Here is a 57671-nt window from a genome sequence, read left to right on the forward strand (position 1 = left end):
CATTTGCCTTTTGCTGCCAGTATTTGCAGTGATCATTTGTTTGGAAGAACACATCACTTCCAAAGGAATCTTGAAAAGCCAAGTCTCCAGTTAAGGTTGGATTTTTGCTTATTCCATAAGGACAGAAGAACTTAGCAGACTTTGGTGCTGTTTTACAAGCTCCCATATCACAGGTAACTTCAAATCCATCCTTTAAACAGTCAAAATTGCCTCTTCCCTTTACAAGGGGGAAATCAAACTCATCTGCATATTGATTTTGAAGCTGCTTTGTCATTGTCAAAATATATGCAGATTCATACATACGAGCCAATGTGGAAGCAATAGCTGACTTTCCTGTACCTGTACCTGCTTCCAATATAATGTATTTGTATCCTTTTGAAATGGCCTCTTCAATATCTGCAATAATCTCTAACTGGCCTTCCCTTGGCTGTTCAAATGGGAAATTCTCGATTATCTGTTCTGGAATTTCAGGATACTCCTCTTTTAATCTATCAATGACCTCTTGAGGAAGGTCATGTTCTGCAATATCATAAACCTCTGCAAGAGGAACGTCAGGTTCTTCGCTAACTGTTATAGGTTTTCGATTTTCATATTGATAAAGCCCTTTAGCACCTTTAGATTTATTATTGATTGAAGAAGAGCTTTTAGAATTATTAGGATTACTGAAATAATTGCCTTTATTCTTCTTTTCCTTTTTCACATAAGGCTTTTTAGTCCTATCTGCAACGTATTTTCCACATACGCAATTTTTCTTTAGCATCCCACAATTGGGACAAAATAATGAGTCTGACATTACAATTATATTAGAAATAAGTTATATAAAAAGGTTTTAGAAAGAGCAATTGAAAGGTAATATTTATTATAAAAAATTGATTTTAAGTTCTTAAATCGATTTTCAATGAAATATTTTAATCAAATCGAGAAATGATAAACATAATAGAAAAATCAGTGCAAATAGAAAAAAATAAAATGTGAAAATAGAATTGAAAAAATAAAAATCAAGGATAAAAAATAAAAATAGAATAAAATAATAAAAAAGAAAAATTAATTAAAAAGAATAATTAATTAAAAAATTAATTATTTAGTAAGCGAAAGCCTCTCCATCTGGGGATTCCACTAAGAATTTACAGCAGTCATCACCCATGGTAAAACATTTAACTTCGGTTACGTCAACATCCTTTTTAAGATAGTTTGCAAATAAAGCTTCAAAAATACCAGCATCTAAGTAACAGGTTGGTTTTCCTTTTTTAGGAAGCAAACTGCATTCGAAGCATTCATAAGCAGTAATATTGATGATGTCTCCTAATTCAATTTCGAGTTTGCCTAAACCGTTGTCGTCCCAGAATTGGATGATATTGTCACAGAACTTGTTGATGTCCTCTTCGTAAAGCTTTTCATACATTGCTGATCCTATATTCTTACCTGATTGGTTCAATACAGGGTTTATATTGATTCCCTCTTGAATTAAGTTAGACCTTAAGGTGTGGAACAATAGGAAAGAGAACTTGAAGTTGTCTACATCCATGATGTTTTTAACAAGGAATTCAGCTTGCCTTTCTTCCAATTCCTTTTCATCCCCAGATTGAACTTCACCTAAGAATTTGGAATTGATGAAGAAGATTTTCTTTCTGTGGTCGTTTGCATCAAATCTGTAGCTTACGATTCCATCTTCTCTTAATGATTTCAAATGAACGGAAATGGTAGATTTGGATTTGCCGGTGTTTTTAACGATTTCATCAAATTCCATATCTGTATCTTTCAACATTGAAAGAATTGTTAATTTCACTGGACTTTTAACTACATTTACACCAAGCTCACCAGGAGCCTTTGCAAAAATTTGAATTGCCTTTGGTTGAATAGTTTTTTCTTCATTTTCCATAATAAACCCTCAAAAAACTAAAATTTTCAAATGAATATTTCTATAAAAAAATTTTATAAGAAAATTAAACATGATTAATTCAAATATTCCCATAAAAAAAATTTTATAAGAAAATTAAACACAATTAAACAAATTAATTGTTTGATAAATATAGTATGAACTTTCTACCATATATACTTGTTCTTATGTTTACAAAATGTTTTATTATTTCAGATTTCAGTACGAACAGTTTAAAAAAATAATAGTTACTTTCAGTGAAAAATACGAACATTCGTTAAAATATATCTAAAATAAAGAATAAATACAAACAGTTTTAAAAAATGGAAATAATTAAGAGAATTTGAATATTTTTCAAGATTTGAAAAAACTGAATGGCTCCTCAGCATCCTGAGATAAAGCGCATAATTTCTTTATAATCTCAAATTCTCCTAATAAATGATTTTTTAAGTAAGCACAATAGTTCAATTAAATAGAAAAATTATTTGAAAAATATATAATAATTTGGATAATAATTGAATATTTTCCAATTTTTTTAGAAATGTTTATATAAAGTTAATATAAACTTATATATAACCGAAACTTTGGAGGCAATTAAATATGAAAATCAAATATTCATATATCGTGCTGATATTGCTTGTCTGCATGCTTGCAATCTCAGCAGTCAGCGCTGCAGGGGATGAGGAACTTGATGATGCAAGCAAAATCCTCAGCACTAATGACAACAATGAAGCAATTTTAGATGAAAGCATCAGCGATGATGTTTCAACAATCACGGATAATGAAGAGCTTAATTCAGTGAATGATGATGGGGCTCTTCAATACAGCAATGAAAAGACAGAAGTATCTGAAACAGGCCAGGGATCATTTACCGACTTGAACAAGCTGATAAATGATGATTTTGCAGAAAATTCCACAATTTATCTAAGCGGTAATTACACATACGACCCTGATTCAGAAAGCGATTCAGAATTCAAAACCGGAATAGACATAGACCGCAAGCTGACAATCGAGGGTAATGGAATCACAATCAACGGAGCCGACACTGCACGCATCTTCAGGGTTAACTACCCAGGAGTCACAATCAGAAACATCACATTTGAAAATGGAAAATGCGGATTCTTCCAACAGGGTGGAGCAGTCCATTTAAGAGCAGGATACTGCACCATATCAGACTGCACATTCATAATGAACAATGGATACAATGGAGGAGCCATAGGCGTTGAAACATGGGACACCGTCATTGCAAATTGTACTTTCCTAGGCAACACCGCAAACCAGGGAGGGGCCATTTACATGAACGCTGTCTCCAATATCACCATTACAAACTGCAGCTTTGTTGACAACAGCGGCGATGCGATTTATGCCCAGCAGGTAGAATTCAAAGCAAACAACAATATTTTCTTCAACAATAGAATCACTCTAGACTTCTGCCAGGGATATAATCTTGACTGCAACTGGTTTGGAAACACTGCCGGAGACTATGAAGAGTGCATGCAGAATGACGCTGAAAGCTGGCTCTTTTTAAATGCAAGCGCAGATCCTGAGACCCTTCCAATTTCAGGCTCATCAAACATTGCATTCAAGCTCTGCCTCTACAATTCATCTTCAGGAGACACTTACGATTACGACAACGGCCTTCTGCCATTGGTCAAGCTAAGAATAAACTCCGAGAAGGGAACTGTTGACAAAAACAACGCAGGCTTGGATGAAGCAATCAAATTCACAGCTTCAGAAATGGGAACAGGCAGCGTGACAGCATCTCTGGAAGAACTTCTTGAATACACAATCGAGCTTAGCATTGAAAAAGGCAAATCTGAAATCAAGATTGATGTGGATGATGCATATTATGTCAAAGATGACATAATAATCAAACTGACTCCTGTCAATTCAAAAGGAGCAATCAGCGTGACCATCAACGGCAAGGAATATCCTGTAAAAGACAATCAAGTCAAGATCACCGGAGGACTTGGCGTAGGCACTTACGAAATAAAAGCTGTCCTGGATGGGGATGATAACTTTAACGGCTCAAGCAGCTCCGCTTCATTCAAGGTAAATAAATTAGGCTCCAAGATAACAGCAAAGGCAAAATCCTTCAAGTATGAGGACAAGACCAAGAAATACACAATAACCCTCAAAAACAGCAAGGGAAAGGTCCTCAAAAACACAAATGTCACTTTAAAGGTCAACGGCAAAACCTACACCGCTAAAACAAACAGCAAAGGTGTGGCAACATTCAAGCTAACAAAATTGACCAAAAAAGGAAAATATACAGCAGTTATCAGCTATGCAGGAGACAAAAACTACAAAAAGGCAAGCAAGAAAGCCAAAATAACAGTCAAAAAGCCTGTATGGAAAACAGTGGCAAAAGGCAGCAAGGACAAGGCAACTGTTAAAAAGATACAAAGAGCCTTAAAGAATAACGGATACTACCTAAGCTACAAGGGCCGCTACTTGAAAGTAGATGGAATTTTCCATAAATACACTGAAATGGCTGTGAAACAATTCCAAAAAGCAAAAGGCCTTAAAGTAACTGGAAAAGTAGGCTACACTACTGCAAAAAAATTAAAAATAGTTTCATAAAAAAGAGTATCATACTCTTTTTTATCTTTTTTTATAATGAATTTTTAAAAATAAAAAGAACTTAAAAATTATTTTTTTATAATGAATTTTTTAAAAAAAAATAAAAAAGAACTTTAAAAATTAAAGTTCTAGTTTTTTAGCTTCTTCAACTAATTTTTGACCTAACTTGAAGCTGGTGTCATCGTCTTCACCATCAGGAACGTAGTAGATTTCCTGTTGGTCAAGAACCTCGAATCCGCATTCTGTTAATTCGTTTGCAATGAATTCGACAGCTCCACCTCTTCCTCCCATGGAACCAAAGGTTACAGCAGGTCTTTTAAATCCTGTTCTGTTGAAATGGAGACCTTTCAAGTAGTAGATGATGTCACCAATGCTTGGGAATGGGAAGTCGTTGATGGTTGGAATACCAAAAGCAACAGCTTTGCTGGTTAAGATGCTCTTTACGATTTCGCTTCTTCACTTCATGAGCCATCTTTTGGGTAGAGTAATGCATGGTATCATAAACGATAGTCACTTTATCTTCAGCTCTTTTGCCGGTTGCCCAGTCACTGTATGCTCCAATGATTTTCATTGGGTCGGTCCAGATTTGACCGTGGGAAGGAGCAATCATCTTGACCTGTTCCAAAAGGCCTAATTCAATGATTTCATCAAATTTGTTAAGGACCTTTTTACTGAGTGGAGTGATGAGGTTTCCGTAGAATTTTTGAGCAGCATCCATGAGAACATATTCAGGAATGTCGGTGTCAAATCTCTTTGCATAGCATAAGTGCTGGCCGAATGCATCGTTAGGGAATAAGATTCCATCTTCTGCAAGTAAGGTAAACATGCTGTCAGGCCAGTGAAGCAAGAAAGCATCCAAAAATGCTAATGTTTTTCCGCCTAAGTCAAGGGAGTCCCCAGTTCCTACGATATTGAAGTCTGCACCTTCTAATTTAGGATAGTGTCTAAGTAATCCGCCTTGAGCGATTTTACTGCAGTAAATTGGTGCATCGAATTTTTTCCATAAGTCATATAAGACACCACTGTGGTCTTTTTCTACGTGGTTTTGAACAATGTAGTCGACTTTCATAACTCTACCTTCTTGTTCAAATGCGTCTTCGATACGAGCCATCATTTCTTCAGTTTTTCCAGGATAAGCGTTATCTATAATAGCTACCTTTTCACCAAATACAATGTATGCATTGTAAGTGGTTCCATCTAAAGTGTATCCGTGATAAGATCTTAAGTCCCAGTCAAGTACACCAATCCAGTATACTCCGTCACCTATTTTTTGTGCTTTTGCTTTCATTTCAATTCCTCAAATTTTTAATTGAATAATTTTTATACATAACATTTTATGTATTACATTTTAGCATATTTTCCTAACAAAGTATTATTAGTTCGTAAATGCTTAAACATTTATTTATATGTTTTTCTATATATATAAAGTTTTGGTTTGATAAAATACGAACAAAGTTGTCATTGAAAAAAATATAAAAGAAAATATGAAATGATAATTACGTTAGAATGGGGCTCCAACCAAGCCGACAACCAGACTAACCACAATGATTATTCCCATAAGGAAAGACATGAATGTTACAATTGGCTTATAAGCGATTTCAGGCATTATATAGGACAATAGATTTTCAAGCAAATGCCCTCCATCCAAAGGTTTCATTGGAAGCAGGTTGAAAGTTCCAATAGCGAAATTCAGGAAATAAATCCAAAACAATAGGTCAGTTAAAGGCATTAATAGCCATAATAAAGGAGTGTAAAACTGATTGTCAAAGTCATCTGCAATGACATTGTTTGCATTTACTTGAATTCCCATAAATCCTATGGATTTATTCATAGGATTGGTTTTCAATTGGAAACTGTAATCTCCCTGATCCGTATGAATATTAACCGTGTCATTTGGCTTTAAGGTATTTGCAGCTTTCTGGAAAGAATCTATGTCAGTTACAGTGAGATTATTTATTGATTTGATTATCATTCCTTCAGACATATAATTTTTAGCATTTGCATCTTCAGTTAATCTGTTAACAACAACACCCTCATCTTCAAATACCACCGGAACGATAAATGAAGATATAACTGTCATGATAATCAATGCAATAGCTGCTAAGGTTAAATTGGCCATAGACCCTGCAACATAAATCCTCATTTTTGCAGGACGGCTTAATTCATTCAATTCCTCTTCATCAGGTTCTACAAAAGCTCCTGGAATAATTGCAAACAATAAAAGACCGATGGACTTTATATTGATTTTTTCCACTCTGGATAGGATTCCATGGCTGAATTCGTGAACTATTAAAACTGTTGCAAGTGCAATAAGTCCAGAAAGCAATGGAATAAATATAGGTGATCCTGGAACTTCAACACCTGGAACGATTAAGCTAACAGTAGGTGTATCCAACAATGTCTTTAAGGAATAGACCAATGCAATAGCCATAAGAATCATAAAACCAGTTGAAATTACGATTCCGATGTTCATATACCATTTCCAAAACCTTGGAGCACGATTGGCTAATCTGTCTATAAAACCTCTTAATCGTTGTGTTTTCCACATCAAAAGAGGGAAGTTTACTTCAACCCCATGATCAGTGAGATAATCCTTAAATACAATTGCAATAACCCAAATAAGTATAAAGGCTATTACATAATACCATATACCATTCATATTAACACATTGATAATTTTTAAAAGTTTTATTTTATAAAAGTTTTATTTTATAAAAGTTTTATTTTATAAAAGTTTTAGTTTATAAAAAATCCATTATTTTAATAGATTTATTTAATTGAATAATATTATTAAGTTTTCATAATATAAAAAAGTAATTATTTAAAAATTATTTAGATTTCTTTAAACATTATATTTTAGCCAGAAGGTTGCTACCACTATTGCTATAGTAGTTCCGACAACTAATAAAACACCGGAAATTGCATCAGTTTGATTTACAGTCAATCCTAAAAAGCCATTATGCCCTAGACTGTTAAACAGAAAAACTAACCCCATCCAACCAAAAATAATCATAAAATATGCGAATACTTTCTTATCATAAATTAATAAGAATATGCCTATTGATAAAATGAAAAATCCTTTTAAAAGCAGGCCTAAATCAATGCCTAAGCTTAAAAAGCTATTTATTGCTAAAATTATAATTACCGCTATAACATATGCAAGCAGAAATTTTGTTTTCTGACTATTCCATTTATCTCTTAGTTGACTATTATGCTCGTAATATTTTATAGTTTGTTCTTGATCTCTTTTTAAGAAATTTTTTTCCTGAGCCTTTAAAACCTTGTATAACTCCTCACTAGCAACATATAGATAAAATCTATAGCTTAAAAATAATGTAAAAAGAAAACTCATAGGAATTAGCATAATTAATATTAAACTTAATATGGCTCCTAAAACATTTGGAATATAAGGAGCGATTTTTGAAAACATTGCCAAAATAAATATCCAAAACACTAATAGATATGCATAAAAAACTATTGTGACAAAAACTGTTAAAAGTATATCTTTTATTCTGCTGCTTAATTTGGATTGAATTGTTTTATAAAATTTATAGCTTAAAAGAAAGGAAACTATAAATTCAAGGAAAAATAACAATAGATAAATCAAATCTCCAACATAAACTGCATAAACAAAATAAGTTCTTAAAATAGAAATATTAAATAGTAAAAAAAAGAAAACAGCAATTGTTAAAATGATTTCGTAAATCTTTTCTTTATTTTCAATCATAATATCACCATTTAAGATTTATGAATATATCTTTAAAGAATAATATAAAAAAGTATCTGGTTTTGGTAATTGAAAAAATTATTTAAAAGCAACACATAAAAATTTAAAAAGAAATTTTTAAAAAACATGAGGAAAATAGAATAAAACATGAATAAAAAAATAGTTTTTTTAACATGTGTAATTGGGATTATAGCACTTTTAGCCATTAGTGCAACAAGTGCTGAAAAAAGTGATGTGGACACTTCAGATTGGGTGAATATAACTGTATATAACACCAATTTTCAGATTCCACCAGAGTACGGGGGAGGAAGCGGCTCTGGAGGAAATTATGTTAAGACAAATGTATTCACATTTGGACTTGTAGCTTTGGAAGATGACAAGTCCCTTAGAAACAATTATGGATATGAATCTACCCTTGATGAACTTTATGATGTAGAAGAGATGGAAATAGACGGCCATCATGCGGTTGCATATTATAGCCATAGAAGCATTTGCAATCATGATGTGACTTATCTCTACTTTGAATCAAACAAGACATTCTATGCATTGAGCTATGATGGAAACGATGTTAATGATACAATGAAGAAGATTGTTTCTTACAGCCCTAAATCCAATTTCACTAAAGAGAAATTTGATGATAAATTAAATCAAATGCAAGATGATTACATTGAAGAGCAAAGCGAATATGCAGAATCCTATGCTTACGACCAAGGATATAGAAATGGATATTCACAAGGAACCATGAACAGTAGACACGATGACTTATTTGGATACTACCTATTCTATAGATTAGGAAGAAGAAGTCGTTAATGGGTTAATATAAAAAATAGCTTAATGAAGAGAAATCGAACAATTAATAAAAATAAAATAAAATAAAATAAATTTTAATAAAATTAAAATAAAAAATAAATAAAATTTAAATAAAAAATAAATAAAAATAGCAAAGATAAGAATTAATATTCTTATCTACATTCTTTTTTTTAAATTCTTTTTTTAAAATATAAAAAATAATTAATTTTTAAAAATATAAAATTTTAATTCTAAAGGCTAGGCCATGCCATATCATTGAAGAAGATCAAGTCAACTTCATCTCCTTTTTCGATTCCTTCATGGTTTTCGTCAATGATAATGTAACAGTTTGCCTCTACCATTGACCTAATGATACCAGAACCTCTATTCAGGACATGATGAACACCATTATCATCAGCTACCGCACGAATATAATCTGTTCTTCCAAGAGATGAAGGTATTTTGGTTTTAGATACCCTATTAATCACTTTATGGGAATAATCAAGTCCTTGCATTTTAAATATGTAATGTCTTGCAATTATATCAAATTGGCCCATAGCAGCTACAGGCTGGCCGGAAAGCATAAACACTTGGGTTCCATTAACAATGCCCGCACCTACAGGCTTTCCTGGCCTCATTGCAACACCATGGAAAAGAACTTGACCTAATTCCTCAACTGCTTCAATGACTACATCCCCTTTGCTTATAGCGGTTCCACCAGTAGTGATAACAACATCATAGTCTTTAGTTGCCTTATCGATTGCTTCCTTAACTGCCTCAAAGTCATCTGCACCATGCTCTATATCAACAATAGCTCCAGCACTTCTAATCAATGCTGCAATGGTGAATTGATTGGAATTGATTATTTTTGCCTTATCAAGCTCTGGAGAAGGTTCCACCAATTCATTCCCCGTGATTAGTAATTTGACTCTTGGCTTTTTGTAGACTTCAACTTCACTGTGTCCAGCTGAGGCAATCAAACCCATCTCTTGTGGCCTGATTAAAACATTCTCCCCTAATAATTCATCTCCTTCAGCAATGTCTTCAGCTTTTGGAGAAATGTTTTCACCAGGAGTAACCTGTGAATGAATCTCCAGATTATCCCCATCTTCATAGGTGAATTCCTTCATTAAAACAGCATTAGCACCATTTGGAATCGGTGCACCAGTAGCTATTACAATAGCTTCACCATTGGATAAGGTCTTATCTGAAAAGTCTCCTGCTCCAATCCTATCAATGATCTTTAATTCTTTAATGACATTATTGGAAGCTCCAAATGTATCCTCTGCAATCACTGCATATCCATCCATAGCAGATTTGTCAAATGGAGGGGAATTGTGATAAGAGGAAATGGAATGAGCTAAAACTCTACCTTGAGAATCTTTTAGATTGATCTTTTCTGTATCCATAAGCTTTTGATTCTCATCAATTTTAGCTAAAGCATCTCCCAATGGAATTAAATTTGATATAAACTTCATATTATCGTCCATAAAATAAATTAATAATATTATTCAATTAATAAAATAAAATAAAATAAAATAAATTTAAAAAAAATAAAAAGATTGATTAAAATATTATAAATTAAGCCATATACTTTTCAATGACACCATGATAAGCGTCATCCAATTCTGCTACAGCTAAATCTACAATTGTTTCATCATCTTTTTTAATTACTAATGAATCTCCTTTGACTTCACCAATGATTGCAGCGTCCACATCAAGGGAATCGATTATTTCTTCTGCCTTATCAGCGCTTACAGTTATGATGAATCTTGCATGGGATTCTGAGAACAATAAGTTATTGTCACTGATGCCCTCTTCGGCTGGAACTTTGCTAATGTCCACTTCACAGCCAAGTTTACCGCTCATAGCCATTTCAGATAATGCAATAGCTATTCCACCAGCAGATACATCGTGTGTAGCGGTTATTGCAAGTTCATCTTCGCCTTCAAGGTATTTTACATAGTCCCCGTCATTTTCAATTAAGTCAAGAATGGTTTTTGCAGATGCCAATTCATCATCGATTCTGATTTTAGGAGCATCCCCTTGTTCAAGAGAATGTACAGCTCTGTGGTATTCAGAACCTTCAACTTCATCATAGGTTTTACCGATAATAATGATTTTATCTCCTTCTTCCTTGAATGGGAGTGTTCTGATGCTTGAAAGCTTTTCAACACCGATAACTCCTACAGCAGGGGTCGGGTTGATTTTAATACCTTCTGTTTCATTGTAGAAACTTACATTTCCACTGATTACAGGAGCTTCGAATTTCTCTGCAATGTCAGACATTCCCTTAATGCACTCCTTGAATTGCCAAAGGATTTCAGGAGTTTCTGGGTTACCGAAGTTTAAGCAATCTACAACAGCATAAGGTTTTGCACCCATTGAAACCACATTACGGATTGCTTCTGCAACACTTCCTGCTCCACCATCATATGGAGTCAATTTAGTGTGGATTGTATTGGAATCAGCAGTAATTGCAACAGCGGTTTCATCATCAATTTGCAATACGGCTGCATCATCACCAGGTTTTACTACAGTTCTGGTTTGAACTTCATGGTCATATTGCTTGTAAACCCATTCCTTGCTTGCAATATTAGGGGAGGACAACACTTTAATCAATGATTCATCTATTGGGCCATCTACCACTTCAACCAAATCAGTTGGTTTAGCAGGCTCTCTCATTTCCCTATCAAGTGAAGGAGGATCTGCTAAAAGGATTGTTGGAACATCACATAATGTTTGCAATTCCACTTCTGCATCGAAATCCTTAACAACCATATGGTTACCATCAGTAACTTCACCAATCACAGCAGAAGGAATTTCATGCTTGTCACAGATAGCTTGTGCCAATTCAACATCTTTAGGGTTAATGACAAAAATCATACGTTCCTGGGATTCTGAAAGCATAATTTCGTAAGGAGTCATTCCCTCTTCACGAAGAGGAATGGCCCTAAGGTCTACAACTGCACCATTTCCAGATTTGTCTACAAGTTCTGAAACACAGCAAGTAAGACCTCCACCACCTAAATCCTTTACACCGGAACAATCTATTTTTTCAAGAATTTCAAGTGAAGCTTCAAGCACTCTCTTTTTGGTAAATGGATCTGCAACTTGCACAGCAGGACGGTCTTCAGTTTCAGAATTGGAAGTTAACTCTTCAGATGCGAAGGTTACCCCATGAATTCCATCCCTACCGGTAGTTCCACCCATAAGCAAGAAGACATCACCAATATTTGGAGCAACTGCCATTACGATTTCGTCCTTTTTCACAAGCCCTGCACATAAAACGTTTACAAGAGGGTTTGTTCTGAAGGACTCATCAAATTCAATCTCACCAGCAACGGTTGGAACACCTACCCTATTACCATAGTCAGATATTCCTTCCACTACATGCTCAAACAAGTATCTGGACTTTTGGTCTTCAAGTGGACCGAAACGCAAGCTATCTAAAAGTGCAATTGGCATTGCACCCATAGAGATAATGTCTCTTAAGATACCTCCAATACCAGTACCTGCTCCACCGTAAGGTTCAATAGCTGAAGGGTGATTATGACTTTCCATACCTACAGCAAGAGCATACTCATCTGTAATGGATACGAGACCTGCATCATCCCCAGGACCTAAAACTATGTTTTCTCCTTCAGTAGGGAACAACTTTAAAATTGGCCTACTACTTTTATATGAACAGTGCTCAGAGAACATTACATCTAACATTCCCTCTTCCAATTCGTTCATTTCTCTTCCGAGAATTCCTTCAATATATTTTACTTCAGAATCTGTTAAAGTCATAAAAACACCTTAGATAAGTTTTACAACAGAAATAATTACTTTGTTTTCTTCAATAATCCATTCTTTTGAATATTCAATGGAAATATCATCATCAACATTTTCTTCTGTACCTTTAAGTGTACAGACTTCACAAGCTTCACCATCGAATATTACAAGTGATTTAGCCCTTACCTCTTCACTTATTAAATCAGACTGCTTTTCAACTAATTCCTTGAATTCAGCATTAGTATTCACCATAACGCCAATATTAGCCTCAACATCCAAGTCCATGTCCTTTCTCATATCTTGGATTCTTCTAATAAGTTCACGAGCCATAGCTTCAGATAAGATCTCCGGAGTGATTTTAGTATTCACGAATACATTTCCTCCAGCAAATTCTGCACTTACAACATCATCTGGAAGCTCAGTTTCATAAAGAACATCATCAGCGGAAAGTTCAATTTCTTTTAAATTACCTTCCCTATCTTCTCCTCTCACTACATATTTGCCAGTAGCATCCAAGCTATCCTTTATGGAATTTCCTGTTCCATCTGCTTTAGCTTGTGCGAAGAATTTCTGTACAATGCCCATATCTCCCTTAAGTCTTGGACCTAAGGTCTTGAGATTAGGTTTTGCAATGAATGTAAGGTTTTCAAATTCAGTAGCTGTAATGACTTCTTTTGTATTTGATTGATCTTTAATAATATCTTCAAGTGAGGATATGCTTTCCAAGATTTCATCATCCTGTGATACTACAGTGATGTCACTTACAGGCCATCTTAACTTGTATCTTGCAACATCTCTAGCTCTTGCAGATGCTTCGATAACGTCTCTCACATTATCCATTTTAGCTTCAAGTTCCTTATCGATTAAGGATTCATCATACATCCAATCATCCATATGAACACTTTCTGCAGCATCAGCATCCAAGTTTTTAACCAAGTTTTCATATACCTCTTCAGATAAGTGAGGAGTGATTGGAGCCATCAAATGGATTAAGGTATTGAGTGTAGTGTAAAGTGAATAGTATGCACCTAATTTGTCTGCTTAAGTCTTCAAGAATGAAATTGTTGATTGCTCTTGTAGCTAAATGGAAGTGTACATCGTTAATCGCCTCACCTACCTCCTTAGCAAGTGAATTTACACGGGACAAGATCCATTTATCCTCATTTCTAAGAGTGACATTTGCATCAGGACCTTCCACTATACATTTTGCAGGGTCAAATTCATCCAGTGCCATATAAGTGGTTGAGAACACATATACGTTCCAGAAGATATTGAACATCTTTTTAACATTGTTCAATTCATCCCATACGAACTTAAGGTCATCCCATGGCTTACAAGCCCATAAAAGGTAGAATCTTAGAACATCTGCACCATACTTTTCAATAACTTCCTCAGGTTGAACTACGTTTCCTAAGGATTTACTCATCTTTTTACCTTCTTCGTCCAATACGAATCCATGCATTAAAACCTTATTGTATGGAGCTTGATCCAATGCAATTACACCAGTACCTAATTGGGAATAGAACCATCCTCTGGTTTGGTCGTGCCCTTCACAAATAAAGTCATAAGGATACCATTCATTAAACATTTCCTCTTCACGAGGGTAGTATAAAGCTGCCCAACCTGCCACTCCTGAGTCAATCCATACATCCAATACATCAGGAATACGTTTCATAGGTGAATCGCAGCCACAATCACATTTAATCAATACGTCATCGACATAAGGTCTGTGTACTAAATCTTCATCACTTGCAGTGATTTCATTGATTGATTCATTTTTAAGCTCTTCAACTGAACCGATTACCTTGATCTCACCACAATCAGGACAAATCCAAATAGGTATTGGAATACCCCAGTATCTTTGTCTTGAAATGGTCCAGTCCTTAGCGTTAGCTACCCAATCATGGAATCTTCCTTCACCAGCCCATTTAGGTACCCATTCAACTCTGTCAATTTCAGAGAGCATTTTATCCTTGATTTCAGGCACTTTAATGAACCATTGTTCAGTAGCTAAGTAAATGATAGGAGTCTTACATCTCCAACAGACCCCGTATCTGTGGTTGATTGTATCATGCTTAAACATTAAATCTTGAGCAATTAAATCTGCAATAATTGTATCATTCAAGTCTTTGGTGAAGCCTTCAGCATAGATACCACCATCTTCAGTGAAACATCCTGCTTCATCCACTGGACAATGTATAGGAAGTCCTACTTTTTGACCTATTTCAAAGTCCTCAGGACCGTGTCCAGGAGCAGTGTGTACAAAACCGGTACCTTCACCTAACTCTACATGGTCTCCATGGAAAGTGGTGTGAACCAATTTATTTTCAGCTTCAATTTCCATTTGTTTAGGTACTTGCTCAGCTAAAGGATAAACATAAGACAAGCCTAAAAGTTCAGATCCCTTTACGGTTTTAATTATCTCATACATCACTTCTTTCTCTTCCTCAATGATGTATTTCTTTTCTTTAGACTCTTCATCTTCAGGATCATATTTAGGATTTGGCAATTTGTTTTTGTGAATAACTTCAATTGGGCCTAAAACTGTTTCTAAAAGCTCTTTTGCAATGATTAAGATTTCTTCTCCACTTTCATTCAATCTTTCATCTACCTTTACGAAAGAATAATCGAATTCTTCATTCAAACAAATAGCTAAGTTTCCAGGAAGTGTCCAAGGAGTGGTTGTCCATACCAAGAAAGATTGTCTTAAATCAGCATAATCTCCATCTGTGATTAATTTTTCCTTAAGTGGGAAACGTACATAAATGGAAGGGTCATCTCCTTCAGTATAGTCAATTTCTGCAGCAGCAAGTGCAGTTTGACAGTGAGGACACCAACTGATTACCCTTTGGTCACGGGTAAGCAAATTCTTTTCATGAGTCTTCTTCAATGTCCACCAAGCGGATTCCATATATTTAGGATCCAAGGTCATATAAGGATTGTCCCAATCCATCCAAACTCCTAAGCTTTTGAACTGTTCAGTCATTGCAACCTTATTTTCCATTGCAAACTCTTTACATTTGTCAATAAAGTTGTCAATGCCGTATTTTTCCTCAATTTCCTGCTTGGATTCAATGCCTAACAATTGCTCTACCTTATGTTCGATAGGCAATCCGTGGGTATCCCATCCAGCTTGTCTTCTTAAAGAAAATCCATTCATGGACTTGTAACGCAATAAGGTATCCTTGATAACCTTATTCCAGGTAGTTCCTAAATGGATTTTTCCACTACAATATGGAGGACCATCTAAAAAGGAATATTGTGGACCATTTGCTCGCAATTTATTTGTTTTTTCATAAATATCAGAATCTGCCCAAAAGTTTTGGACCTTTTCCTCTATCTTTTTAAAGTCATAGTTTTTCTCTGCCTCTTTTAACGGCATATCGATTCTCCTAATAAATGTGATTTTTTAAATTTATTAAAATGGTAAATCTTATAAAAATTTAAGATAATTTTCATTATCTTAATGATTTTAATAAATTATATAATATATATTATTATGATATATATTTCTTATTTTGAATGTAAATAAACTTTATTATTATTAATATTTATAAAAATAATAATCGTATTATAATTATAATATGATGATGAAATAAAAAAATTGCAATTTAATTGTTAAATTCATTTTAAAGTGTAAATAACTTTTTAATAATGAAAATATTTATAAATATTAAGAATAAATAGAAAATAATAGAATTATGGTCAAAATATTGAAAAATAAAAGAAATAAAACGAATAAAAATTTAAAGTCAATGACACTCATTAAATCAAATGAGGAAATTGGAAAAATCAGAATAGCCAATACTTTCTTTAGTCGATTGATGGGACTTATGTTTAAAAAAAATGCAAGGGTTCCATTGCTGTTTGAGATTCCTGAAAGAATAAATAAGAAGGAAAGATCTTCAATCCATAGCTTTTTCATGAGATTTGAGATAGTTTTAGTTTTTATTGATAAAGGTAATGTGGTTTATGAAATAGCTAAAATGAAGCCGTGGAATTATTATATTCCTAAAAAACCAGCAAAATATATAGTGGAATTTGATAAAAGAGAATTCAATGATTGCTTGAAAATAGGGGATGAGATAGAAATAGATATAGAGGATGAAACAGATGTAATATGTTTAAAATAACTGTAGATAAAAAAATTAAAAAATAAAAATTAAAAAAATAAAAGGATAGAAAAATTATAAATCTAAACTATCCATAAGACTTTGAGGAGTGTCGAAAATCTCGATTCCCTCCATTTTTTGGAGCTTTTGAGTGTTTTCAATATCAATTTCCCTCATATGCATAGTTATGATTTTTCCTGTTGAAACTGCATCATATGGGCAAATGTCATTACAGGTTCCACAGCCAATGCATTTCAATAGATCAATCTCTTCATGAGCAATGATTGCACCATTCGGACAAGCTAAAGCTGCTTCACATTCGTCACATTTTTGGCATTTTGTCTTTTCAAGCTTTGATGGCAATATGGTTTCCACATCACCTGGCTCAATGTCTACCGGAACCATGAGAGTTCTCACTCTGCCTTTTCCAGCTTGTGCAACTGCATTGGTTACAAGAGTGTCTGAAATTCCATGAACTATCTTAGCAACTGTGTTTGCAGTTGTAGGAGAGACTATAAGCAAATCATATTTTCCAAGTGAAAGCCTTCCTGTAATTGGAAAGCTGAATTTCTGATTGGAATCGCTTGCAAGTTCATTATATCTTCCACCAGTTACAGCAACAACCCTATCATAGAGACCGTACATCTTTAAAACTTCTTCGGAAGCCTGTGATAAAAAAACAGTCAAATCGTTGTCTTTTGCCAATTCTTCCATAGCTTCAACGCTTTCCTTAAGCAAATGTCCTGCACCGGTAAAAGCCCATCCTATTTTCATAAAATATCTCCAAAAATTACTCACAACTAGTGAAAATATTTTGATCAAACTTTTATCACAAAAGTTTGGAAAAAGTTTTGGTCAAGGTTTTGCAGCCCAAAGGGCTGGAAAAGCTTGGATTAGATATGTTCAATGAACTTGTATCCTTCTTCTTCTGTGAAAGCGTAGTGAATGGTTCTGTACTGAGACATGAATTCAGTGACTTCATCCTTGATGTCTACTTTGTCACCTTCAGCAACTCTCCAGATGAATTCAGCTACTTCTTCCATTTCTTTCTCTTTCATTCCTCTTCTGGTGATTTCTTGAGTACCGATTCTGATACCAGATGGGTCATCACTGTCATTTACATTGTCACCAGGAATGAGGTTTTTGTTAAGAATTATGTTGTTTTGCTCTAATTCCTTAGCTAAGATGGTAGCTCTTTTAACATCTCTTACATCCATACCCACTTGGTGGGATTCAGTATATCCTAAATCTTCACATAATACATTGAATCCTTGTTCAGCAAGAGCGCCAGCTAATGCTTTAGCGTTTTTAATGGTTTGTTTAGCATAAGCTTCTCCGAACTCAAGCATTTCAGCGGTAGCAATACCTAAACCAGCTAAGTGGTGTAAGTGGTGGTTACTTACTACACCAGGGAATACAGCATTGTCAATTAATTTTTCATTTTTCTTATCTGATAAGATGATTCCTCCTTGAGGACCTGGGAAAGTCTTGTGGGTACTTCCCATAAGGACTTCAGCCCCTTCTTTTAAAGGATCTTGGAATTGTTTACCTGCAATCAATCCGAGTACGTGAGCACCGTCATACATGATGGTTGCGCCTACTTCGTTAGCTGCATCTACAACTTCGGATACAGGGTGTGGGAAGAGGAATAAGCTTCCTCCAAAGAGGATGATTTTTGGTTTTTCCTCTAAGATCATTTTGTTCAATGCATCAGCATCAATATTCATTACTTCTGGGTTAAATGGATGTTCTAAAGTTTTTAATCCTCTAATACCTGCAGCACTTACATTTGCATGGGAGATGTGTCCTCCGTAAGGAATGTTCATTGCAATCATTTTGTCTCCAGCATTAGCAAAACCGAAGAAAGCAGCGAGGTTTGCAGTTACACCGGAAACAGGTTGAACATTTGCATAGCTACAGTCATAAATCTTACAGGATAATTGTTTTGTAATGTCTTCAATTTGGTCTATGTAGGTACATCCTTGGTATAATCTTTCGTAAGCTTGTCCTTCAGCATATCTGTGAGCCAAATCTGAAACCATTGCAGTTGTAACAGCATTACTTGTGGTATTTTCACTAGCAATCATGTTAATGCTGTCTCTCATCCAGTCATTATGAACTCTCATCAAGTCATTAATCTTATTCATATCTTCTTCATATTGATACATAAAAATAACACCTATATTCTCTAAAAATTGTAATCTTATAAATATGATTATAAATTAAATCTTTTTTTGATAAAATAATTAAAAATTTTAAAAGTTTATAAAAATCAGAACAATAATTAAAAAAATCTAAAAATCTAAAAAATATAATCTTATAAAATTCTTATTAATATATAATATAATTTTTTAATTAAATAAAACTTTTTATTAAATATATTATAATTTATATTATTCTTCAATATATTTTGAATTTTTTTTTAGATTAGAAATTTTTATAGAATTTGAAAAAAGAATCCTAATTTTAGAAAAGATTTATTTTTGGAAAAATAATCTTAAAAAAAACGTTGATAAATATACGAACAAATAAAAATTGTTTAAAAAAAAAGAAAAAGAAAAAGAGAATAAATCTCTTAATCTATTTTGCAACATCTTCGAGAGCTGCTGCAATTTGTGCCATAATTTGTTCGGTTTTGAAGTGGTTTTGGTTCATAGCACCAGATGGACATGCACCTACACAGGTACCACATCCTTTACATAATGCAACGTTAATAGCTGCGTGTTTGTCTGCGCCTTCACCTTCAATACTTACAGCACCGAATGGACATAATTCTACACATACTTCACATGCACCACAAACGGTGGTATCAGTGTCAGCAGTAATAGGTTCGATTTCTACTTCACCTTTAGCCATTGGGATAGATGCTCTTGATGCTGCAGCAGATCCTTGTGCTACTGCGTCAGGAATATCTTTAGGACCTTGTGCTACACCAGCAATGTAAACACCGTCAGTTAAAGTGTCAACAGGTCTGAGTTTTGGGTGAGCTTCCATGTAGAATCCGTCGGAAGTTCTGGATAAACCTAAGGTTTGTCTGAGTTCGTTAGATCCTTTAGGAGGTTCTAATCCTACAGATAATACAACTAAGTCGTAGGTGTATTCAGTTACTTTTCCGAGTAAGGTGTCTTCTGCTCTTACAGTTAAGGTTAAGTCATCGTTTTCGATGATTTCAGCAGGACGTCCTCTGATGAATTCAATTCCGTATTTTTCTTGGGAAGTTTTGTAGAACTCTTCGAATCCTTTACCGAATGAACGGATATCCATGTAGTAACAGGTTACTTCAGTGTCAGGTTCGTGGTCAATACATAATTGAGCGTTTTTCATGGAGTACATACAACATACTCTTGAACAGTAGGATTTACCGATTTGTTCATCTCTGGAACCGACACAGTGGATGAATGCAACACGTTTAGGTTCTTTACCGTCAGATGGTTTTTGTACGTGACCACCAGTAGGACCTGATGCGTTGATCATTCTTTCAATTTCCATTGCGGTAATTACGTTAGTGTATCTACCGTAACCGTATTCGTATTTTTCAGTTGGGTCATATGGGTCGTAACCGGTTGCTGCAATGATGGTACCAACATGGAGTTCGATTTCTTCTGGTTCCATGTTACGGTCGATTGCTTCAGGACCACATACGGTTTCACAAAGACCACAGTCGATACAGTAGTTTTTGTCGATAGTTGCACAGAGAGGTACTGCTTGAGGGAATGGGATGTAAGCTGCTCTTACCATACCTACACCTTCGTCGTAGTAGTTAGGTATTTCGATAGGACAGACTTCTTGACATTGTCCACATCCAGTACAGTCTTCTTCTTTAACGTATCTTGGTTTTTTCTCAACTTTTACAGTAAAGTTACCGATGTAACCGTCTACTTCTTTTACTTCTGCGTAAGTAATTAATTCAATGTTTTCGTGTTTGGAAGTGTCTACCATCTTAGGTGCGAGAATACACATGGAACAGTCTAAGGTAGGGAAGGTTTTGTCTAATTGACCCATTCTTCCACCGATAGTTGGGTTTCTTTCTACCATGTAGGTTTTGAATCCCATATCAGCTAAGTCTAATGCAGATTGAATACCTGCTACTCCACCACCAATAACGAGACATTTTTTGTCTACTGCTACTTTAGAAGCTTCGAGAGGTTCTAATAATCTTGCTTTTGCAACAGCCATACGAGTTAAGTCTTTTGCTTTTGCAGTTGCTTCAACAGGTTGGGTCATGTGTACCCAAGAGTCTTGTTCTCTTAAGTTAGCAAATTCAAATAAGAACTTGTTTAATCCAGCTTCTTCTACACATCTTCTGAAGGTAGGTTCGTGAAGTCTTGGAGAACATGCTGCTACTACGATTCTGTTTAAGTTGTGTTCTTTGATGTCATCTTGGATAAGACTTTGACCTGGGTCAGAACACATGTATTTGTAATCTTTTGCTACAACTACGTTAGGTAAAGTTTTTGCGTATTCTGCTACTTCAGGACAGTTTACGACTCCACCAACGTTTACACCACAGTGGCAAACATATACTCCCACTCTAATTTCTTCATTATTAATTTCTTCTGCCATTAAATCACCTTGTACAAGTAAAATGATTAATCATTTGATCTAATTTTTTAAATATATTATATATATAAAATATTAGACAGTTTAATTTTTCTAAAAAGTGAGTATATAAAGGTTTCTATAAATAAGTAGGAGTAAAGTATATATATGAGAAAAATTTAAATTAATAAAAATTTGTTAAATCACTAAATTTTAATTAGATAGTATTATTTTAATCAAAAAAGATAAAATTAATAGTTTTATTAAAAATAAATCAACATTAATTCTTTAATTTAAAAAATAAAATAGATTTAGATACACCTAAAAAATAAAAAAAATACAATGAAAATCTCAAAAAAGGGTGGAAAAGCCTTTAAAAATTGAAAAATTTACGAACAAAGATAAGAGTTCATATCAACTAAAAATAAATTTAGATAGAAAATAATTGTTATTAGGGTAAAAAAATAATAATTAATAGGATATTGATTTAAATAATGATAAATTCTTATTGTTATACAATTTAAGCTAATTTAAAGAATAAAAAAAGTAGTGTAACCTTTTTTGCAACACCCAAAAAACAGCAAAATTGGCCAAGTGAAATAAAAAAAATGAATAATAAAAAATTGATGAAAATCCTTAAAATGTTCGTTAAAGGATAAACATTAGGAATATAGGAATTGTCACAAGACTGAATACAGTGGATGTAAATATGCAATCAGAAGTGAGCTCCCAATCCAATCTGTAAGTAACAGCCAATACCAATCCTAACATTGCAGAGGACATGGCCGCTTCAATAAGTCCAATTGTATGTTCAAATCCAGTAATATTAAGTAAGGACAATACCCCTAATGCAATTAAAGGATAAATGATCAGTTTTATAAATGAAGCCAAACCTACCTCTTTGAAATGATTCTTCAATCCATCAATCTTTAATGACAATCCTAAGGATATCATAATAAGGGGAATGGTAGCGCCAGCTAAATAAGTCACCACAGTGGAACCAACAGAGGTGATTGGGATACTTAAGATGTTGAATGTTATCCCCAATATGATTGACCATAGAGGCAGGAATGTTAAGATCTTGCGAATAGCTACTTTGATTTCACCATCAAAAATCAATATCAGGATAAAGCTTAAAACAACGAAGATTATTGAAGTGGAAATATCACAAAATACCGCCCTTATCATACCGGCATTACCAAAGATTCCTTGAGTGATAGGATATCCTAAAAAACCGGTATTTCCTAAAACAACAACGATGACCAAACTCCAAATTTTCCTCTTGTCCCATCCTAAAAAATTTAGTAGCAAATAAGTTAATACTCCCACAATTAAACTAGTTATTAACATGTAAACAGTTAATATGCTTAACCTTGGAAGCAAGGAAACATCAGCAGTATACAAAGCATTGAAAATCATACATGGTAGAGCTATATTGATTACTATATTATTGAGGGTTTCAACATCATTTTCCTTTAAAAGGCCAATTTTTTTGGATAAGGCCCCTATCAGAATCATGACAATGATTGAAACAATAATAATCCTATAGTCCATACAATCAACTAGATAATTCAATAATTTAAAAAAAAATAATTAGTTAGATAAATTAAATTTATAAAAATAAGTTAAAATAGTTTTTGTAAAATTAAAAAAAATTGAAAAAAAATAGAAAATAAAAATAGATAAGAAAAAGTAGTTAAGAGAAATTACTCCCAACTATTGAAAATATTTTGATCAAACTTTTTTTAAAAGTTTGGTTAGTCTACAATACCATCAGTGGTTACTTTAAATACAGCTTCTCCTTCTGGTAAGTGAGGGCTGTCCACTAATCTAGCAATTCTCTTACCTGCTAAACCTTTTTTCAACCAGATTCTGTAAGTTGAAGCGTGTCCTAAAACGTGTCCACCAATAGCTTTTGTTGGACTTCCGAAGAATGCATCAGGTCTTGCTTGAACTTGGTTTGTAAGGAAAACCGCTACATTATAGGTATTTGCAACTTGTTGCAATGCATGCAAGTGTTGGTTTAGTTTTTGTTGTCTTACAGCTAAAGATTCTCTTCCAACATATTCTGCTCTGAAATGAGCCATAAGAGAGTCGACAATAACCAATCTTACATTAACGCCGCTTTGGATTAATTCATTGATTTTTTCAGCCATTAAGATTTGGTGAGAAGAGTTGAATGCTCTTGCAATGTGAATCTTTCTTAACACTTCTTCATGATCAAGGCCAAATGCATCTGCAATTTGTTCAACCCTTTCAGGTCTGAAAGTGTTTTCTGTATCAATGAATACGCATTCTCCATCTAAACCACCTTTTTCTTTAGGCAATTGGACAGTAACAGCCAATTCATGAGAAATTTGACTTTTACCTGATCCGAATTCACCAAACACTTCAGTAATAGCTTGAGTTTCGATTCCGCCACCGATTAACTCATCAACACCTTTACTTCCAGTGGTTATGCGACCAACATCACGTCTTCTTTCCATTACATCAAATGCTGTTTCAAAATCAATTTTTTCAGCTCTACGTGCTGCTTCAATAACCTTTTCAGCTACTCCTTCACCGATTTCTGCCTTAACAGACAATTCCTTAGCAGTTGCAGTAGCTAATCTCATCATATCAGCAAAGCCAGCTTCTCTTAATTTTTCAGCAGTTTTTTCTCCAACATTAGGTAAGTCTTCAAGTTCTACCATAATTATCAACCCATTAAACAAATTTATTAAATTTCATCATACTATAAAATTAAGGCTTAAAACTCATTTTTAAAAATCTTTTTAGGTCTAAGCCTTATTTCTTCATCATAATTATTGTAATTTACATCAACAAGCAATTCTAAGGTTCTTCCTTCAAGATCCATTGCTTTGGTTTCCAAGAATCCTAAATCCCCTTCACTTTCTTCATATAATGTTACTATGTCATCATGTTTCATATCCAATAATTGTTCCACCAATTCATTGAAGAAAGTTATTTGAATCTCACCTGTATCATCAGTGAGCTTTCCAGGAAGCATCAATAGATATTTAGGTTTATCAATATAATTTCCACAATGAGGACATTCCTCTTCATCCTCATCCTCTAAAGTACGATTACATACAGGACATTTTGGCATTAAAATCCTTTCTATGTATGGATTAGAGAATATACCCTTTACTTTTACACTTCTATCCTCCAATTCAAGACTTGCAATGTCTTTTGAAGTGTATAATATATCTTGCAATTCATTTATATCTGGAAGACTGGTTAATTCATTATAGGAAGGTTGCAATATATTTGTTGAATTGCCTATGGATAACTCTACACGATTGCTCATATCATTGTAGTTTATACGTGGATTTTGAATTTTGATTGCCTCATTGATATCATAAGGCAAATTGGTTTTATCATCCCATAATGTTACAGCTATAAAACCTGAATCATCACCAATAGTCATATTTCTAACTAAACCCTTAGTTCCATCTTGCCTTTCAAATTCACGAGTGTCTTCAATTTCCAAGATCCTTGCAACGACTTTAATGTTCATGTCATCTTCATCTATATCGATAATCTTCTTGGATTCATAGATTTGTTCTTCTAACTCTTCAAATGAAGGTAAATCAGATGATTCAGCATCAGAAAGCTCAATGACTCTAGTTGTTTTTCCAACATTGAGTTCAACCTCATACATGCCTAACCTGGTTCTGGCATTTTCAATTTGATATGCTTTTCCTATGCCATAGGAAGCTTCTGCCTTATCATCCCAGAATGAGATTCTAACTTTTCCAGTTGAGTCCGCAATATCTCCAGAACGGACAAAGCCAGTAGAGCCATCATCCCTTTGGAAGGAATGGGAATCATTAAGGGTAATTAATCTGCCGATGATGTCGACCTCTTCACCATCATCCTCATGATCTTGAACTTCACTAATGGTAATTGGTCCCAATTTAATTGCAATTTCATTTAAACTTTCAGCTAAATCCTCGTTTCCTTCAGGGTTAACTCTTAATTCAGTGTTCCAATTGGTATTTACTCTGTATCCACTGGTTGCATAATCATCATATTCAATATTACCGCCCATGACTTTAAGGATATCACCTTTAGATACTTTTAATTTAGTGTCGTCTCCCCAAAGGGTAACTCTTATTGAACCGGAATCATCAGTGATTTCAATTGATTTCACGAAACCTTTGGTTCCATCCTGTCTATCGAATTGGATAGTGTCTTGGATTTTAGTTACAATACCTACTAAAGTAACATCATTGATTTCACGGGCATTTCCAATTTTAATAATGTTTTCCTCATATTCCGGAATGTCATAGTCCCCTTCAACCTTAAGGATTCTGCCGTCCCAGTGGGATAATGAGATTTCCCCATTTCTTTCCCTGGATTGCTCATTAAGGATTTTAACAATATCCCCCTCTTTCAAATCGAGGCTGTTTATCAACTTAACATCCTTATTCCATAATGTGTAAGCAATCTTTCCGGTTTTATCCTGAACTTCAAGTGAGGTTACCTTTCCTTTCTTTCCATTGCTTTCATATGAGTGAGGAGTCGGAACCCTGATTAATCTTCCAATAATGCTTACTTTTTCATCAGGAACAATGTCTGAGATTGAAACAATGTTTTCTTCATAAACTGGGAACTCAGCGATGTTTTTTGGATAGTTTTCACTTGTCTCATCTATTGTTCTAAGCAAAGATCTAGGACGTAGAGAAAATTCCTTGCCTCCTCTGAATCCATCCTTACAATCAATGTCTGAAATTTCAACAATGTCCCCTTCACTGATATGTTTAAGATGCTTAATGTTTTCAGTCCAAAGTACAAGTCTTACTTCTCCTGTATTGTCAGCAATTTGCATATTTGCAAGCTTTCCATCCTCTCCTTTTCTGGAAGTGAACAATTTTGGATTGGAAATAGACATTACCCTTGCAATAACGCTAAATCCTTGACGGCCAGGTTCAACTTCTGCAATTGTCTTTGGAGTGCCTACATCAAAATCAGCTACAGTTTCGCCTTTAGTTTCCTCTCCAGTGAATGGATTTACTACCATGTCGATGAAATCTTTATCACTGAAAAATGAAGCGTCTTTGTATTCTTCTTTAAATTTATTAAATTTGTCTATGAATTCATCCTTTGATAAAGCATCCTGAACTTTTTCCCAACCATCCTTAATGTATTGGAAATCTTCTTCACTAATATCTTCAGCTAAATTCATTCCATTGAAAAATTCTTTATCCATACCAAACCCTCGTTTTCTTTTAAATTATAAATTTAGTAAAAATAACCAATAAAATAATAATCTAAACAATTATAAATAAAAATTTGAAGTTTTTCAGTCAAATTTCATTAAAGTTTTTTGGAATTTACTTTGATCACTATTTTATCACAATTTTTTCAAGTTAAATTATAATTTAATTTTTTCTATATATAATAATTAAGACAGAGCATTTGAAAACTAATAGTAGCATTTCAACTGAAAAAAATCAAGCGAAAAATAAAGGTCTATTAATTCCCAAAGCCTTTTTAAAAATGTAACCATTTAAGATAATTAAGTAATGAAATAAGAATAAATAAAATTATTAAATAAATTTTTGTAAAAAAATAATTCTTAACATGCATCATTTTAAAAAATTTATTATTTTAAAAAATTTATCTATCAAATCATTAATTCATTATAATTATATATTTATAATCTATATTATTTTAATATTTTTAATATCCAAATTAAGATTTAAATTCTTATCACAAACAAATCAAAAAAAATTATCAAATCATGTTAAATTTTTATTGAAAATCCTAAGGATTGTAGTATAAATATTAAAACATTGGCGCTTATAAAAGTTTATTTTATCATGTCTCATAATTTAAAGCCCAAGTGATTTATTCAAATTTCAAAACTTAAATACCATAGGTCTTATTTTTAAAAATTAAGTCTGTAATTATCAATTAATTTGCTCAATATATAAATATATGCTTTTTTTCATTATAATAATTGAAAATAGCATCAATTTAACGATTTAAAGCAAATATATTAATTTTTTTAAAAAATAACTAAATCATTACAATTTTAAAATGAAGATAAAAAATAGAAAAGTGATTAGGTGTCAAGTTAGGGAAATAAAGAGAGATTAGTAAGCATTATCATCTCTTTTGAAAATAGTTTTTAGCATTATCTGAACATCTAAAGCCAAGCTCCAGTTTTCTACATAGCGAATATCATATTCAATACGCTTTTCAATTGAAGTGTTTCCCCTATATCCATTGACTTGAGCAAGCCCTGTAAGTCCTGGTCTTACTTGGTGCTTAACCATGTATTTTGGAATTGACTTTTTGAATTGCTCTACAAAATATGGCCTTTCTGGGCGAGGACCAACAACACTCATTTCCCTTTTCAATACATTGAAGAACTGAGGCAATTCATCTATGCTCATTCTTCTAATGAAAGATCCGACTCTTGTTTTTCTTGGATCATCTTCAGTGGTCCATTGGGATTTTTCCTCATCCTCATCCTGAACCTTCATGCTTCTAAACTTATACATCATGAATGGCTTACCGCCATACCCTATTCTTTCCTGTTTAAAGATGATTGGTCCAGGTGATTCCAATTTAATTGCAATGGCTGTTACGAGCATTATTGGAGAGGTAATGATAATTGCTACAATAGCTACAAAATAATCTTCAAGAATCTTTTTGAATTTATTGAAAGCATCATCCAAAGGAACATATCGTATATTGATTATTGGCAAATCATCCAACATATCAACTGAAGGCCTTGCAGGCAAGTATTTATAATAATCCGGAATGATTTCCGCCTTGATTCCCTCTTCTTCACATGCATCCACTATTTCATTTAAGTGATAATAATATTGCAATGGAATAGCTATAACTACCCTATCAAATTTATGGGTCTTCAAAACATCCGGCAAATCCTTAAAGGTACCTATGAATTTGATTCCTTCATATGTTTTCCCGAGATGCTCTTTCCTTCCTAAAAATCCTCCAATTTTATATCCCAAATAGGTTTTGGAATTGATCTTATGGGCAAATGTGAAAGCCAATTCGTTATCACCAATGATAAGCATATGCTTTAGATTACGATTGTTAACCCTCATAAACCTTAAGACCAATATTACAAGAGCCCTTTCGATAATGGTGAAAATCATACCGAACAGACTTAAGAGGAATAGCATAATCCTTGAAAAGTCAGGCTGGTCTATAACGAATAAAATAGCTACCAATATGATAAAAGCCATTATATCCGATTTGATTATATCCTCTGCACCAGAGAATATGGAGGATTTGTTCCTAAAGGGTTTGTATAATCCAAAAAAGTAGTATAGCAACAGATAAGTAGGAATAATGCATACAATAGTGAATATCAAATAATGCATAAAGGGCAAGGATCCTCCTAAAGGACCAAATAATGTGGTTTTGAATCTAACATAATAAGCTAGAACCAATGAGAATAGAATTACAAGAACATCTATTACCACAAGCAATGAATTCAATATTCTTTGATTTTCTTTAATCATTTACTATGCCCCTATTGATAAAAAATTTTAATTAAATTGTAAAAAAATATGAATTTTTATTGCATTATAAAAATTTATTGCATTATATAAATTATCGTAATTGTTTAAATAAATTTTATAATAAAATTTTTAAATAAAATTTACCAATTATAGATTTAAAACCTATCGTTTATAAAATTACCTAAAAATTTTTATCTTAGATATTTAAATTAAGACCTAAAAGCATTCCTGATTAAATTGAAAATCAATAAAACGCCTATTCCAATATAAACGGCAATGTTTACAAGGATATTGTACTTTTTAGTGTAATGTTTCCTATAAAAGACATACATTGCCCTATAAAATTCATAAAGGATCTTTGGATTTCTCTTCTTGGTCTTTCTATCTTCACTGCTTGCCCCTTTGTAGTGAATGATTTCAGCTTCACCAAAGTAAACGATTCTCCATCCGGCCTGCTTTATCCTGTAGCACCAATCAATGTCCTCTCCATACATGAAGAAAGTGTCATCCAAAAGGCCAATATCATTAATTGTTGTTCTTCTAACAAGCATGAATGCTCCAACTAAGCAATCGATTTCATAAACTCCGTCATCATCTAAGTCATCTAGATTATAATCGTCTTTGCCGCTATTTGTTTTAACGTTGAATAGCTTATAGAAAGCATTTGCAGGATTTGGAAAGCTTCGTTTGCAAGCCTTGTCAAGAGATCCATCTGCGAGTGAGACCTTACATCCCAATGCACCTACATCTGCATTTGTGCCTTTGGTCATATAATCCATACACTTGTCGATTGTAGCTTCCTTTATAAGTGTATCTGAATTTAAAAGAAGGATATACTCCCCTTTAGCTTGTTCAATAGCTAAATTGTTAGCCTTTGCAAAACCATCATTGTTGGAGTTGGCTATAAGCTTAATGATTCCTCTTGATATCTCATCCTTGAAGTAGTCCTCTAATTTAGCCAAACTATCATCTGTTGACTTATTGTCTACAAGAAAGATTTCATATGTATAATGTGTTGGCTCAGCCAAGCATGAATCAATGGTCTCCTTTGTTAATTTGAATGTATTGTAATTAACAATGATAATTGATAAATCTAAATCTCTCATTTTATTACACCTAAAGTAAAGCATTATTTCATAATAATTATAATGACTTTTTACACCTAAAGTAAAGCATTATTTCCTTAAATAAGCAAAAGTGTTTTTGATAAGTTTCCATTCTATTTTAAAGTAATTTTTCCAGTTTTTTCTTAAAAATGGGGTTTTTGTTAATTTTTTTCTATCCCCTAAACCTTCCTTGACTCCATCCAAATAAGTGGAACCGTATCCTTTCCTTACAAAGAAAAGGTATTTGATTAAAAAACCAAGGAATAAAAATATGAAATTGATGATCTTCTGCAATATTGGGAAGTTCTTATAAATCAGGAATACGTTGTTACGGGCTGCCAATCTGATTTTGAATTCATTGTATCTGCTTCCGCTTGTTGCGCTTCCATAGTGGTAAACAATTGAGTTTGGGCAGAAGTAATTCTTATATCCGTAAATCTGAGACCTGTAAGCAAGATCAATGTCCTCAACATAAGCAAAAAAATTATCATCAAAAAGCCCTATTTCCTCTAGGACTGATTTTCTATACAATGCTGCACCAGCACAGGATGAAAATATTTCCCTCTTTTCGTTATATCTTTCTACAGGCTGGCCGTCTCCTATCTTTTTTGTCCATGCAAGTATAGTGTACTCATCACCAGCATCATCAATCAGCTTTCTATTGTAGTGCTGGATCATCTTTGACTGAATTGAAAATGGATTTTCTCCCAATTCAATTGACTCATCCATGGCCTTGATGATCTCTTCCAAAGCGTTCCATTCAAGTTCCACATCATTGTTTACAGAATAGATGTATTCGCTCTTTGCCGCTTTAATACCTTGATTAACTGCAGGGGCAAAGCCTAGATTTTCATCGTTTTTGATTAAAACTATGTCAATTGGATAGTTAGAACTTCTCATGAACTCTTCAATGAATTCTATGCTTCCATCAGTAGAATTATTGTCGATTAAAATAATCTCTTCAATGAATCTGCTTTGAATCAATAATGTTTCAAAATAGTTATTCAAGAATTTCAATCCATTGTAATTTGGTGTGACTACTGATACTTTCATAAAATCACTTTTAGAGCAAAAATTTAAACTTTAATTTTTTAGTATTTTTTATTATTTAATTTATAATAATCATGAATAATCATTTCTTAGAATTTTAATTATAATAATCATGAAAAAATCATTTCTTAGAATACATCTTCTCATAATATTCCTGATACTCACCGGATTTGACCTTTTCCATCCAATCCTGATTATCAAGATACCAATTGATTGTTTCTATGATACCTGTCTCAAAAGTGTATTTAGGCTTCCAGCCTAATTCCTCTGTTATCTTAGTTGAATCAATTGCATAGCGCCTGTCATGGCCTAATCTGTCTTTAACGAATTTAATCAATGATTCGCTCTTGCCAAGCTCTTTTAAAATGAGCTTTACGATTTCAATGTTTTCCTTTTCATTATGGCCACCAATATTGTAGACCTCTCCTAATTTCCCATTATGGAGAACAAGGTCAACAGCTGTACAATGGTCATAGACATGCAACCAATCCCTAATGTTCTTTCCATCACCATAAACAGGCAATTCCTTATCCTCTAAAGCGTTAGAAATCATTAAAGGAATAAGCTTTTCAGGGAATTGATAAGGACCATAATTGTTTGAGCATCTTGTGATGTTGATTGGCAATCCGAATGTTTCTCCATAGGCTCTAACCATTAAATCTGCACCTGCCTTTGATGCGGAATATGGGCTGTTTGCCTGAAGTGGGCTTTCTTCTGTGAAATACCCTTCTTTACCTAGGCTTCCATACACTTCATCAGTAGAAACCTGCAAAAACTTTTTAATGCCATGCTTTTTGGCAGCATCCAACAATACTTGAGTACCAATAATATTGGTTTTGATGAATATTTGAGGATCTTCTATGCTGCGGTCTACATGGCTTTCAGCAGCAAAATGAACTATATAATCAGTATCCTTGACAATAGAATCAACCAATTCCTCATCTTGAATGTCACCTTTAACAAAGGCATAGTTAGGATTGTCTTCAATATCCTCCAAATTTTCAAGATTTCCACAGTATGTAAGGGCATCTAAATTGACAATCTCATAATCAGGATACTTTTCAAGCATATATTTTACAAAATTGCTTCCTATAAATCCTGCTCCTCCTGTAATTAAAACTTTAGTCATAAAAATCACTTAAAATATTAATTTTCAAAAAATTATGATTTGAATAAAAATTAAATACTAAAAATTAAAAATCTGTTTCAGTTTCCTTTAATGGTTTCCATAATTTATCCTTTTCAGATAAAAGAATGTTCTCTTTGCCAATATTCTCTAATGGCCAATCAATAGCTATATCTGGATCATTCCAAATAATTCCACCTTCATCCTCACCATTGTAGAAATCAGTGCATTTATAAACAAATTCAGCCTCATCAGATAAGACTAAAAATCCATGAGCAAAGCCTTTTGGAATGAAAAGCTGTTTCTTGTTTTCCTCAGAAAGAATTTCACCTATCCATTTTCCATATGTTTTAGATTCTTTTCTTAAATCTACTCCAACATCAAAAACTTCCCCCTTAATAACACGAACCAATTTACCTTGAGGTTGTGTATATTGAAAATGAAGTCCTCTTAAAACTCCTTTTGATGATTTTGATTGATTGTCCTGGACAAAGGTCAAGTCAATTCCTTCCTCCTTGAAATCATTCTCATTATAGGTTTCCATAAAGTATCCTCTCTCATCACCAAAAACAGTTGGCTCAACAGTGAAAACTCCTTCAATCTCACTTTTAGTAATTTTGAATTTACCCATTTTTCCACTCCTAACGCTTTCTCTCAGCCAGCTCAATTAAATATTGGCCATATTCTGTTTTCTTAAGAGGATTAGCTAGCCTCAATAAATCTTCTTTATTTATATATCCTTTCAAGTATGCTATTTCCTCTAGACAAGCAATGTACAAGCTTTGTCTTCTTTGCACTGTTTCAATGAAGTTACTTGCCTCAAGCAAGCCGTCATGAGTTCCAGTATCCAGCCAAGCCATTCCTCTACCAAGCAATTCAACCTTAAGCTTACCACACTTAAGATACTCTTCATTGATTGAGGTTATTTCAAGCTCGCCTCTATCTGATGGCTTAACATTCTTAGCGATTTCAATAACATCATTGTCATAGAAATAAAGTCCAGGAACAATGTAATTGGATTTAGGATGCTCAGGCTTCTCTTCAATGGACAAGACATTCCAATCCTTATCAAACTCTACAACACCGAATTCCTCAGGCCTGTTTGTATAATAACCAAAGACAACTGCTCCCTCTTCAAGGGAACATGCCCTTTCCAATATTTCTGTGAACCTATGTCCATGGAACACATTGTCTCCTAAGATAAGAGCAACATTGTCATCACCAATGAATTCCTCACCAATGATGAATGCTTCAGCCAAACCATTAGGATTTTCCTGCTCTGCATAAGAGAAAGACATTCCCAAATCAGAACCGTCCCCCAATAATTCCTTATACATCGGCAAGTCTCTTGGAGTTGAGATGATGAGGATATCCCTAATGTTAGCTAACATTAATACGGATATCGGATAATAGATCATCGGTTTATCATATAAAGGCAATAGCTGTTTGGAAACAGCCTTTGTAATTGGATACAATCTTGTTCCAGCGCCACCAGCCAATACGATTCCTTTCATATAATCACTCACTTTTATAAAAATTATTCTGTAAATTATTTATAAATTATTTGTAAATTATTCTGTAAAATTTTTTGTAAAATTATAAAAATTATTTTAAAATAATCAAATCTTTCTAAGTCTCTTGAAAAAGTTATACAATGATAAATAAGAACCTAAAGCCTCTTTATAATCTCTCATTGGAACAAATCCAGATGCATTCCACTTTTTATTATCTAAAACGGAATAATGAGGTCTTGGAGCAGGTCTTGGGAATTCCTCGGTGCTTACTGGAATTACATTAACATCAACATTGGATAATTCAAATATCAGTTTAGCAAACTCATACCAAGAAATTTCCCCTTCATTTGTCACATGGTAAATTCCATACTTATCGCTATGCAATAGATTGGTAATGGCTACCGCCAAATCAAGAGAATAAGTTGGAGAACCTATCTGATCGTTGACAACGGTTATCTCATCATGAGTCTCTGCCAAATCCAACATTGTCTTTACAAAATTGTTTCCATGAAGGCCATATAGCCATGCAGTACGAAGAATGAAATATTTATCAGTGTTTTCCTGAATGAATTTCTCTCCTTCCAATTTTGTTTTTCCATAAGCGCTTTGAGGACCTAACTTATCTGTTTCAATAAGAGGAGTTCTTTTGCTTCCATCAAAGACATAATCTGTGCTGATATGGACTAAAGGAATGTCTTGCTTTTTGCAAGCGATGGCTAAATTTTTAGGGCCTATTGCATTTACAGCATATGCTTCATCAAAATGTGTTTCACAATCATCGACAGCAGTATAAGCTGCAGCATTAACCACTAAATCAGGTGATTTTTCACTGATAAACTCCATCACTTTCTCTTCATCAGTAATGTCCAAATCCTTAGAACCGGTACAGATCAATTCAAAGTTTTTAAGAACCTCTCTTAAATCAGAACCTAACATTCCATAGGCACCAGTTATCATTATTTTCATAAAATTCCTCAAATTAAATTAAAATATAAATTAAAGTATAATAAACTATTATAATATAGTTTTTAGTTTTATAAAATATAAATATATTCTATCGATTATAATATCATGAATTATGAATTATATAAAATATTTATATCTTATAAAAACTATAAATAAAATCGTATAAACTATTAAAATTAAAAATTAATAATTTTAAGAAGAAGTTGAAAATAAAATAATAATATTTTAAGAACAAACGAAATTAAAAAAGCAATAATTGAAAAAATAATTTTAAAAAATATTTAACAATTACAAAAACAAAATGATCAGGCGATATTTATGAAAATTTGTATTGTAGGTCAAGGTTACATTGGATTGCCAACAGCTGCATTGTTTGCTAAAAATGGCTGTGAAGTCCTTGGAGTAGACGTAAATGAAGAGATTGTTGATAAATTAAACCAAGGGATTGCTCATATTGAAGAACCGGGAATTACAGAAGCTATTGAAAATGCCGTTGAAAAAGGGCACTATCATGCTTCATTGAAGCCGGAGGAGGCAGATACATTCATCATTACAGTTCCTACACCTTATGTGAAAGAGGACTTGAGCTGTGATTTAAGCTATGTAATATCTGCATGCCAATCCATCTTGCCTGTTTTGAATAAGGGAAATGTTGTTATCATTGAATCCACAATAGCCCCTATGTCCACTGATGAGATAATTAAACCAATTTTTGAAAATGAAGGATTTGTAATTGGAGAAGATTTATTCCTCGCTCATTGCCCTGAAAGAGTTCTCCCTGGACAAATCATGGAAGAATTGGTTAACAACAACAGAATCGTAGGTGGAATAACAGAAGAGTGCAGCCGTAAAGCTGCAGACGTTTATAGAACCTTTGTTGAAGGGGAAATAATTGAAACTGAAGCAAAAACTGCAGAATTGTCCAAATGTATGGAAAACACATTTAGAGATGTGAATATTGCACTTGCCAACGAACTTGCAAAGATTGGCGCAGAAATTGGAGTGAATGCACTTGATGTTATTGAAATGGCTAACAAGCACCCAAGAGTGAATATCCATAGCCCAGGCCCTGGTGTAGGTGGACACTGCTTGGCAATTGACCCTTATTTCATTTATGCAAAGGCACCTGAAACCGCAAAGATAATCAAGTTGGCAAGGGATACAAACAACAGCATGCCAGGATTTGTAATAGAGAATACCGGCAAAATCTTATCCAATCTTGATGCGGATGCAGAAAAGATCTCTGTATTTGGAGTTGCATATAAGGGAAATACTGATGATGCAAGGGAAAGCCCTGCATTTGAAATAATCACTGGATTGAAGGCAGCAGGATACGAAATAGCTATCCACGACCCTCACTTTGACAATCCTGAATACTTCGATTTTGATGAAGCAACTAAAGACTCCTCATTGGTATTGATCTTAACAGACCATGACCAATTCAAGGACTTGGATTATGAAAAATTATCTAAGAACATGAAAGCAAAAATCATCTTTGACACTAAAAACATAATCAAGGAAGTGCCAGAGGACATTACATTAATAAACTATGGAAATTTGTACAAATACAACAAATAATCCTATTCATACTAACTAACTATCATTAACTCTTTTTAAATGAGGTGAAAATATGTCAACAATTGCTGAAAAGATATTTGCTAGAGCTTCCGGCAAAGGAGAAGCTGAAGCTGGCGACATTGTCATGGCAGATATCGATATAGCTATGATGCATGATTTGACTGGACCTCTCGCAGTTGAATCATTCGAAAAAATAGGGACTGAGAAAGTATGGGATTCATCTAAAATCGTGATTCCATTTGACCATCAGGTCCCAGCAGATTCTTTAGATTCTGCCAATAACCATATATTGATGAGAAAATTTGTAAAGGAACAAGGAATTGAAAACTTCTATGATGTAAAGGAAGGGGTTTGTCATCAGGTCTTGCCTGAAAAAGACCATGTAATACCTGGAACCGTTATTGTAGGTGCAGACTCACATACATGCACATATGGAGCTCTTGGCGCATTTGCAACTGGAATCGGCTCTACAGATATGGCAATGGTCCTATCAAGGTACCGGAAACAATCAGATTCAATGTGGAAGGAAAACTGAAAGAGAACACATCAGCAAAGGATGTGATATTGAATATCATAGGACAAGTTGGAGCAGATGGTGCAACCTATAAGTCATGTGAATTTGCAGGAGAAACCATCTCCGACATGAGCATTTCAGATAGGATGGTCCTATCAAATATGGCAATTGAAATGGGAGGAAAAACAGGTCTTATAGAACCAGATGAAAAGACATATGATTACTTAAAAGACCGTGTAAGCGGTGAAAATAAAAACAGGCTTAAGGCATTTGTGGAAAAATCAAATCTTACAAGTGACCTTGATTCTCCAAGCCTTGAAATCATTGATATTGATGTAAGCGAGCTTGAACCGCAAATAGCTTGCCCTCATAATGTGGATAATGTAAAGCCTGCAAGTGAGCTTGGTGATGTTGAACTCGATCAAGTCTTCATCGGTTCATGCACAAATGGAAGAATCGAAGATTTAAGAGATGCTGCAAGGATATTGAAAGGAAACAAGATAGATATTTGTAGAGGCTGGAGCCCTTGTTTCAGCGCCATGCTGCGGACCATGTCTTGGTGGACATACTGGCCTTATCGGACCGGATGAGGTAAGTCTTTCAACATCCAACAGAAACTTTAAGGGAAGACAAGGAAGCCCAGAAGGAAAGGTTTACCTATCTTCAGCTAAAGTGGCTGCTCAATCAGCTATCGAAGGAAGAATTGCTGTTCCTAAGGAGGAATAAATCTATATTCAGAGGTAAAAATATGAAAGGGAAGGTTTGGAAATTTGGAAATGACATTGATACAGACATTATTCTTCCAGGAAGATACTTGATTTACACTGATGAGGAAAGGTTATCTGAGCATTGCATGGAAGGATTGGTATCTGACTTTAAGTCAAAAGTGAATGCAGGTGACTTCATTCTTGGAGGAACAAACTTCGGATGCGGATCCAGTAGAGAGCATGCACCAATAGCTATTAAAGGATGTGGAATTTCCGCTGTAATAGCTGAATCCTTTGCAAGAATATTCTATAGAAACGCAACAAATGTAGGCGTTCCTCTTTTGGAAGCCCCTGGAGTGTCTGAACTTATTGAAGACGGTGAAGAAATAGAAGTGGACATGGAAAAGGGATTGATCATATCAGAAAGCGGAAAGGAAATCGAATTTAAGAAATTGCCTCCATTCATGCTTGAAATCCTTGAATCTGGTGGTTTAATCAATTACTTGAAAAATCAAAAGAATGAATAATTTTTTAACAAATTATATTCTAAAAATTTCTTTAAAAATTTCTCTAAAAAATTTATTGATAATTACATAGAAATTAGTTTTAAATTATTTTTTTATTATTTCATGAGGTTAAAAAATGTATAATATTGCTGTAATTCCAGGAGATGGAATTGGTAAGGAAGTTATGGACGCATGCATAAATGTATTGAATTCATTGGATATTGACTTTAATTTCAATTATGGTGAAGCTGGAGACGAATGTCTTGAAAAAAATGGTGAAGCTTTGCCAGATGAAACAATAGAACTTGCAAAAAGTGCAGATGCATGTCTTTTTGGAGCGGCAGGAGAAACTGCAGCTGATGTGATTGTAAGACTTAGACAGGAATTGAACCTCTTTGCAAACCTAAGGCCTGTCAAATCCTATCCGAACACTAATGCCCTTTTTGACAACCTTGACTTTATGATTGTAAGGGAAAACACTGAAGGAATGTATATTGCAAAGGAAGAGGAATATACTGAAGAAGGGGCAATAGCTAGAAGGATAATTACCAAGAAAGCTGAGAGAAGGATTATCGATTACGCTTTCCAATACGCTAAAAACAACAATAAGTCTAAAGTCACTGGAGTTCATAAGGCAAATGTCTTGAAAGTGACTGATGGACTGTTCAAGGAAATATTATACGAAGTGGCTAAGGATTATGAAGGTGAAATAGAAGTGGAAGACTTCTATGTGGATGCCACTGCAATGTATCTCATTACAAGACCTGAAAGCTTTGAAGTCATCGTTACCACAAACTTGTTTGGAGATATCCTTTCAGATGAGGGAGCAGGCCTTGTTGGAGGATTAGGCATGATTCCATCCGGTAACATTGGAGAGGATGGGGCATTGTTCGAACCTGTTCACGGTTCAGCACCAGACATTGCTGGTCAAGGAATTGCAAATCCAATGGCTATGCTTCTATCAGCATGCATGATGCTGAACTACTTGAAGGAATATGATGCTGAAGAAAGATTGAATGATGCAATACTCGATGTCTTGAATGAAGGAAAGACATTGACTCCGGACCTTGGAGGAACTGCTACAACCAGCGAAGTGGCTGAAGCAATCATAAATGCTTTAAACTAAATTTTTAATAAATTTTAATTATTTTTATATTTAATTATTTTAATTAATTTTTAAATTAATTTTATTTTTTAACCAATTAATCTAAGTGAATTTAAATGACCAATCCAAAAATATCTGTTATTCTTTCCGCTTACAATGAAGAGAAATTCATTAGTAAAGCCATTGAAAGTGTAGTAAACCAAACATTGAAAGATATAGAAATTATCATAATCAATGATGGATCAACTGACAATACATTAGACATCATAAACAGTTATGCAGAAAAAGACAATAGGATAGTGGTAATTGACCAGGAAAACATTGGCCTTGGCGCAAGCAGAAACAAGGGCATGAAAATAGCTAGAGGGGAATATGTCACTTTTCTTGACGCTGATGACTGGTTTACAGAAGATGCCTTTGAAATTGCATACAATGAAGCAAAGGCCAAGGATACGGATATCACCATGTATCAGATGATCAATTATGATGATGAAACCGGAAGAATTTATGAGAATGATTGGTTTAACTTAAATAATCTTGATGAAAGCTTTGATGATGTCGTGTTTTCACCTGAGAAAACAAAGGATTTCCTATTTGACCTATCAGTAAGTAGCTGTCAAAAGATCTATAGAAACAGCTTTTTGAAATCAATTGACGCTAGTTTTCCAGAGGGAATCTACTTTGAGGACATGCCATTTTTCTTTTATGTTTACCTTAAGGCAGAAAGAATTTCCATCATCAGAAAGCATTTCTATTACAGAAGAAAGCATGATCTTTCAATAACCCATGTGGTTGATGCAAACTACTTGGACACTGTTGAAGCAGGATGCGAACTTATGAGAAGAATGATTGACAATGGATTCTATGAAGACTACAAGTTCGACCTTTTAGCCTACAAGATCAATGGTCCAAGAATGGCACTTATGGACATTACAGAAGATTCTAAGGAGCCTCTTTTTAATCTAATAAAGGAAGACTATGAAAAGATTAAAGAGACTGAGTATTACCAAGACTACTTGGATAATTTAGGCCCAAAGAAGAAAAAGTTCTTCTTAGATGTCTTGAAGTATGACAACTATTCTGAATTCAAAAAGGAAAATCCAGAATATTGATTTGATTCTTAATTGAAACTTTTTGATTTATAGTCATTTTATTCAAATGAAAAAATTAAAATTAAAAATTAATATTGAATAATTTTAAATAATATAAAACATTTATAAGTAATTACAATAATATATAAAAATATTAGAAGATTAAAATTACAATTAATTTTATTATCTAAAAAAAGGAGATTTAAAATGGACGCAGTAAAAATTGCAGCATTGTTTATTATTTTTATTATGGTTTTCAGTGCAGTAGCTACTTTCATTGCATATGTGATGTAGATAAATGAAATTCAAGATAAGAATGATAAATGTTAATAAAAGACTTAAATCTAATCAATTACAAGAAAATTTTAATGTGGAGGATAAAAAATGGTAAAATATAATATTGGTGCAGTAGTTGCAGAATTTAACTATGATATTACTCATATGATGTTAGAACTTGCAAAAGCAGAAGCTAAAGTTCGTGACTGTGAAATTACAAAAATTGTAATGGTTCCTGGCGTATTCGATATGCCACTTGCAATCAAAAAATTAACTGAAGCAGACGAAGAAGGTAGAATTGACCTTGACTGCATAATCACTTTAGGTACCGTTATTGAAGGTGCAACCGATCACGACCAAATCGTAGCTCAACATGCATCCCGTAAAATTGCTGACTTATCCTTAGAATGGGGTAAACCAATTTCCCTTGGTATCAGCGGTCCTGGAATGACCAGATTAGATGCACACAGAAGAGTTAGCTATGGTAAAAACGCTGTTGAAGCAGCTGTTAAAATGTGTGACAGATTACAAGACATTTAATTTTAAAAAAAGAATTCTTCAATGAATTCTTTAAAACTTTTTTTATAAAAACTATCAATTCAAGTATAGTATTTTTCAATTCTATTATTTTTTAAAGTTTATATTAGATGATAATATGGCAATTTTAAAACCTGAAGAGTTAAAGGAAAAATTTGATGACCCATGGATTGCTCCATACGAAAAAGTCATTACAATGGCAGATGGAGATATTGTAGAACTTATTGAATACCACCCATGCCCAAGCGGTTCCAACTGGTTGCTTTATCAATACCAACACAGCAGTGAACTTATCATTGATGCTAAAAGAGATGGAAACAAGCACACCTACCTCTGTAAAGTGGGCAAAAAGCCAATCGACCTTAAGGCAAGTATCAATGCTGCTGGAATTGAAGAGGTTGCAATTGATGAAGAGGCAAAGGAAGTTAAGGTAACCCACGGAGGACTTGCCGGCGCTGGTGTAGGCGCTGGAATGTGCAGAGGAATGGGAGAAGGTGTCAAATATGTGGATGTCCTTGAAGTCGGAGGAGGCAGTAAGGAAGGAAAAGCTACTGTAGTAACTCCAAAATACGAAAAACTTGTCATTGGAATCGATGACACTGACGTTAAGGATGCTGGAGCAACTTGGACTATGGCTCATAATATTGGCCTTCAATTGAAAGAGGAAGGATTCGAGTATCTTGACCATATTATCGTTCAGTTATTCCCACATAATCCTCACAAAACTCAAAACTGTGTTTCAATTGCACTTACCTTTGCTGTAATGGCTGAAGATAAGGAAAGATTGATCAATAGACTTATTGAAATCCTTGAGCATGACACATTATCCGATAAGACTGCAATAGCTATTCTTGAAGGAATTGGAATCCCACCAAAACTTAGAGAATATGCAATGGCTACAAAAACAGGTATGATGGATGTTGAAACTGCTGAAAAGCTTGCAGAAGAATTGGACATTCCACTCATTGCAGTTACAGGAGACCAAGGTAAAGTAGGTGCACTTGCAGCTTTAGGTCTTCATGATGATGTTGATGAGGCTGTTAAAGTTTATTACTAGTTCAAACTTTTAAAAAGTTTGAACAATTTTTTTCTTTTTTTATTTACTCTTTTTCCATTGATTTTACATAATCATCCAACAGATTAAACAGATCTTCTTTTGTATTCATTTTAAATATTTGCTGCTTTAATTCTATTGTTCTTGGCAATTTCTTAACGTAATATGCAGCTTGAGTTCTCATTTTTGGAATTGCAAATTCCTCTCCCTTGACTTCAATAAGCATATCTATGTGTTTTTTAAGGGTTTCCATTCTCTCTTCCATTGTAACTTCATATGGAAGTGTGCCGTCTTCAATATAGTTAACGCAATCCCTGATAAGCCATGGATTTCCAAGTGAGGCCCTTCCAATCATGACTGCATCACAATTTGTTTCATCAAGCATTCTCTTTGCATCAAAGCATGATTTGATGTCACCATTTCCAATAACTGGAATATTCACATTTTCCTTGACTTCTTTTATAATGGACCAATCCGCCTTTCCAGAATATCCTTGATCCTTTGTTCTTGGATGAACTGTAATTGCTGATGCACCTGCATCCTCAACGATTTGTGCTATTTCCACTGCATTTATGCTGTTTTTATCCCAACCGCTTCTGAGCTTTACAGTCACTGGAATCGGTACAATGTCTACAATAGATTCTACAATAGATTTTACCTTATCCGGGTCTTTCATCAAAGCGCATCCTGCCTTTGACCTGTTTGTCACTTTTGTTACGGGACATCCCATGTTAATGTCAATGATATCCACATCAGTGTTCTCCCAGATGTACTTTGATGCAAATGTCAGTGATTCCAAATCTGAGCCGACAATCTGCTGTGAAATTGGATGTTCATAGTCAGTCATGTAGAGCATTTCCTTTGTCTTCCAATTGCCATACATAATAGCCTTGTCTGAAACCATTTCGGTTTCAATCAGACCACATCCCATTGACTTTACAATGGTTCTAAAGCTGAAGTCACATACTCCTGCCATAGGGGCCAAAGCTATCTGATTGTCCATTTCAACATTTCCAATTTTCCACTTCATATGAATCAGTTAAATCATTAATTTTTTAATGATTATTTTAAAAACCACTATTTGATATGTTTATATTTATTCTAAAAATATATAATCATTCCACCAAAACTCAAAACTTATTATATTGAAAAAATAAAAAATTAATTGTAAAGTGAATTTTGGTGATATGATGGATATTAAACTATTTTTTCAAGCATTAAGCAAATTCCTAATTGGTCTTATAATCATATGCATACTTCTTTTCATTCCTGCTGGAACTATAAATTATCCTAATGGATGGCTATTTATAGCATTGCTCTTTATTCCTATGCTTTTTGCAGGAATAATCATGATTTTCAAATCTCCAGATCTTTTAAGAAGAAGATTGAATGCTAAGGAAAATGAGGATGAACAAAAAACAGTGATATTGATTAGTGGAATAATTTTCCTGCTTGCTTTCATTTTAGCTGGCCTTAACTTTAGATTTGGATGGTTCAATCTTCCAAGCATAGTGGTCATAATCGCTTCAGTCATATTCCTGCTTGCCTATATCATGTATGCTGAAGTGTTGAGAGAAAACGAATACCTTTCACGAACCGTTGAAGTTAGTGAGAATCAAAAAGTGGTTGACAGCGATTTGTACGGCATTGTAAGGCATCCAATGTACACTTCTACAATATTTCTGTTCCTGTCAATGCCTTTGGTATTGGATTCAATATTCTCATTCATTGTGATGCTCGTTTATCCAATAATGATCATGTTTAGAATAAGAAATGAGGAGAGGGTATTGGAGAATGAATTGATTGGATATGAGGAATATAATGAAAAGGTAAAATATAAACTGATTCCTTATTTATGGTAAAAATAGCTAAAAAAAGAAGAATAAAAAGAAATATTAATAACTAAAAATAGCTATTAAATCTCAAAACTTCCAGCATAGAATAATCCTTTGGACTCTTCAGGATTGTCTTTCATATAGAATCTAAAGCTATCCTTATTCGCTACATAAAGATGTGCCAATGCTATTCCTGTATCAATCTTATTCCATTTTTTATAGAATCTGTTTCTAAGTCTTCCAAGTTTCACTCTGTATAAGTCATAGCTACCATCTTCATTGTGAGTGAAATACCATGGCTGGGTATTTGAAGCGGAAGGTGCAAACTGTGCAGGGACTAGTTTTTCATCTGAATTATCAGTTATTTCATCAAGGCTTTTTCTTCTAAACTGGTCAATTTCCCTGTATAAATTGCCTTTTGGCTTACCGATTGATATGATTATAATGAATTTTTGATCCTTATTTGGATTTTCATAATTTTTAGGATTTCCCATTCCTATCCAACAGGTCCCAATTCCCTTGCTTTGCAAAAACAAATCCACTTGCTGGAAGATGAAGCCTATATTTTGATAGTAATTCTCCTTTTCCTCACTGAAAATAGCTATGTAATGAGGTGCTTTCCATCTCATCATTGTAGAGATATTCTCTGTTGGGAGAATCTCATAGCTCCATTTTATGTTTGGATTCAATTCCTTTGCATTGTCAATGAAATCCCTTATCTCATCAAGTGTCTGATTGTCAAGTGGTGCATCATCATAAGATCTAATGGATTGTCTTTTGTATATTGTATCTTCAAGGTTCATTTTATCACAATATCAGTCGTTTTTGAAAATTTTCATTTATCAAATATAATTTTTAAATGAATATGATTTAAATCTATTGAATTGAGAGAAACATAACATAGTTATAAGGAAAATAGATTAAAATTTTTATAAAAATGATTTATATTAAAAAGAACATAATAATATATATTAAAAAATTTGAATAGGTAAAAAAATGAGTAGAAAAGACCCTATGATGATTGCAGAAATCATGAAGAATAACTTCAAGGGAGCATTCTCTAATCCTATTGTAGTGATTGTTCTCATTGGAGTAATTATAATTCCTTCACTTTATGCGCTTTTGAACATACAGGCATGTTGGGATCCTTATGGAAATACCGGTGATGTTCCATTTGCAATAGCTAACCTTGACGAAGGAGCATCATTCAATGATAAGGACATAAATGTAGGAAAGGAACTTGTAAAAGACTTGAAGAAGAATGATAAGTTTAAATGGACATTCGTTTCAGAAGATGACCTGCGAAAGGGCGTGTATAACGGAACCTATTATGCGGGAATTGTCATACCCAAAAACCTGAGTGAAAACATAGTTTCAATTACCGGTGACAATCCCCAACAGGCAAAACTTGAATACGTTGTAAATATGAAAACAAACCCTGTAGCAACTAAATTGACTGATTCCGGTGCCAATGCTGTCTATACCTCACTTAATGCAAAAATAGTTGAAATCATAGATATTGCAGCTTACCAAAAGCTTGGTGAATTGCAGGCAGGCCTTGCTGAAGGAGCTCAAAAACTTGCAAATGGTGGAAAACAACTTCAAGCAGGTTCTGCAAAGGTTCAAGCAGGAGCAAGCCAAGTTAAAAGCGGTGAAAGCCAAGTAAAAGATGGTGCGAGTCAAGTTAAATCTGGAGCATCTTCACTTAATGATGGTGCATCACAATTAAAGCAAGGTTCAGACCAATTAAGTGATGGTGCATCCCAAGTGGAAAAAGGTTCAGAGGAATTGTCAGCTGCAGTTGACCCTTCATTAATACCTGATGGACCAATAAAAGACTATGCCGAAGGAAACGTTAAGCTTGCTGATGGAAGCAGTCAAGTGGCTGCTGGAGGAAAACAGTTAGCAAACGGTGCAAATCAGTTAGCTAATGGAGGAAGCCAACTGGCAGATGGTGCAAATCAAGTAGCTGAAGGAAGCAGTAAATTGGCAGAAGGTTCAGTAAGTCTTGCTTCTGGAGCAACACTACTTTCCAATGGTGCAACAAATGCATTGTTTGCAGCATCCAGTTCATTAGGATCCACTGCAAATACTCTCGGTGGAATCACAGGCATAGATGAAGACACTCTTGGTGATTATTTCCTATCTCCTGTAGAGTTGGAAAGAAACGAACTGTTTTCTGTGAATTCATACGGTTCTGATGTATCTCCATTCTATCTTGTATTATCCATGTGGGTAGGTGCCGTAATCACCTGTGTAATGATGAATCCAGGAACCAGCCAAGGAACCAAGTATTCCCCATTTGAAATGTACTTCGGTAAATTGTTAACATACATTATAATGAGCATACTTCAAGCATGCGTGACAATAATAGGATGTTATCTTCTCGGCATTCAAATATTAAATCCAATACTCTTTATTGCATCCTGCATACTGGTATCGATGATATTCATGATCTTAATCTACTCAATAATTTCTGCAATCGGTACAGTTGGAAAGGCTATTGGAGTTGTCCTTTTGGTTCTTCAAATATCTGCAACTGGAGGAATCTATCCAATTCAAATCATGCATCCATTCTTCAGGGCATTGTATCCATACATGCCTATGACTTATGGAATTACATTGGTACGTGAAGCACAGCTTGGTACTGTTTGGTCAAACTATATCCCAGCATTGGCCATACTTTTAGCTATTGGATTTGTAACAATAATCGCCGCAGTGATCATTAAAGAAAAATTAGACAAGCCTTCCCATTACTTTGAAGAGAAACTAGAGGAAAGCAAATTATTTTAGAAATTACGTTAATCTATATATGATAAATGAAATGAGGAAAGTTTATGAAATTCAAAAAAAGCCTTCTGATGGTATGCCTAATCATTTTCCTATTCACCATTGCAAGCGTTTCTGCAAATGAGGTTGATGATGCAGTGAATGCAGCCGAAGACACTGGAATCATTGCTGTTGATGACAGCGATTCAGTTGGAAATATAGATGAAATCCTAACTGAATCTTCCGAGGAGGATGTAATGGAAGCGAACCCAGAAGATGATGGAACATTTTCTGCATTGCAACAGAAAATCAATAATGCAGAAGAAGGGACTGTAATTACATTGGATAAGAATTACACTTATGATGATGGATTTAGCAAAAGAGGTATCCAAATAAATAAGAACTTGACAATAAACGGTAACGGCCACACACTAGACGGATTGTCCAAGTCAAGAATATTCTTAGTGAGATATGGCCTTACTGATAACAATTACGTTGTATTGAACAACATTAAATTCGTCAATGGAAACACCGATCTTTACGGTGGAGCAATATTCAATTATGGTAATTTAACCGTTAACAATTGTGTCTTTACAAATAACTACGCTAAATATTGTGGTGGTGCTATAAACTCTGTAGGACACTTGAACTTAAAGAATTCCAAATTTACCAAGAATACTGCAGGAGGAGACGGTGGAGCTGTCTTAACATTTTCCATAGACAAAGCCGTTGAATTCTTTAAGAAAGCTTATGAGGATGAAACTCCTGAAGGGGAAATGGAATTCATTTTCAATGCTCCATTAAACATTGATTTAAGCTATGGAACAGACTATGTATCCAAATGCATTTTCACCAACAATATTGCAAAAGGACGTGGTGGAGGAGCAATTTATGGATTCACTCACCTAAACATCAATTCATGTACATTTAATTCCAACCAAGCTAATGAGCATGGAGGAGCGGTATTTGCAAACAAGAATTTGGTTTTAAAGAATTCAAAATTCACAAATAACAAGGCACCTAAAAATGGTGGAGCGGTTTACTTCAGATGCCATGAACAAAGCGGCAGTTACGTAAACAAGACTTGGGTTCCAAAGATGAAATACTATTCTGCAAATATCACCAATTGTGCTTTCAGCAAAAACACTGCTAACAAAGGTGGAGCAATATATGGATTTTTAAATGTTGCATCTGACAAGAAGCGTTTGAAAGTGAATAAATGCAATTTCACTGCCAATAAGGCAAGTTCATCTGGCAGGGATGTATTAGGTGGAACCTGTTCAAACTGCATTTACAATTACATCAAATTGACTTCAAAAAACAAAACAGTGAAAAAATCTGCTAAAAAACTCACTTTAACTGTAAAGCTTACTAAAGGAAAAGCATTGCTTAAAAATAAAAAGATTAAATTCAGATTCAGAGGCAAAAACTATTATGCAAAAACCAACTCAAAAGGAATTGCAAAAGTCATAATCAAAAAAAGCGTGCTTAAAAAGCTTAAAGCAGGTAAAAAATACACTGTAAAAATGTCTTATCTTAAACACAGCATTAAAAGAACTGTGAAAGTCAAAAGATGATTTAAATTAATATTTAAAATAAAATAGAATGCCTTATTGAATTAAGGCATTTAATTTTCTTTTTTTCAAAATTTTTATTTAACAATTAAAACCAGCTATTTTTAAAAGATCAAAACTTATGAAAGGGCTTTGAAAATTAATTAAAAAAAGATTTAAAAATAAAAAATTAGTGAAAAAATTAATTGAAAAATATTAAAAAAATAATTAAAAAATAAAAAAAGAAAAAATAGAAGAAAAATAATTTAAAAATAAATTATTCTTCTGCTTCTGCTTCCTTTTCAGCTTCAATGATTTCAATTTGGTTTTCAAACCATGGAAGAATGTCTTCATCTTCAGCATGGTATTCCGCTTTAGCCTGTTCGAATTCTGCTTTTGCATCTTCAACATTGCCTTCTTGAGCTTTTACCAAAATGGAAGCCAAAATAGCGGTCTTGTCTTCTGGAGCTTCTGCTTTCCATTCTTCAATGATTTCTTTCAATTTAGCAATATCTGCTTCTAATGGCTCTTTATTGGCTTTTATCTCTTCAAAGAGTTTCATGAAGATAATTGCTTTTCCGACTTTTTTTGCTGCGCTTTTAATTCCCATATTAAATCCTCCTTTATAGAATTTATTTGTAATTTAAATGAATTTAACTTACTTATCAGCTTAGAATTAATTTGTAATTTTGAAATTTGAACTTATTTGTCAAGGAGGACATATTTTATAACTATGTAAAATCCTAAGACTGCACTTAATAGGAATCCGAATAGACCAATTGCAGAAGTGTCCCACATTTTTGGTCCGCTGTTTGATAGGATAGCCAATGATGAACCTATGATAAGTGCAGATATTATGAGTGATGCTGAAAGCTGATTCTTAAGTTCAGTCAATCCTTTAAGTTCCAAATTGACTTTTATTTCTCCTTTTTCCACTTTTGTAAGGGTGGAATTTATCCTATCAGGCAAATCCTTCATTAAATGTTCAACATCCAATAGATAGTCATAGCTTCCTTTTGCAACATTCACAGGATTGAACTTATTGACAACTAATTTTTTGGAGAATCTTTGAAGTGCCTCTCCAATATTGAAGTCCTTGTCCAAATTATATCCTATATCTTCAATAAGTGCCACTCCTCTTCCAATCATGACGAATTCTCTTGGAAGTGTTACTCCATGCTTGATCATGGTGTTGATTAATTTTTCCAAAACACCATCCATTTGGTCCAAATCAGCACCAATGTAACGATTTACCAAATCCTCGATATCCATCCTTAACTCTTCAGTATCCTGTTCAGGAGAGATGATTTTCATATAAAGCAATTGCTTGACAAGGCTGTTTGCATTTCCTCCTAGCAATAATAAGATCAATTGAGCCAAGTCACTGCGGAAAGTTTCATTCAATATTCCCATCATACCTAAATCAAGGTAGCAGAGCTTTTTCTCTTCTGCATCTATGATCATGTTACCTGGGTGAGGGTCTGCATGGAAGAAACCGTCAATCATCATTTGCTTGAAATAGGATTCGACTATATCATTTGCAATTTTCTTGCCTGATATGCCTTCAATCTCATTGTCATACAAGTCGGTGACATTATATCCTTCAACAAGCTCCATATTGATGAGCCTATTGGTACATAGCTTAGGATATACTTTAGGATATTTCACATAATCATGACCTTCAAAGTTCTTGGTGATCTTTTGAATGTTCATGACCTCTTCCATATAGTCAAGTTCCTTGAAAATGGATCTTTCAAATTCCTTTATGATTGCCGGCAAGTTGAATGTTCTTGTTTTTGTAATGTACCTGTCAGCCTTTTCAGCCAAGTAAACCATTATCCTTACATCAGATGCAACGATATCATATGAACCTGGCTTTTGGACTTTCACAGCTACATTTTCACCAGTTTCCTTCAATGTGGCCTTGTAAACCTGACCGATTGACGCTGACCCGAGTGGCTCCTCTTCAAATTCGGAGTACACTTCATCCAATGGCTGACCAAGTTCAGTTTCTATCACTTCCCTGATCTCTTCAAATGGGGTGACAGGAGTGTTATCCCTAAGCTTTGTCAGTTCCTCTGCAATCTCATTTCCGACAAGGTCAGGCCTTGTACATAAAAGCTGACCTAATTTGACATAAGCCGGGCCTAATTCCTCCAAGGCCATTCTAATTCCAGAAGAATCCAATTCATCTTCATATTCACCTTGAGAGGGGTATTTAGGTTTTCTAGATTCAGATATCAAATGTCCTACATTATACTTCTTAGCAACGTTACGGATTTCGTTAATCCTTTGACTAGCTTCCTTTATTTCTTCTCTTGATGCCATAATATCCTAACCAAATTACATGAATTAAACATTATTATGATAATGTTTATAAAAAAAAGTTAAAAAATTTTTCTTAATATGATTAACATTTGTTAAAATAATTTATTTATATATAAAAAAGATATATAAAAAAGTATTTTAATCACTTACAATATATTTTAATATACAATTCTCAGGGCGGAGTGAAATTCTCCACCGGTGGTGATTCATTAGTGCAAAAATTTTTTCTAAAAATGATAAGTCCACGAGCACAATTGTGTTGATTTGGTGAAAGTCCAAAACCGACGGTGACAGTCCGGATGGAAGAGAATATGAGTTTAAAGTAAATAGGTTAGATAACTCTATGTTTGATTAATAGAGAATAGCTAAAAATCTAAAAAAAATCACCTTTACTTAAAAATAAATATCCTTTTTTTGCCCTGATTCTAGTAACTAGAATTAGAAAACTTTTAATTTAAACAACTAAGGAGCTTTACTATGAATCATGAAGAAAGTTTAAAAGGAAGTCCTCAAGAAAGAGTGGAAATAGCATTGGATGCAATTAGATCAGGAAATGGAGTCATTGTAACTGATGATGAGACACGTGAGAATGAAGGAGACATGATCTTTTCATCAGAACACTTGACTGAGGAGCAAATGGCACTTCTCATAAGAGAAGGAAGTGGAATCGTATGCTTATGCTTAACTCCTGATAAGGCAGATGAATTGGAACTTCCTTTAATGGTAGAAAACAATACAAGTACCTATGGTACTGGATTTACAATAACAATTGAAGCAGCAGAAGGAGTAACCACTGGCGTATCTGCAGCAGACAGAGTAAAAACCGTTAAGGCTGCATCAAATCCAGATGCAAAGCCAAGTGATTTAAACCACCCAGGTCACGTATTCCCTCTTAGAGCAAGAGAAGGTGGAGTGCTTGAAAGAGATGGCCATACTGAAGCAACCATTGATTTAATGAGACTTGCTGGCCTTAATCCTGCGGGGGTATTATGTGAAATCACATTGCCAAACGGAACCATGGCAAGGATGCCAGATGTTATTGAGTTCTCAAAAGAGCATGACATGCCTGTTGTAACAATTGAAGATATTATTACATATCGTAAAGAAAATAACGTTTAACCAAGCTTTTTGACTTCGTCAAAAACCTTGACCAAAATTTTTTGCAATTAAATTAAAAAACTAGCAATTGATTAAAAAAAAACAACTAAGAAGGGAAATTATATACAAGCTTTTTGACTTCGTCAAAAACCTTGACCAAAAATTCCTAAAATTACTAAAAACAACTAAGAAGGGAAATTATGGAAATTAAAACTATCACAACTGATGTATTGATTATAGGTTCTGGTGGTGCAGGCTGTAGAGCAGCAATTGAAGTGTCCAATCAAGGAAAGGAAGCATTGATTGTTTCAAAAGGATTGACTTTCAGATCAGGCTGTACTGGAATGGCTGAAGGTGGATACAATGCTGCACTTGGACTTGTAGACCCAGAGGATAGTGTAGAAGCGCATATTAAAGACACCTTAAAAGGTGGTAGCTACCTTAATGACCCTAAATTAGTAGACATTCTAATCAATGAATCACCTGACAGACTCCGTGACTTGGAAGAGTATGGCGCCCTCTTTGACAGACAGGAATCCGGTGAATTGAACCAAAGGCCATTTGGTGGTCAAACCTATAGAAGAACCTGTTTCCAAGGAGACAGAACCGGCCATGAAATCATGACTGCACTTAAGGAAGAAATCATCAAGCGTGGCATCAAGACCATTGATGAAGTGATGATTACAGCACTTATCAAGGATGACTCAAACAACATCCTCTCAAAAGTGATCGGTGCAGTTGGACTTGACCTCAAGAACAATGACATCATCTATTTCCAAGCTAAAGCTGTTGTTCTTGCAACTGGTGGATCCGGTCAATTGTTCCCTGTAACCTCAAATACAACCCAAAAGAATGGGGATGGATTTGCACTTGCATGGAATGTTGGAGCAGACCTGATTGATATGGAAGAGATACAGTTCCACCCAACAGGTATGGTCTATCCGGATTCAAGAAAGGGAGTTCTTGTAACTGAAGCGGTAAGGGCTGAAGGCGGAAGACTCATCAACAGCGAAGGTGAAAGGTTCATGGGCCGATACGATGACCGTATGGAACTTGCTACCCGTGACGTTGTTGCAAGGTCAATCTACAATGAAATCATGGAAGGAAGAGGAACCGAACATGGTGGAGTCTACCTTGATGTAAGCCACCTCGACCCAGACTTGATTGATGAAAAGCTTGAAACAATGGTGCTTCAGTTTGAAGACATTGGAGTGGACATAAAAACCGAACCAATGGAAGTTGCACCTACTGCACACCATCATATGGGAGGGGTCAGAATCAACGAAGATGGTCAATCCACTGTTGAAAACCTATTCGCTTGCGGTGAAGTATGTGGAGGAGTCCATGGTGCTAACCGTCTTGGAGGTAATGCACTTGCAGACACTCAAGTGTTCGGTAAAAGAGCAGGATTTGCTGCAGCTCTTGCATGTGACTTGACTGTCATGCAGTACAATTTCACAGCTGTTGAAGAGGAAAAGAATAGAATAGAATCATTGATGAAGGAAGGTTCCATCGATCCAATAGCTATGAAGAAGGAAATCCAGCAATTGATGTGGGAAAAAGTCTCAATTGTAAGAAATGAGCAAAACCTAAAGTCCGCTCTTGAAAGACTTCTTGAAATGAAAGAGGAATTGAATGACCTCAATGTTGATGACAGGACTCAATTCAATGAATCACTCCTTACCGCTCTTGAAGTAATCAACATGGTTGAAATCTGTATCCTTATCGTAAAATCTGCAATACTCAGAAGAGAAAGTAGAGGAGCACACTTCAGAGAAGACTTCCCAGAAACTAACGATGAGCTTTGGAAAAAGAGCATTATCATGGGACCAAATAAGATTAGATTTGCTAAACGTTAGTAAGATTGACTAATTTTTATCAATATCTTTTATTCTAATTTTTGTGGAGTTCAGCTCCACTTTTTTTATCTTGGAAAAAATAATTCGTATTGTAATAAACTATTTTTTTAAGAATATTATTATATTAATTTAACAATATTATAATTGATTAAAACTGTTAAATTGACTTAATATTTGTAAATTGATATTAAATTAAAAAAATAAATCCAAAAATTAGTTAAATTAATAAATAATTAGTTTTAAACTAATATTTGGCAATTCTAAATTTGGAAATTTATCTAGAACTACAAATTTTAAGCAGGAGGAAAAACACAAGTATGCTCCTGACTAAAAGACAGGAGGTGGTTCTATGATGGATGAAATTTTAAAACTACTACGTGCCATTAGTTTAATAAATAGAATTCATATTACCTTTTGTATAAAAATTAATTAATTTGTAAAAATTTTTAAATACTGAGTAATTTAAATTTTCCATTTTTAGTTTTGCCTTAGAAATTTCTAGAGATAAAAATATTTAAATATTTAAAAAAACTATATTTAATTAAATACTTGTGTGTCAATCTCATTTGAGATTGATTTTTCCTGCTAGTGGAGATTTATCTCCACTTTTTTTATCTTGTAAAAAATAGTTCGTGTGAAATGAAATAATTTATGTAAAAACTTGTTTTAAAAAAATAAAAAAGGAGTTTTAAAGCTTTTGAGTGTTTAGAACCAACTTCAATAAGGATTTTTTCAAGACTTTTCTCTCATCCTCATCGATTCCATCCATTACTGTATCTTCCCAGTAATCGATGTACTTTAATATCTTATCAGTTCTTTTAATGCCTTTATCAGTTAATTTAACTAATTTTCTACGCCTATTAGATGGATCTTCTATTCTTTTAATAAGACCAGCCAATTCAAAACGCCTTAGAAGCTTTGCAGTGTAACCATCACTGACCTTGAATAGATTCACCAATTCCTTTTGAGTTCCTTCAGTGGAAAACCTTATTCTGAGTAAAAAAGGAAGTTCAACTAAACTGATGTCTTCATCTACAAATTCCTCATCAATGTAATTTTTAAAGCTTCCTACCAATTCCTCTACAAAGTGATAAATTCTAATGTCCTCAGGATTTTCATTAATAAACTGATTAGGCAATTCCATATTTACACCAATTCTAAAACAATAAAGCTTATTCTCTTTATATAAACTATATCTTTCAATATATTTAAATATTTTCATTAGATAACTGTTTCCTTAGGAAAGATTTATATACTATATCATATATAATATTTTTAAAAATATATGAAAATTCGATAAAATTATAATCTAATTAAACAGGTGACAATTATGAGCGATGTTATGTTTGGATTTGGAGCTATGAGACTGGACCTTGAAGATGAAAATGATGAAAGTTCAGTAAATTTTAATGATTTTGCAGAAATGATTGACTATTATATGAATCAAGGATTCAACTACTTCGACACTTCCTATGCATACCATAATGGAGCATCAGAAGTGGGATTAAGGGAAGGTCTTGTGAAAAGATATCCTAGAGACTCCTTTAAAATAGCTGACAAGATACCTACATGGGCTTTAACTAGTGAAGAGGACAATCAAAAATTCGTTGATATAATGCTTGAAAGATTAGGAACCGATTTCTTTGATGTATTGCTTATCCACAATATCAATGAAACCTTCCTTCAAATAGCTGAAAACTCCAACAGTTTCGACTACATTAAGAAAATGAAAGAGGAAGGAATAGCCAAGAAAATAGGTATCAGTTACCATGATAGAGCTGACTTGCTTGAAGAGATCCTTCTAAAATATGGCGATGCAATCGATGTTGTGCAGCTCCAATTGAACTATCTTGACTGGGAAAGCAAACTTACAGAATCAAGAAAGAATTATGAAATCTGTGAAAAATTCGGCAAGGATGTAATTGTAATGGAACCAATAAAAGGTGGAACTCTCTACAATTTGCCTGACGACATTAAAGAAAAATTCGAAAAAGAAGGTATGACACTGGTTGAAGCGGCCTTAAGATTTGCAGGAAGCCATGAAAATGTCAAAGTGGTTTTAAGTGGTGTAGGAAACCTCGAGCAGATGAAAGAGAACTGTGAAGTATTCAAGCCATTTGAACCTATGAGCGAAGAGGAAGAGAAGTTCGTGCTTGAAATGGCAAATGAAATCAAGGAGCTCATTGCAATAGACTGCAGTTACTGCGGATATTGCCTAAAGGAATGCCCAGCAGGAATCCCTATACCTGATTTCTTTGAATTGTACAACAGTGAAAAGATGTATTCACTTCCTTCATTGCATGCTATCTATGGAACAACTGCAGCTGCAAATGCACCGGCATCTGCATGTACTGAATGTGAATCCTGCATGGCAATCTGTACCCAAAAACTAGACATTCCAACACTTTTAAAAGATGTTGTAGATACATTTGAATAATTCTAAATAATATAATGAATAAATTTTTTAAATCAATAAAGATGGTGATAAAATGAAAACTTTAGTAGCTTATTTCTCAGCAAGAGGAGTAACCAAAAAAGTGGCAGAAAAAGTGGCAAATGCACTTGATGCAGACATCTTTGAGATTACTCCTGAAACTCCATATACCGCAGCAGACTTGGATTATATGGACAAGACAAGCAGATCAACTATTGAAATGAATGACAGAACATTTAGACCTCCTATCAAGGAAACAATTGATGTCTCTGAATATGATACAATTCTCATCGGTTTTCCGGTATGGTGGTACACTGCTCCAACTATAATAAACACTTTCATTGAAAGCATTGACATTGCTGGAAAAACTGCAATAGCTTTCTGTACCTCTGGTGGAACTGGAATAACAGGTTGTGAAAACGACTTGAAAAACGCTTATCCAGAAGCTAACTGGAAACCAGGAAAAAGATTATACGGTAGAGAATCTGATGATGAGATTATCAATTGGGTAAATGAATAAATATTCTAAATGAAAATGAATAAAAAATTATTCATTTTCTTTTTTTATAAACCCAAAAATAGTTCGTAAAATATAAAATAAATTTAAGAATTAAAAATAATAGGAATAGAAAAATTGCCTATTCCTCAGCTTCAGCTTCTCTTAACTCTTTCATTTCTGCAATAGCTCTTTTTGCCTCACTTAAGATATGGCCTTCATCCACAGTGAGAAGCTTTCTGTTTTCCATCAATATTTTTCCATTACAGATAGTGGTGTCAACATTGGAACCATTTGCTGAATATACCATGTTGGATGAAATCGCATTGCTCATTGGAGTCATGTTAGGAGCGTTTGTGTCAACAAGAATAAGATCTGCCTTTTTGCCAACTTCAATTGAACCTGCATCAATGCCTAATGCATTTGCACCATTATAGGTTGCCATGTTTATCACTTCATCTGCAGTTGCAAGTTTCGGATTGAGTGTTGAAACCTTTTGAAGAAGTGCTGCAAACTTCATCTCATCGAACATGTCAAGATTGTTGTTGCTTGATGCGCCATCAGTACCTAATCCAACGCATACACCTTGACTTAAGAGTTCACCTATAGGTGCTGCACCAGATGCAAGTTTCATGTTACTGCAGGGGTTGTGTGAAACCTTGACATCATACTTTTTAATCAAATCTATCTCATTTTGGTCTAACCATACACCATGAGCCGCAACAATATCACTGCCTAATATGCCCAAGTCATCTAAATACTCGAAGGGTCTTTTATTTTGATGAGCTTCCTTACAATCATTAATTTCCTTCATTGTCTCGTTCATATGAATGTGGATACCAACTTGGTACTTATCAGCTTCCTTTCTAACCCTCTCTAGAAGCTCACTTGAAGTGGTATAGATTGAGTGTGGACCGAACATTGTAGTGATTCTTCCATCTGCAGTATTGTTGTGATTCTTTATTAAGGATATGTTTTCCTTGAATTCGTTTTCACGTTTTTCCTCAATGCCGAAATCAATCATACCATATGACAACACTGCCCTCATACCAATTTCTTCAACTGCCTGTGCGACACCATCCATATAGAAGTACATGTCTGAAAATGTGGTTGTACCGCTCTTGATCATTTCAGCTGCACCAAGAAGTGCACCTATGTAACAGTACTCCCTGCTTAGGTGTGCTTCCATAGGCCAGATGTGATCGTTAAGCCAAGTGTCCAATTCCAAATCATCAGCTATTCCACGTAAAAGTGACATT

The 57671-nt window shown here is 34.2% G+C and carries 41 protein-coding genes, 3 pseudogenes and 1 riboswitch (2 of these 45 running past the window's edge); of the genes and pseudogenes, 17 read left to right on the forward strand and 27 right to left on the reverse strand.

Annotated elements, in window-relative coordinates; translation table 11 throughout:
• Together QZU90_RS05725 and QZU90_RS05730 are read right to left on the reverse strand one after the other, a co-directional pair.
• Window positions 1–793 carry the start of a helicase C-terminal domain-containing protein gene (locus tag QZU90_RS05725; protein WP_296856032.1) on the reverse strand. The gene continues 1151 nt to the left of window position 1, outside the view, so 793 of the gene's 1944 nt are visible here — the first part of the coding sequence; the start codon lies at window positions 791–793; its stop codon lies beyond the left edge, outside the window.
• 288 nt (window positions 794–1081) lie between these two features.
• Window positions 1082–1879, reverse strand: coding sequence for a V4R domain-containing protein (locus QZU90_RS05730; RefSeq protein WP_296856034.1), 798 nt, complete (start codon window positions 1877–1879; stop codon window positions 1082–1084).
• Window positions 1880–2476: 597 nt separating this feature from the next.
• Here QZU90_RS05730 and QZU90_RS05735 point away from each other — a divergent pair.
• Window positions 2477–4459, forward strand: a complete 1983-nt coding sequence (locus QZU90_RS05735) for an Ig-like domain repeat protein (RefSeq protein WP_296856036.1) — start codon at window positions 2477–2479, stop codon at window positions 4457–4459.
• Between the two features lie 120 nt (window positions 4460–4579).
• Here QZU90_RS05735 and QZU90_RS05740 read toward each other — a convergent pair.
• From QZU90_RS05740 to QZU90_RS05750, 3 genes and pseudogenes are all read right to left on the reverse strand, one after another.
• Window positions 4580–5747 (reverse strand): annotated as a pseudogene (locus tag QZU90_RS05740) (FprA family A-type flavoprotein).
• A gap of 213 nt (window positions 5748–5960) precedes the next feature.
• Window positions 5961–7118 (reverse strand): site-2 protease family protein, encoded by a 1158-nt coding sequence (locus QZU90_RS05745; RefSeq protein ID WP_296856038.1) that lies wholly within the window; start codon window positions 7116–7118, stop codon window positions 5961–5963.
• Between the two features lie 182 nt (window positions 7119–7300).
• A complete protein-coding gene (locus tag QZU90_RS05750) occupies window positions 7301–8185 on the reverse strand; it encodes a hypothetical protein (protein ID WP_296856041.1) in 885 nt (294 codons plus the stop codon).
• A gap of 147 nt (window positions 8186–8332) precedes the next feature.
• Here QZU90_RS05750 and QZU90_RS05755 point away from each other — a divergent pair, with 147 nt between their 5' ends.
• Window positions 8333–8995: a hypothetical protein gene (locus tag QZU90_RS05755; RefSeq protein WP_296856042.1), complete on the forward strand. Its 663-nt coding sequence runs from the start codon at window positions 8333–8335 to the stop codon at window positions 8993–8995.
• A 230-nt stretch (window positions 8996–9225) separates the two neighbouring features.
• Here the strand turns inward: QZU90_RS05755 and glp are convergent, their stop codons facing one another.
• The 3 genes and pseudogenes from glp to ileS form a co-directional block, all read right to left on the reverse strand.
• Window positions 9226–10452 carry a gephyrin-like molybdotransferase Glp gene (gene glp, locus QZU90_RS05760; protein ID WP_296856044.1) on the reverse strand — a complete coding sequence of 409 codons (1227 nt, stop codon included), beginning with the start codon at window positions 10450–10452 and terminating at the stop codon, window positions 9226–9228.
• A gap of 103 nt (window positions 10453–10555) precedes the next feature.
• A complete protein-coding gene (purL, locus tag QZU90_RS05765) occupies window positions 10556–12766 on the reverse strand; it encodes a phosphoribosylformylglycinamidine synthase subunit PurL (RefSeq protein ID WP_296856046.1) in 2211 nt (736 codons plus the stop codon).
• Between the two features lie 9 nt (window positions 12767–12775).
• Window positions 12776–16133: pseudogene (gene ileS, locus QZU90_RS05770) on the reverse strand (isoleucine--tRNA ligase).
• Between the two features lie 373 nt (window positions 16134–16506).
• On the opposite strand from ileS, the gene QZU90_RS05775 reads away from it, so the two are divergent.
• On the forward strand, window positions 16507–16884 hold the full coding sequence (locus QZU90_RS05775; RefSeq protein ID WP_296856048.1) for a DUF192 domain-containing protein: 378 nt from the start codon (window positions 16507–16509) through the stop codon (window positions 16882–16884).
• Window positions 16885–16938: 54 nt separating this feature from the next.
• Here the strand turns inward: QZU90_RS05775 and QZU90_RS05780 are convergent, their stop codons facing one another.
• The 13 genes from QZU90_RS05780 to rfbD all read right to left on the reverse strand — a co-directional run bounded on the left by QZU90_RS05780 (window position 16939) and on the right by rfbD (window position 34672).
• The gene (locus QZU90_RS05780) at window positions 16939–17637 is read right to left on the reverse strand and encodes a dihydromethanopterin reductase (acceptor) (RefSeq protein ID WP_296856050.1); all 699 of its coding nucleotides are present in this window, start codon (window positions 17635–17637) and stop codon (window positions 16939–16941) included.
• A 119-nt stretch (window positions 17638–17756) separates the two neighbouring features.
• A complete protein-coding gene (glyA, locus tag QZU90_RS05785) occupies window positions 17757–19031 on the reverse strand; it encodes a serine hydroxymethyltransferase (RefSeq protein ID WP_295608300.1) in 1275 nt (424 codons plus the stop codon).
• 412 nt (window positions 19032–19443) lie between these two features.
• Window positions 19444–21426 (reverse strand): CoB--CoM heterodisulfide reductase iron-sulfur subunit A family protein, encoded by a 1983-nt coding sequence (locus QZU90_RS05790; RefSeq protein WP_296856052.1) that lies wholly within the window; start codon window positions 21424–21426, stop codon window positions 19444–19446.
• Between the two features lie 624 nt (window positions 21427–22050).
• On the reverse strand, window positions 22051–22956 hold the full coding sequence (locus QZU90_RS05795; RefSeq protein WP_296856054.1) for an AEC family transporter: 906 nt from the start codon (window positions 22954–22956) through the stop codon (window positions 22051–22053).
• A 203-nt stretch (window positions 22957–23159) separates the two neighbouring features.
• Entirely contained in the window at window positions 23160–24095 is a 936-nt protein-coding gene (radA, locus tag QZU90_RS05800; protein ID WP_292787566.1) for a DNA repair and recombination protein RadA, read from the reverse strand.
• Window positions 24096–24151: 56 nt separating this feature from the next.
• On the reverse strand, window positions 24152–26617 hold the full coding sequence (locus tag QZU90_RS05805) for an OB-fold nucleic acid binding domain-containing protein (protein ID WP_295608633.1): 2466 nt from the start codon (window positions 26615–26617) through the stop codon (window positions 24152–24154).
• 889 nt (window positions 26618–27506) lie between these two features.
• The gene (locus tag QZU90_RS05810) at window positions 27507–28910 is read right to left on the reverse strand and encodes an undecaprenyl-phosphate glucose phosphotransferase (protein ID WP_296856057.1); all 1404 of its coding nucleotides are present in this window, start codon (window positions 28908–28910) and stop codon (window positions 27507–27509) included.
• Window positions 28911–29119: 209 nt separating this feature from the next.
• Entirely contained in the window at window positions 29120–30016 is an 897-nt protein-coding gene (locus tag QZU90_RS05815) for a glycosyltransferase family 2 protein (RefSeq protein WP_296856059.1), read from the reverse strand.
• Window positions 30017–30085: 69 nt separating this feature from the next.
• Window positions 30086–31069 (reverse strand): glycosyltransferase family 2 protein, encoded by a 984-nt coding sequence (locus QZU90_RS05820; protein ID WP_296856061.1) that lies wholly within the window; start codon window positions 31067–31069, stop codon window positions 30086–30088.
• A gap of 118 nt (window positions 31070–31187) precedes the next feature.
• On the reverse strand, window positions 31188–32195 hold the full coding sequence (gene rfbB, locus QZU90_RS05825) for a dTDP-glucose 4,6-dehydratase (RefSeq protein ID WP_296856063.1): 1008 nt from the start codon (window positions 32193–32195) through the stop codon (window positions 31188–31190).
• A 64-nt stretch (window positions 32196–32259) separates the two neighbouring features.
• Window positions 32260–32823 carry a dTDP-4-dehydrorhamnose 3,5-epimerase gene (gene rfbC, locus QZU90_RS05830; protein WP_296856065.1) on the reverse strand — a complete coding sequence of 188 codons (564 nt, stop codon included), beginning with the start codon at window positions 32821–32823 and terminating at the stop codon, window positions 32260–32262.
• A gap of 10 nt (window positions 32824–32833) precedes the next feature.
• On the reverse strand, window positions 32834–33706 hold the full coding sequence (gene rfbA, locus QZU90_RS05835) for a glucose-1-phosphate thymidylyltransferase RfbA (protein ID WP_296856066.1): 873 nt from the start codon (window positions 33704–33706) through the stop codon (window positions 32834–32836).
• Window positions 33707–33811: 105 nt separating this feature from the next.
• Window positions 33812–34672, reverse strand: coding sequence for a dTDP-4-dehydrorhamnose reductase (gene rfbD, locus QZU90_RS05840; protein ID WP_296856068.1), 861 nt, complete (start codon window positions 34670–34672; stop codon window positions 33812–33814).
• 318 nt (window positions 34673–34990) lie between these two features.
• Between rfbD and QZU90_RS05845 the strand changes: the two genes are divergently transcribed.
• The 7 genes and pseudogenes from QZU90_RS05845 (at window position 34991) to mmp11 (ending at window position 42043) form a co-directional block, all read left to right on the forward strand.
• On the forward strand, window positions 34991–36250 hold the full coding sequence (locus QZU90_RS05845) for a nucleotide sugar dehydrogenase (protein ID WP_296856070.1): 1260 nt from the start codon (window positions 34991–34993) through the stop codon (window positions 36248–36250).
• 52 nt (window positions 36251–36302) lie between these two features.
• Window positions 36303–37490 (forward strand): annotated as a pseudogene (locus tag QZU90_RS05850) (3-isopropylmalate dehydratase large subunit).
• A 22-nt stretch (window positions 37491–37512) separates the two neighbouring features.
• On the forward strand, window positions 37513–37998 hold the full coding sequence (locus QZU90_RS05855; RefSeq protein WP_296856071.1) for a 3-isopropylmalate dehydratase small subunit: 486 nt from the start codon (window positions 37513–37515) through the stop codon (window positions 37996–37998).
• A gap of 115 nt (window positions 37999–38113) precedes the next feature.
• Window positions 38114–39103, forward strand: coding sequence for an isocitrate/isopropylmalate family dehydrogenase (locus QZU90_RS05860; protein WP_296856073.1), 990 nt, complete (start codon window positions 38114–38116; stop codon window positions 39101–39103).
• A 95-nt stretch (window positions 39104–39198) separates the two neighbouring features.
• A complete protein-coding gene (locus tag QZU90_RS05865; RefSeq protein ID WP_295608387.1) occupies window positions 39199–40194 on the forward strand; it encodes a glycosyltransferase family 2 protein in 996 nt (331 codons plus the stop codon).
• 363 nt (window positions 40195–40557) lie between these two features.
• A complete protein-coding gene (gene ribH, locus QZU90_RS05870; protein ID WP_295608389.1) occupies window positions 40558–40989 on the forward strand; it encodes a 6,7-dimethyl-8-ribityllumazine synthase in 432 nt (143 codons plus the stop codon).
• A 115-nt stretch (window positions 40990–41104) separates the two neighbouring features.
• Window positions 41105–42043, forward strand: coding sequence for a methanogenesis marker protein 11 (gene mmp11 / locus QZU90_RS05875; protein WP_295603991.1), 939 nt, complete (start codon window positions 41105–41107; stop codon window positions 42041–42043).
• Between the two features lie 43 nt (window positions 42044–42086).
• Here mmp11 and dusB read toward each other — a convergent pair whose 3' ends face one another.
• Window positions 42087–43070 carry a tRNA dihydrouridine synthase DusB gene (dusB, locus tag QZU90_RS05880; RefSeq protein ID WP_296856075.1) on the reverse strand — a complete coding sequence of 328 codons (984 nt, stop codon included), beginning with the start codon at window positions 43068–43070 and terminating at the stop codon, window positions 42087–42089.
• A gap of 160 nt (window positions 43071–43230) precedes the next feature.
• Here dusB and QZU90_RS05885 point away from each other — a divergent pair, with 160 nt between their 5' ends.
• Window positions 43231–43902 carry an isoprenylcysteine carboxylmethyltransferase family protein gene (locus tag QZU90_RS05885; protein WP_296856077.1) on the forward strand — a complete coding sequence of 224 codons (672 nt, stop codon included), beginning with the start codon at window positions 43231–43233 and terminating at the stop codon, window positions 43900–43902.
• Between the two features lie 53 nt (window positions 43903–43955).
• On the opposite strand, the gene QZU90_RS05890 is transcribed toward QZU90_RS05885, so the two are convergent.
• A complete protein-coding gene (locus QZU90_RS05890; RefSeq protein ID WP_295608395.1) occupies window positions 43956–44678 on the reverse strand; it encodes a nitroreductase family protein in 723 nt (240 codons plus the stop codon).
• Between the two features lie 193 nt (window positions 44679–44871).
• Here QZU90_RS05890 and QZU90_RS05895 point away from each other — a divergent pair, with 193 nt between their 5' ends.
• Together QZU90_RS05895 and QZU90_RS05900 are read left to right on the forward strand one after the other, a co-directional pair.
• Window positions 44872–46668 carry a YhgE/Pip domain-containing protein gene (locus tag QZU90_RS05895; protein ID WP_296856080.1) on the forward strand — a complete coding sequence of 599 codons (1797 nt, stop codon included), beginning with the start codon at window positions 44872–44874 and terminating at the stop codon, window positions 46666–46668.
• A gap of 44 nt (window positions 46669–46712) precedes the next feature.
• The gene (locus QZU90_RS05900; protein ID WP_296856082.1) at window positions 46713–48221 is read left to right on the forward strand and encodes a hypothetical protein; all 1509 of its coding nucleotides are present in this window, start codon (window positions 46713–46715) and stop codon (window positions 48219–48221) included.
• A 253-nt stretch (window positions 48222–48474) separates the two neighbouring features.
• On the opposite strand, the gene QZU90_RS05905 is transcribed toward QZU90_RS05900, so the two are convergent.
• Together QZU90_RS05905 and QZU90_RS05910 are read right to left on the reverse strand one after the other, a co-directional pair.
• Window positions 48475–48807 carry a hypothetical protein gene (locus tag QZU90_RS05905; RefSeq protein ID WP_292778727.1) on the reverse strand — a complete coding sequence of 111 codons (333 nt, stop codon included), beginning with the start codon at window positions 48805–48807 and terminating at the stop codon, window positions 48475–48477.
• Window positions 48808–48899: 92 nt separating this feature from the next.
• Window positions 48900–50525 (reverse strand): AarF/ABC1/UbiB kinase family protein, encoded by a 1626-nt coding sequence (locus QZU90_RS05910; RefSeq protein ID WP_296856085.1) that lies wholly within the window; start codon window positions 50523–50525, stop codon window positions 48900–48902.
• A 164-nt stretch (window positions 50526–50689) separates the two neighbouring features.
• Window positions 50690–50840, forward strand: a riboswitch (FMN riboswitch).
• Between the two features lie 162 nt (window positions 50841–51002).
• Here QZU90_RS05910 and ribB point away from each other — a divergent pair.
• Both ribB and tfrA read left to right on the forward strand, forming a co-directional pair.
• A complete protein-coding gene (gene ribB / locus QZU90_RS05915) occupies window positions 51003–51644 on the forward strand; it encodes a 3,4-dihydroxy-2-butanone-4-phosphate synthase (protein WP_295608406.1) in 642 nt (213 codons plus the stop codon).
• A 179-nt stretch (window positions 51645–51823) separates the two neighbouring features.
• Entirely contained in the window at window positions 51824–53482 is a 1659-nt protein-coding gene (tfrA, locus tag QZU90_RS05920; protein WP_296856088.1) for a fumarate reductase (CoM/CoB) subunit TfrA, read from the forward strand.
• Between the two features lie 688 nt (window positions 53483–54170).
• On the opposite strand, the gene QZU90_RS05925 is transcribed toward tfrA, so the two are convergent.
• Window positions 54171–54626 carry a MarR family winged helix-turn-helix transcriptional regulator gene (locus tag QZU90_RS05925; protein ID WP_296856090.1) on the reverse strand — a complete coding sequence of 152 codons (456 nt, stop codon included), beginning with the start codon at window positions 54624–54626 and terminating at the stop codon, window positions 54171–54173.
• Between the two features lie 186 nt (window positions 54627–54812).
• Between QZU90_RS05925 and QZU90_RS05930 the strand changes: the two genes are divergently transcribed.
• Window positions 54813–55919, forward strand: coding sequence for an aldo/keto reductase (locus tag QZU90_RS05930; protein ID WP_296856092.1), 1107 nt, complete (start codon window positions 54813–54815; stop codon window positions 55917–55919).
• Window positions 55920–55971: 52 nt separating this feature from the next.
• Entirely contained in the window at window positions 55972–56436 is a 465-nt protein-coding gene (locus QZU90_RS05935) for a flavodoxin (protein ID WP_296856093.1), read from the forward strand.
• A gap of 118 nt (window positions 56437–56554) precedes the next feature.
• Here QZU90_RS05935 and QZU90_RS05940 read toward each other — a convergent pair whose 3' ends face one another.
• A protein-coding gene (locus QZU90_RS05940; protein ID WP_296856095.1) for an amidohydrolase family protein crosses the window boundary here: on the reverse strand, window positions 56555–57671 show its 3' portion. The gene runs 212 nt beyond the window's last position; 1117 of the gene's 1329 nt are visible here — the last part of the coding sequence; its start codon lies beyond the right edge, outside the window; it ends in the stop codon at window positions 56555–56557.

The sequence above is a fragment of the uncultured Methanobrevibacter sp. genome, from assembly GCF_902784195.1.
Lineage (GTDB): Archaea > Methanobacteriota > Methanobacteria > Methanobacteriales > Methanobacteriaceae > Methanobrevibacter.

Bases quoted from the DNA above. Each gene is read 5' to 3' on its own strand.
- dusB (WP_296856075.1), bottom strand. From the start codon at position 43,070: ATGAAGTGGAAAATTGGAAATGTTGAAATGGACAATCAGATAGCTTTG.
- rfbD (WP_296856068.1), bottom strand. From the start codon at position 34,672: ATGAAAATAATGATAACTGGTGCCTATGGAATGTTAGGTTCTGATTTA.
- QZU90_RS05745 (WP_296856038.1), bottom strand. From the start codon at position 7,118: ATGAATGGTATATGGTATTATGTAATAGCCTTTATACTTATTTGGGTT.
- QZU90_RS05925 (WP_296856090.1), bottom strand. From the start codon at position 54,626: ATGGAATTGCCTAATCAGTTTATTAATGAAAATCCTGAGGACATTAGA.
- QZU90_RS05750 (WP_296856041.1), bottom strand. From the start codon at position 8,185: ATGATTGAAAATAAAGAAAAGATTTACGAAATCATTTTAACAATTGCT.
- glyA (WP_295608300.1), bottom strand. From the start codon at position 19,031: ATGTATCAATATGAAGAAGATATGAATAAGATTAATGACTTGATGAGA.
- QZU90_RS05895 (WP_296856080.1), top strand. From the start codon at position 44,872: ATGAGTAGAAAAGACCCTATGATGATTGCAGAAATCATGAAGAATAAC.
- QZU90_RS05775 (WP_296856048.1), top strand. From the start codon at position 16,507: ATGACACTCATTAAATCAAATGAGGAAATTGGAAAAATCAGAATAGCC.
- QZU90_RS05735 (WP_296856036.1), top strand. From the start codon at position 2,477: ATGAAAATCAAATATTCATATATCGTGCTGATATTGCTTGTCTGCATG.
- QZU90_RS05790 (WP_296856052.1), bottom strand. From the start codon at position 21,426: ATGGCAGAAGAAATTAATAATGAAGAAATTAGAGTGGGAGTATATGTT.
- QZU90_RS05885 (WP_296856077.1), top strand. From the start codon at position 43,231: ATGGATATTAAACTATTTTTTCAAGCATTAAGCAAATTCCTAATTGGT.
- QZU90_RS05900 (WP_296856082.1), top strand. From the start codon at position 46,713: ATGAAATTCAAAAAAAGCCTTCTGATGGTATGCCTAATCATTTTCCTA.
- QZU90_RS05905 (WP_292778727.1), bottom strand. From the start codon at position 48,807: ATGGGAATTAAAAGCGCAGCAAAAAAAGTCGGAAAAGCAATTATCTTC.
- QZU90_RS05865 (WP_295608387.1), top strand. From the start codon at position 39,199: ATGACCAATCCAAAAATATCTGTTATTCTTTCCGCTTACAATGAAGAG.
- radA (WP_292787566.1), bottom strand. From the start codon at position 24,095: ATGGTAGAACTTGAAGACTTACCTAATGTTGGAGAAAAAACTGCTGAA.
- QZU90_RS05845 (WP_296856070.1), top strand. From the start codon at position 34,991: ATGAAAATTTGTATTGTAGGTCAAGGTTACATTGGATTGCCAACAGCT.
- QZU90_RS05890 (WP_295608395.1), bottom strand. From the start codon at position 44,678: ATGAACCTTGAAGATACAATATACAAAAGACAATCCATTAGATCTTAT.
- mmp11 (WP_295603991.1), top strand. From the start codon at position 41,105: ATGGCAATTTTAAAACCTGAAGAGTTAAAGGAAAAATTTGATGACCCA.
- QZU90_RS05820 (WP_296856061.1), bottom strand. From the start codon at position 31,069: ATGAAAGTATCAGTAGTCACACCAAATTACAATGGATTGAAATTCTTG.
- glp (WP_296856044.1), bottom strand. From the start codon at position 10,452: ATGAAGTTTATATCAAATTTAATTCCATTGGGAGATGCTTTAGCTAAA.
- QZU90_RS05810 (WP_296856057.1), bottom strand. From the start codon at position 28,910: ATGATTAAAGAAAATCAAAGAATATTGAATTCATTGCTTGTGGTAATA.
- QZU90_RS05755 (WP_296856042.1), top strand. From the start codon at position 8,333: ATGAATAAAAAAATAGTTTTTTTAACATGTGTAATTGGGATTATAGCA.
- QZU90_RS05795 (WP_296856054.1), bottom strand. From the start codon at position 22,956: ATGGACTATAGGATTATTATTGTTTCAATCATTGTCATGATTCTGATA.
- purL (WP_296856046.1), bottom strand. From the start codon at position 12,766: ATGACTTTAACAGATTCTGAAGTAAAATATATTGAAGGAATTCTCGGA.
- QZU90_RS05860 (WP_296856073.1), top strand. From the start codon at position 38,114: ATGTATAATATTGCTGTAATTCCAGGAGATGGAATTGGTAAGGAAGTT.
- tfrA (WP_296856088.1), top strand. From the start codon at position 51,824: ATGGAAATTAAAACTATCACAACTGATGTATTGATTATAGGTTCTGGT.
- rfbA (WP_296856066.1), bottom strand. From the start codon at position 33,706: ATGAAAGGAATCGTATTGGCTGGTGGCGCTGGAACAAGATTGTATCCA.
- ribH (WP_295608389.1), top strand. From the start codon at position 40,558: ATGGTAAAATATAATATTGGTGCAGTAGTTGCAGAATTTAACTATGAT.
- QZU90_RS05855 (WP_296856071.1), top strand. From the start codon at position 37,513: ATGAAAGGGAAGGTTTGGAAATTTGGAAATGACATTGATACAGACATT.
- ribB (WP_295608406.1), top strand. From the start codon at position 51,003: ATGAATCATGAAGAAAGTTTAAAAGGAAGTCCTCAAGAAAGAGTGGAA.
- QZU90_RS05780 (WP_296856050.1), bottom strand. From the start codon at position 17,637: ATGAAAATAGGATGGGCTTTTACCGGTGCAGGACATTTGCTTAAGGAA.
- QZU90_RS05935 (WP_296856093.1), top strand. From the start codon at position 55,972: ATGAAAACTTTAGTAGCTTATTTCTCAGCAAGAGGAGTAACCAAAAAA.
- rfbB (WP_296856063.1), bottom strand. From the start codon at position 32,195: ATGACTAAAGTTTTAATTACAGGAGGAGCAGGATTTATAGGAAGCAAT.
- QZU90_RS05910 (WP_296856085.1), bottom strand. From the start codon at position 50,525: ATGGCATCAAGAGAAGAAATAAAGGAAGCTAGTCAAAGGATTAACGAA.
- QZU90_RS05730 (WP_296856034.1), bottom strand. From the start codon at position 1,879: ATGGAAAATGAAGAAAAAACTATTCAACCAAAGGCAATTCAAATTTTT.
- rfbC (WP_296856065.1), bottom strand. From the start codon at position 32,823: ATGGGTAAATTCAAAATTACTAAAAGTGAGATTGAAGGAGTTTTCACT.
- QZU90_RS05815 (WP_296856059.1), bottom strand. From the start codon at position 30,016: ATGAGAGATTTAGATTTATCAATTATCATTGTTAATTACAATACATTC.
- QZU90_RS05930 (WP_296856092.1), top strand. From the start codon at position 54,813: ATGAGCGATGTTATGTTTGGATTTGGAGCTATGAGACTGGACCTTGAA.
- QZU90_RS05805 (WP_295608633.1), bottom strand. From the start codon at position 26,617: ATGGATAAAGAATTTTTCAATGGAATGAATTTAGCTGAAGATATTAGT.